Origin of the sequence: Proteus sp. G2626, from assembly GCF_009915985.1 — a bacterium.
GTDB classification, from domain to species: domain Bacteria; phylum Pseudomonadota; class Gammaproteobacteria; order Enterobacterales; family Enterobacteriaceae; genus Proteus; species Proteus vulgaris.
Map to the genome: position 1 here is coordinate 1 of NZ_JAABNH010000024.1, position 57,671 is coordinate 57,671.

At 36.2% G+C, this 57,671-nt stretch carries 51 protein-coding genes and 2 pseudogenes (1 of these 53 running past the window's edge); 28 read left to right on the top strand and 25 right to left on the bottom strand.

Translation table 11 applies throughout. The features are described 5' to 3' along the window. The 13 genes and pseudogenes from GWJ05_RS09445 to GWJ05_RS09505 form a co-directional block, all read right to left on the bottom strand. Nucleotides 1-1,052, bottom strand: a pseudogene (locus GWJ05_RS09445) (RHS repeat protein); the annotation flags it as partial. 265 nt (nucleotides 1,053-1,317) lie between these two features. Then, on the bottom strand, nucleotides 1,318-1,695 hold the full coding sequence (locus tag GWJ05_RS09450) for a thioredoxin family protein (protein WP_141124220.1): 378 nt from the start codon (nucleotides 1,693-1,695) through the stop codon (nucleotides 1,318-1,320). A 2-nt stretch (nucleotides 1,696-1,697) separates the two neighbouring features. Next, nucleotides 1,698-2,957, bottom strand: a complete 1,260-nt coding sequence (locus tag GWJ05_RS09455; protein ID WP_141124221.1) for a hypothetical protein — start codon at nucleotides 2,955-2,957, stop codon at nucleotides 1,698-1,700. Nucleotides 2,958-2,981: 24 nt separating this feature from the next. After that, nucleotides 2,982-3,944: a hypothetical protein gene (locus tag GWJ05_RS09460; RefSeq protein WP_161681378.1), complete on the bottom strand. Its 963-nt coding sequence runs from the start codon at nucleotides 3,942-3,944 to the stop codon at nucleotides 2,982-2,984. 5 nt (nucleotides 3,945-3,949) lie between these two features. Further along, nucleotides 3,950-5,506, bottom strand: a complete 1,557-nt coding sequence (locus GWJ05_RS09465) for a PAAR-like domain-containing protein (RefSeq protein ID WP_161681379.1) — start codon at nucleotides 5,504-5,506, stop codon at nucleotides 3,950-3,952. After that, on the bottom strand, nucleotides 5,507-6,532 hold the full coding sequence (locus tag GWJ05_RS09470) for a 3-oxoacyl-ACP synthase (RefSeq protein WP_161681380.1): 1,026 nt from the start codon (nucleotides 6,530-6,532) through the stop codon (nucleotides 5,507-5,509). A 5-nt stretch (nucleotides 6,533-6,537) separates the two neighbouring features. Then, nucleotides 6,538-7,590 carry a DUF2169 family type VI secretion system accessory protein gene (locus tag GWJ05_RS09475; RefSeq protein ID WP_161681381.1) on the bottom strand — a complete coding sequence of 351 codons (1,053 nt, stop codon included), beginning with the start codon at nucleotides 7,588-7,590 and terminating at the stop codon, nucleotides 6,538-6,540. Nucleotides 7,591-7,600: 10 nt separating this feature from the next. Continuing rightward, nucleotides 7,601-8,134: a DUF6484 domain-containing protein gene (locus tag GWJ05_RS09480; protein ID WP_161681382.1), complete on the bottom strand. Its 534-nt coding sequence runs from the start codon at nucleotides 8,132-8,134 to the stop codon at nucleotides 7,601-7,603. Between the two features lie 2 nt (nucleotides 8,135-8,136). After that, nucleotides 8,137-10,305, bottom strand: a complete 2,169-nt coding sequence (locus GWJ05_RS09485) for a type VI secretion system Vgr family protein (protein WP_161681390.1) — start codon at nucleotides 10,303-10,305, stop codon at nucleotides 8,137-8,139. A 101-nt stretch (nucleotides 10,306-10,406) separates the two neighbouring features. Next, on the bottom strand, nucleotides 10,407-10,925 hold the full coding sequence (locus GWJ05_RS09490; protein ID WP_036939804.1) for an Hcp family type VI secretion system effector: 519 nt from the start codon (nucleotides 10,923-10,925) through the stop codon (nucleotides 10,407-10,409). A gap of 608 nt (nucleotides 10,926-11,533) precedes the next feature. Continuing rightward, nucleotides 11,534-12,665 (bottom strand): annotated as a pseudogene (locus GWJ05_RS09495) (IS3 family transposase). A 234-nt stretch (nucleotides 12,666-12,899) separates the two neighbouring features. Next, entirely contained in the window at nucleotides 12,900-13,646 is a 747-nt protein-coding gene (locus GWJ05_RS09500; protein WP_036939802.1) for an SAM-dependent methyltransferase, read from the bottom strand. Between the two features lie 10 nt (nucleotides 13,647-13,656). Then, the gene (locus GWJ05_RS09505; RefSeq protein WP_087803828.1) at nucleotides 13,657-13,914 is read right to left on the bottom strand and encodes a YjhX family toxin; all 258 of its coding nucleotides are present in this window, start codon (nucleotides 13,912-13,914) and stop codon (nucleotides 13,657-13,659) included. A 1,136-nt stretch (nucleotides 13,915-15,050) separates the two neighbouring features. On the opposite strand from GWJ05_RS09505, the gene GWJ05_RS09510 reads away from it, so the two are divergent. The 9 genes from GWJ05_RS09510 to GWJ05_RS09550 are packed head-to-tail and all read left to right on the top strand — an operon-like array spanning nucleotide 15,051 to nucleotide 22,272. Beyond that, on the top strand, nucleotides 15,051-15,605 hold the full coding sequence (locus tag GWJ05_RS09510) for a fimbrial protein (protein ID WP_087803827.1): 555 nt from the start codon (nucleotides 15,051-15,053) through the stop codon (nucleotides 15,603-15,605). A gap of 58 nt (nucleotides 15,606-15,663) precedes the next feature. After that, nucleotides 15,664-16,248 (top strand): fimbrial protein, encoded by a 585-nt coding sequence (locus GWJ05_RS09515; RefSeq protein WP_052038572.1) that lies wholly within the window; start codon nucleotides 15,664-15,666, stop codon nucleotides 16,246-16,248. A 38-nt stretch (nucleotides 16,249-16,286) separates the two neighbouring features. After that, entirely contained in the window at nucleotides 16,287-18,791 is a 2,505-nt protein-coding gene (locus GWJ05_RS09520; RefSeq protein ID WP_036939791.1) for a fimbria/pilus outer membrane usher protein, read from the top strand. 21 nt (nucleotides 18,792-18,812) lie between these two features. Beyond that, nucleotides 18,813-19,547 (top strand): fimbrial biogenesis chaperone, encoded by a 735-nt coding sequence (locus GWJ05_RS09525; RefSeq protein WP_052038571.1) that lies wholly within the window; start codon nucleotides 18,813-18,815, stop codon nucleotides 19,545-19,547. 15 nt (nucleotides 19,548-19,562) lie between these two features. Beyond that, nucleotides 19,563-19,883 carry a hypothetical protein gene (locus tag GWJ05_RS09530; RefSeq protein ID WP_161681383.1) on the top strand — a complete coding sequence of 107 codons (321 nt, stop codon included), beginning with the start codon at nucleotides 19,563-19,565 and terminating at the stop codon, nucleotides 19,881-19,883. 12 nt (nucleotides 19,884-19,895) lie between these two features. After that, nucleotides 19,896-20,051, top strand: a complete 156-nt coding sequence (locus GWJ05_RS09535) for a hypothetical protein (RefSeq protein WP_161681384.1) — start codon at nucleotides 19,896-19,898, stop codon at nucleotides 20,049-20,051. Next, complete coding sequence (locus GWJ05_RS09540; RefSeq protein WP_036939786.1) at nucleotides 20,044-20,571, top strand: fimbrial protein; 528 nt, start codon at nucleotides 20,044-20,046, stop codon at nucleotides 20,569-20,571. The genes GWJ05_RS09535 and GWJ05_RS09540 overlap by 8 nt, the downstream gene beginning before the upstream one ends. A 10-nt stretch (nucleotides 20,572-20,581) precedes the next feature. Then, nucleotides 20,582-21,097: a fimbrial protein gene (locus GWJ05_RS09545; protein ID WP_036939783.1), complete on the top strand. Its 516-nt coding sequence runs from the start codon at nucleotides 20,582-20,584 to the stop codon at nucleotides 21,095-21,097. An 8-nt stretch (nucleotides 21,098-21,105) separates the two neighbouring features. Continuing rightward, entirely contained in the window at nucleotides 21,106-22,272 is a 1,167-nt protein-coding gene (locus GWJ05_RS09550) for a hypothetical protein (RefSeq protein WP_036939780.1), read from the top strand. A gap of 114 nt (nucleotides 22,273-22,386) precedes the next feature. On the opposite strand, the gene GWJ05_RS09555 is transcribed toward GWJ05_RS09550, so the two are convergent. The 5 genes from GWJ05_RS09555 to GWJ05_RS09575 form a co-directional block, all read right to left on the bottom strand. Beyond that, a complete protein-coding gene (locus tag GWJ05_RS09555) occupies nucleotides 22,387-23,445 on the bottom strand; it encodes a fimbrial protein (protein WP_036939777.1) in 1,059 nt (352 codons plus the stop codon). 8 nt (nucleotides 23,446-23,453) lie between these two features. Further along, a complete protein-coding gene (locus GWJ05_RS09560; RefSeq protein ID WP_115370499.1) occupies nucleotides 23,454-25,955 on the bottom strand; it encodes a fimbria/pilus outer membrane usher protein in 2,502 nt (833 codons plus the stop codon). A 19-nt stretch (nucleotides 25,956-25,974) separates the two neighbouring features. Continuing rightward, nucleotides 25,975-26,655, bottom strand: a complete 681-nt coding sequence (locus tag GWJ05_RS09565; RefSeq protein ID WP_036939774.1) for a fimbrial biogenesis chaperone — start codon at nucleotides 26,653-26,655, stop codon at nucleotides 25,975-25,977. 57 nt (nucleotides 26,656-26,712) lie between these two features. Continuing rightward, nucleotides 26,713-27,291 carry a fimbrial protein gene (locus GWJ05_RS09570; RefSeq protein WP_036939772.1) on the bottom strand — a complete coding sequence of 193 codons (579 nt, stop codon included), beginning with the start codon at nucleotides 27,289-27,291 and terminating at the stop codon, nucleotides 26,713-26,715. A gap of 631 nt (nucleotides 27,292-27,922) precedes the next feature. Beyond that, a complete protein-coding gene (locus GWJ05_RS09575) occupies nucleotides 27,923-29,725 on the bottom strand; it encodes a sigma-54 interaction domain-containing protein (protein WP_036939770.1) in 1,803 nt (600 codons plus the stop codon). Nucleotides 29,726-30,091: 366 nt separating this feature from the next. On the opposite strand from GWJ05_RS09575, the gene dpaL reads away from it, so the two are divergent. The 4 genes from dpaL to GWJ05_RS09595 all read left to right on the top strand — a co-directional run bounded on the left by dpaL (nucleotide 30,092) and on the right by GWJ05_RS09595 (nucleotide 35,554). Continuing rightward, nucleotides 30,092-31,309, top strand: coding sequence for a diaminopropionate ammonia-lyase (dpaL, locus tag GWJ05_RS09580; protein WP_036939765.1), 1,218 nt, complete (start codon nucleotides 30,092-30,094; stop codon nucleotides 31,307-31,309). Nucleotides 31,310-31,340: 31 nt separating this feature from the next. Further along, nucleotides 31,341-32,525 (top strand): YgeY family selenium metabolism-linked hydrolase, encoded by a 1,185-nt coding sequence (locus GWJ05_RS09585; RefSeq protein ID WP_036939762.1) that lies wholly within the window; start codon nucleotides 31,341-31,343, stop codon nucleotides 32,523-32,525. A 72-nt stretch (nucleotides 32,526-32,597) separates the two neighbouring features. After that, nucleotides 32,598-34,184, top strand: coding sequence for an N-acyl-D-amino-acid deacylase family protein (locus tag GWJ05_RS09590; protein ID WP_036939759.1), 1,587 nt, complete (start codon nucleotides 32,598-32,600; stop codon nucleotides 34,182-34,184). Nucleotides 34,185-34,279: 95 nt separating this feature from the next. Then, nucleotides 34,280-35,554, top strand: coding sequence for an MFS transporter (locus GWJ05_RS09595; protein ID WP_036939756.1), 1,275 nt, complete (start codon nucleotides 34,280-34,282; stop codon nucleotides 35,552-35,554). A 221-nt stretch (nucleotides 35,555-35,775) separates the two neighbouring features. Here the strand turns inward: GWJ05_RS09595 and prfH are convergent, their stop codons facing one another. The 4 genes from prfH to deoC all read right to left on the bottom strand — a co-directional run bounded on the left by prfH (nucleotide 35,776) and on the right by deoC (nucleotide 39,337). Further along, entirely contained in the window at nucleotides 35,776-36,387 is a 612-nt protein-coding gene (prfH, locus tag GWJ05_RS09600; RefSeq protein ID WP_036939753.1) for a peptide chain release factor H, read from the bottom strand. Then, nucleotides 36,387-37,523: an RNA ligase RtcB family protein gene (locus GWJ05_RS09605; protein WP_036939751.1), complete on the bottom strand. Its 1,137-nt coding sequence runs from the start codon at nucleotides 37,521-37,523 to the stop codon at nucleotides 36,387-36,389. Before GWJ05_RS09605 ends, prfH begins: the two co-directional genes overlap by 1 nt. A gap of 314 nt (nucleotides 37,524-37,837) precedes the next feature. Then, nucleotides 37,838-38,614 (bottom strand): DeoR family transcriptional regulator, encoded by a 777-nt coding sequence (locus GWJ05_RS09610; RefSeq protein ID WP_036939748.1) that lies wholly within the window; start codon nucleotides 38,612-38,614, stop codon nucleotides 37,838-37,840. 54 nt (nucleotides 38,615-38,668) lie between these two features. Beyond that, complete coding sequence (gene deoC / locus GWJ05_RS09615) at nucleotides 38,669-39,337, bottom strand: deoxyribose-phosphate aldolase (RefSeq protein ID WP_036939745.1); 669 nt, start codon at nucleotides 39,335-39,337, stop codon at nucleotides 38,669-38,671. A 179-nt stretch (nucleotides 39,338-39,516) separates the two neighbouring features. Here deoC and rbsK point away from each other — a divergent pair, with 179 nt between their 5' ends. The 9 genes from rbsK to GWJ05_RS09660 all read left to right on the top strand — a co-directional run bounded on the left by rbsK (nucleotide 39,517) and on the right by GWJ05_RS09660 (nucleotide 48,764). Continuing rightward, nucleotides 39,517-40,437 carry a ribokinase gene (rbsK, locus tag GWJ05_RS09620; protein ID WP_036939742.1) on the top strand — a complete coding sequence of 307 codons (921 nt, stop codon included), beginning with the start codon at nucleotides 39,517-39,519 and terminating at the stop codon, nucleotides 40,435-40,437. 235 nt (nucleotides 40,438-40,672) lie between these two features. Beyond that, a complete protein-coding gene (gene murQ / locus GWJ05_RS09625; RefSeq protein ID WP_036939739.1) occupies nucleotides 40,673-41,584 on the top strand; it encodes an N-acetylmuramic acid 6-phosphate etherase in 912 nt (303 codons plus the stop codon). 42 nt (nucleotides 41,585-41,626) lie between these two features. Beyond that, complete coding sequence (locus GWJ05_RS09630) at nucleotides 41,627-42,991, top strand: PTS transporter subunit EIIC (protein ID WP_161681385.1); 1,365 nt, start codon at nucleotides 41,627-41,629, stop codon at nucleotides 42,989-42,991. A 24-nt stretch (nucleotides 42,992-43,015) separates the two neighbouring features. After that, entirely contained in the window at nucleotides 43,016-43,867 is an 852-nt protein-coding gene (locus GWJ05_RS09635) for a MurR/RpiR family transcriptional regulator (protein WP_161681386.1), read from the top strand. Next, on the top strand, nucleotides 43,867-44,655 hold the full coding sequence (locus GWJ05_RS09640; RefSeq protein WP_036939730.1) for a sulfite exporter TauE/SafE family protein: 789 nt from the start codon (nucleotides 43,867-43,869) through the stop codon (nucleotides 44,653-44,655). Before GWJ05_RS09635 ends, GWJ05_RS09640 begins: the two co-directional genes overlap by 1 nt. A 301-nt stretch (nucleotides 44,656-44,956) precedes the next feature. Continuing rightward, entirely contained in the window at nucleotides 44,957-45,058 is a 102-nt protein-coding gene (speFL, locus tag GWJ05_RS18795; protein WP_109372621.1) for a leader peptide SpeFL, read from the top strand. 134 nt (nucleotides 45,059-45,192) lie between these two features. Then, on the top strand, nucleotides 45,193-46,185 hold the full coding sequence (gene argF, locus GWJ05_RS09650) for an ornithine carbamoyltransferase (protein WP_036939729.1): 993 nt from the start codon (nucleotides 45,193-45,195) through the stop codon (nucleotides 46,183-46,185). Nucleotides 46,186-46,200: 15 nt separating this feature from the next. Further along, on the top strand, nucleotides 46,201-47,148 hold the full coding sequence (gene arcC / locus GWJ05_RS09655) for a carbamate kinase (protein WP_087803821.1): 948 nt from the start codon (nucleotides 46,201-46,203) through the stop codon (nucleotides 47,146-47,148). Nucleotides 47,149-47,252: 104 nt separating this feature from the next. Further along, nucleotides 47,253-48,764 (top strand): YfcC family protein, encoded by a 1,512-nt coding sequence (locus GWJ05_RS09660; protein WP_036939723.1) that lies wholly within the window; start codon nucleotides 47,253-47,255, stop codon nucleotides 48,762-48,764. A 190-nt stretch (nucleotides 48,765-48,954) separates the two neighbouring features. Here GWJ05_RS09660 and GWJ05_RS18800 read toward each other — a convergent pair whose 3' ends face one another. Continuing rightward, the gene (locus GWJ05_RS18800; RefSeq protein ID WP_432652596.1) at nucleotides 48,955-49,122 is read right to left on the bottom strand and encodes a hypothetical protein; all 168 of its coding nucleotides are present in this window, start codon (nucleotides 49,120-49,122) and stop codon (nucleotides 48,955-48,957) included. Nucleotides 49,123-49,213: 91 nt separating this feature from the next. On the opposite strand from GWJ05_RS18800, the gene ilvB reads away from it, so the two are divergent. After that, the gene (gene ilvB, locus GWJ05_RS09670; protein ID WP_087803820.1) at nucleotides 49,214-50,911 is read left to right on the top strand and encodes an acetolactate synthase large subunit; all 1,698 of its coding nucleotides are present in this window, start codon (nucleotides 49,214-49,216) and stop codon (nucleotides 50,909-50,911) included. Nucleotides 50,912-50,914: 3 nt separating this feature from the next. After that, the gene (gene ilvN, locus GWJ05_RS09675) at nucleotides 50,915-51,199 is read left to right on the top strand and encodes an acetolactate synthase small subunit (RefSeq protein WP_006535577.1); all 285 of its coding nucleotides are present in this window, start codon (nucleotides 50,915-50,917) and stop codon (nucleotides 51,197-51,199) included. 69 nt (nucleotides 51,200-51,268) lie between these two features. On the opposite strand, the gene GWJ05_RS09680 is transcribed toward ilvN, so the two are convergent. Next, nucleotides 51,269-52,165: a cation diffusion facilitator family transporter gene (locus tag GWJ05_RS09680; RefSeq protein ID WP_036939715.1), complete on the bottom strand. Its 897-nt coding sequence runs from the start codon at nucleotides 52,163-52,165 to the stop codon at nucleotides 51,269-51,271. 203 nt (nucleotides 52,166-52,368) lie between these two features. Continuing rightward, the gene (locus tag GWJ05_RS09685) at nucleotides 52,369-52,947 is read right to left on the bottom strand and encodes a helix-turn-helix domain-containing protein (protein WP_036939712.1); all 579 of its coding nucleotides are present in this window, start codon (nucleotides 52,945-52,947) and stop codon (nucleotides 52,369-52,371) included. A 184-nt stretch (nucleotides 52,948-53,131) separates the two neighbouring features. Here GWJ05_RS09685 and GWJ05_RS09690 point away from each other — a divergent pair, with 184 nt between their 5' ends. The 4 genes from GWJ05_RS09690 to GWJ05_RS09705 form a co-directional block, all read left to right on the top strand. Then, the gene (locus GWJ05_RS09690) at nucleotides 53,132-53,878 is read left to right on the top strand and encodes a sulfite exporter TauE/SafE family protein (protein WP_036939709.1); all 747 of its coding nucleotides are present in this window, start codon (nucleotides 53,132-53,134) and stop codon (nucleotides 53,876-53,878) included. 199 nt (nucleotides 53,879-54,077) lie between these two features. Beyond that, nucleotides 54,078-55,265: an MFS transporter gene (locus GWJ05_RS09695; protein ID WP_036939707.1), complete on the top strand. Its 1,188-nt coding sequence runs from the start codon at nucleotides 54,078-54,080 to the stop codon at nucleotides 55,263-55,265. Between the two features lie 741 nt (nucleotides 55,266-56,006). After that, nucleotides 56,007-57,353: an NCS2 family permease gene (locus GWJ05_RS09700; RefSeq protein ID WP_036939704.1), complete on the top strand. Its 1,347-nt coding sequence runs from the start codon at nucleotides 56,007-56,009 to the stop codon at nucleotides 57,351-57,353. Between the two features lie 127 nt (nucleotides 57,354-57,480). Continuing rightward, nucleotides 57,481-57,671: the 5' end (the start) of a GNAT family N-acetyltransferase gene (locus tag GWJ05_RS09705; protein ID WP_036939701.1), read on the top strand. 313 nt of this gene lie beyond the right edge of the window; only the first 191 of its 504 coding nucleotides appear in the window; the start codon lies at nucleotides 57,481-57,483; the stop codon falls past the right edge of the window.

Consider the following 57,671-nt stretch of genomic DNA (forward strand, 5'->3'; position numbering starts at 1 on the left):
TAGTCTTGATAACCTTTGGCGGTGATACGGCGAGTGACACGGCCTTTTTGTTGCTGCTGCGCCAGTTGTAAAAACGCACCTTGCGCATCAGATGGAATAAACTGATGCTCTGTGATGTTCAGATTGTTATCGTACTGAAACTTCTCGCTTTGGCATTCAAACTGGTTGCTGTATTGGGTTTCAACAATTTGGTCGTTGGCGTTATAGCGATATTGTGTGCGGTTCCAGCGAGCATCATCAATATTGATCAGATTAAAGGCTTTATCGTATTGATAACCTCGATGAACATCAGTCGACATCGGTGGTTGAAGCGGATTATCGTGTAATGACTGTAAAAAGGACTCCGTTCCCCGTCCTGCACGTTGATGGGCCAATAATCCGGTGGCGGTGTAATGGCTGGAGTTGGCAAAACCCGCTTGGCTTTGGCGTAAAAACTCTTGGCCTAATGCGTTGTAGCTAAACTGCAAGGGCGCATGTTGATTGACTTGCAGTGAAGTCAGTTCATGAAGTTGACCAAAGGCATAATTAAGTTCACGCTCACCAAAGCGGGTTTGGGTGAGAATATCGTGCTCCTCATCCCATTGATGCGTAATCTCTTGTCCATTAATACGCTCGCAACATAAATGTCCTTGGTCGTTATACTCAAATTCCACCACCGAATCAGGATTGGTGGCACGAATAAGTTGCAAACGTTCATTGTATTGATACGTGGTTGTAGAAAGGCATTTATGCTCAATATCATCAGCAAGCCAAATGCTTTGTTCGGTGACTAATCCTGTCTCATCATAATGATAACGGAGTTCATGATTATCAGGATAACGAGTCGCAATACGTCGCCCTAAGCGGTCATAGCGATATTGAATTTCACGTCCAGCAAAATCCACTTCACGAATAATTTGACCCGCTTTATCACGCTCATAAGAATAGACATCGCCAGTAGCGTTGATGACGTTTTTGAGTCGTGTAAGTGAATCATATTCAAAGCGAATTTCCGTCCCATCAGGGCGTATGGTGGCGAGTAATAAATCAAAGGGGCCATAGCGATAGCGCAAGATATATTTTAAAATAACTTATTCAAGAAGCAATATGTGATAAGATATAGAGTATTATCTATTATTTCTTAATATTTAAAATTAGGTATGCTAATAGAAGATTTATTTTCCTTTCCTATGAAGTAGACTAATGGTTCCATATTTAGACGATCTTATATTAATCTGTTTTTTGCTATATATAAAAATTTATATGAATTGTTTATACTATCTAACTCATGTTCAAGTATGAAAGTAATACAACTCGAACATGATTTTATTTAAATAGTTAGTCTATGTTGTTATAAATAAAAAAATCCCTTATTCCTGGATCGAACTCTATATTCATTACTTTATTTGAGTTTAAAATATCAATGATAGTATTTAAACCAGGTCTAATCGGACCTAGGAAATGTATGTCATCTTTGTTTTGTATTAATAAAACAGGAATAATATCAAGATCTATTTCACTTACTAATTCGGGATGTTCATCTATATCAACCCAAACGAAACAATTATCAGTAAAATTTTCTGATAAAAGAGAAAATGTGTCTTTCCATGCTTCACAGTTATTGCACCAAGAGGCACAGAAACTAATTACTAATTTTTTATCTGTTGCTACTTGATAACGAATATTGTCGAAATCTTCAGTAATGTAGTTAATCATAATTAATTATACCTATTAAAATGGCATGTATCTTTATATCCAAAATCTTCAATGAAGTTAGATAAGTACCAACTTGAGATGTGTCTTTCTATTTGATATCCATTTTTTAAAATTTCCTTACAATTATTTTCATTGATGTTCATACCTTTTAATAATCGTCCTTTTAGATTGATTGATTTTATTTTTTTTTCGATAGTGGATTTATTTACTTCGTTAACTCCTGAGGATAAAAAAATCAATCTATTATTTATTGGTGGCTCGATTTCTGTATTAACTATTGAATTAGTATATTTGGGATTATTGATATCTATTCCACCTATTAAACAAATGCCTTTAAATGCAAGTTTTGATAAATAAGGAGTGTTTAAATAGTCAATTAAATATGGTAATCCATCAGAGAAACCAGAGTTAGAATAAAATATTATTTTTAAATAATCAGGAATTGATGTGTTTGAATTGATATTTGAATTATCTTTCGAGGTATATGCTATTAAACGTATAATGTTTTCAATATATTCATCATGAAGTTCTATTTTTGTAACATTAGCACTATTTCCTTCTAAAAAAAGGAAAAGTAATTTTGTTAATTCGATATTTATCCTTTCATGCTCATGAGAGATCCAACATAAAGAATCTAGTGCTGAATATTTTACCTCTAAATCACATTGATTATTGAACAAATACCATAACTCATCGGTGAGGTACTTAGAATTAGTGTTTTTTATATAATGGCATAATGCTATTTTTATTTCTTTTGATGAGTGGTTTAAATAATCAATTATATCATTACTTTTTATTTTTTTAGCATGAATTTGATTTAACTTTAATGAGCTATAAATAAAAGATATTTCATCTAATTCTCTTATTAAACACAAGAACTCATCATGATTTTTTATTCCTAAAAAAGGAAGAGCATCAACAGCACCTTTCAACGTGTTGATTCCTAATTCTTTTATCATTATCCAGAAATCATTAATTTTTTGAATTTCGTAATTTCGATTAAATATAATTGTATAGATAAACGATTCTTCATATCCTTTCCATCGTCTTAGTGATGATAATGACTCCTTAATACCTTGTTTTTTTGCGCATAACAATCCGTCAATATTCGCATTTAATAGAGCATTAAAATGATTTAATTTATATTTATTAATAAGTAAAGAAAAACGACTTTCATTAATTATTTTATAATAAAATATAGCATTATTAGAATGTTGTCTAATAATAGGGTTTATTGTAGATATGGAATTTTTATTTGGCATATTTTTATTAGTATATTGATTTTATTATAAGTCTGGAGAAACTATATTTTTCCAAGTTAAACCATCATATAATTTCACATTATATAAGTCGGCTACTATTAGAATGTTATCACGTACATCTATATGACCTGAGCAAATAACAGTTTTTCCATTATGTTCAGGGCGAATCATTTTTTCACCATTCCAACATTGTAAGCGATAGGTGTCACACGCCCATAATCTATTATCAAACCAACGTAATTGATGAATCAAAACAGTTGAATTATCACTATGAACTTTCTCCCAGAGGAATTCTCGGCCTCGCCATAAGTTTCCACCTTCACCTGCTATATAGACGTAACCATCAGGGGCACAGAGCACTGCACTTAATTGTTCATTAGATGGAAACCCACAAGAAATCCATTTATCGTTGGTATAATGCCAGACATCTCCTTCACCACCAACTGCATACATGTCAAATTCAGAAAATCCATCTAAATCAGAAAAACCCATATTGGTGTTCATTTTTCCATCAGGCAAGCCATTGTCAAGTAGATGCCATTGACCAATATTTATACGTTTATATATTTTTCTTCCGAGTCCCACATGATAAGAATATTCATCAATACATTTTATATTAGTAAGACCTGAAAAAATATTAGGTGTGACTTTTTCTAGTGGATAATTGGCTCCACTACCAACGCAAAGAACATCGCCATCATGTCCTCTAGAGGCTAATAATCCTTGAGCTTTGGGCTTTAAACTAACACCAACTATAGGACTGTCAAACCCTTCTAAATATGTAGAACCAATAGGTGTTTCTGGAGTATCCAAATAAATTGATATTAACTTTGAGGGGATCTCATTATCCCATAATTTAGAGGCCTCTTCATAAGGAATATCTTTTCGCAAACAAAGATAAATGATATTTTTATCTCGAATTGCACATCCTGTGATTAGCCAAGTTTTAAATTCTTTATCCCAATAATCTTTTTTTACATATACCATATCGTTTACCTTATTTGTTCTATACTTGGTTTAATTATTTTCCCATTGACATTATTAAGAGGGACTTTTGCTTGTGCACATATTTCTAAATAATGTTCTGTTAACTGTTTTTTTATACAATCGTTAGAACAATGAGATAGTGGAAATGCTTTTTTATGAGACTTTGTTGCCGCCTCTATAATTTGTTGGATAGTTACAGTATTGCTGTCATTATTATTAGCTAATTCAGCTATTTCATTATCCATAGCTTTATGTATACGTTCATGACTTCCTGTATGCCAAGAAGTTCCTTCTACGCAAACAGTAGGGGAGGTATTAGGATTATATTTCTTTGTACACCCAGCATTTGCTAACATATTTTGATAAATTAAATGATGTCCTACTTGGCCTTTGCAACATCCACCTCCAGAGCCTTTGGCTGATTCAACTTTTGTATACCGATTTTTACTGGAAAAAGGGACTAAATTACATTTTCTTGCACGAACACAAGCATTTAATGTTGCTAATAAATCTTGTGTCATTGCTGCTATTTTTTGTCCTTTCTGTTTTTGTTCTTCCGGAGTGAGTTTTTCATAATCACGAATATCTTCAATTAATGATTTTATGTCATTTGATTTTTCAGATAGAATTTTTACCTGTGCTAATCCATCTTCTGCTGCAGATTTTATTGAAGTAACCTCAAAACCAGAGTAAACAACATCACCTAATGTCCACAAAGCCATTGCCCCATTTCCCCAACCAGGAACAACGCTACCCATAGTTTGTTTTGCTACCGCTTTGATAGCTACTTTACTTAATGCTTCTTTTGCTGCATTTTCAGCTATATTAGTAAGTTTATTTTTTAATAAATATATATAATTCAACTCTTCTTTTAGTGAGTTGATGACATCGGAATATTCATTAATAAAATTTTGCCCTTGAGAGCCTGATGTAATGTTATAATCTAATCCTATGCAATGGTCATCTGTCCAATGCCATTTTTTATTTCCATATTTTTTTTGTGGTTTTTTGAGTTTGGTTAATGCATTGTGAAGCCTACTTTCTTTTTTAAGTTCTTTTTTAGCATCTGAATTATTTTTTTCGGGTTCACAATGTTTTTCTATTTGGTCATATTCTTTTTTACAGCCTTTAATTTTCCCAAAAACACTGCGAGAAATATAAGGAAATGTAGGTGTATTAGATGGAAAAGAACCATGATTATGAGTCATTAAATCTTGATGACGAGTAACACCATAACCTTCAAATTTAACATTTAGTGACCATGAACGAAAATAAGCTTTACCTTTAATAACTTGAGTTATTATTCCTTTTGCTAAATTATTTGTTGCGGGTTCATTTCCTGTGCTTGTGGAAAAGAAAGAATGATCTTCTTGCGCTACGATACTATTTTGAATAAATACAGTTGTCGTTCCATTAGACAATGAATTAGCTTTAGCTGTATTAGCGTAAGGTATTACAGTAAAGCCTGGGGACCAGCAGGGATCTGGAAATGCGGCTATAGACACTCCATCTGATGCTTTTGAGCAAATTTCTTTATTATTAGAATATACGTAAGTGTTCATTTAAGCATTACCCTTCGTTTGATATTGCAAAATAATAGTTGTTCTTTCACCACTATCAGCGCAGGATATCATTAAACCACTTTTTCCTAAAAATTCAGGATGTTTAATCCATGCTGATAATGTTGCTAATATAATAATATTACTAGCAGCACCTGTTTCACCTATATTTTTTGCTATCATTAGATGTGGATAATGAATGGTTTTTTCCTTTAAAGTTCGAGTTATTGCTAATGAAATTTCCTTAAAGTAAAAAGATTCACCGCTAGCATTACTTATAACAAACTTGGTATCACTTAGTCTTATTTTTGATTTTTTACAAGTGTTGTTAATTGTATTAGATAGCGCCTTTGATCTTAAAGGTAAACTCGTTTGCAATATATTTGCATGTTCTATTTCTGTATTAAAACTCAATAACGAAATATATTTTTCATCGCAATCTAGTAACTTTAATAAGATTGCACCAGCCCCTTCTCCAGGAATAAATCCATCACTATTTTCAGAGTTTAATAACCTATTGTTGTTAAGGTAATAGTTAATTGTTTCAGCGTTAAAGTAGCTATCACATCCTACGATTAAGGCTACATTTGCAGTTTTTTCAAGTAGAGTATTATTGACAAGTTCTAATGCTTCACTAATACCTGCTTTCCCTTTATTTAATGATTTTGATGTTTTATGAAAATCAGGCAATATTGATTCTGAAATAATATCTAACCATTGATCATAAATTCCTGGGCGATTGTTTTCAGGTAAAATTAGACATAGTTGAATTTCTTTTTTATCTATGTTTGTATTTTTAATCGATTCGTTAATCACATTATTTATCATTTTAATAAATCTGGCAGGTCCCCATATAGAGCACTCATATAATTGTGAGCCAATTATACATTCATAAAGCCTATCTCGAAATTCTGTTTCTTTAAAATGATCAAGTCCTGCTCGTATTGCGGAAATTGTCGATGGTAGGTCTGTGCCAATTGGAGTGTACAGCCCTGCTGAAATAATGGATAAATATTTTTCTTTATTCATGATTTTTATTTTTTACAAGTGGAGTTATTTATATTCTTTTTTGAATCTGCGTTAAGGAGTGGTCCTATAAGAATTTGTTCAATATCATGTATTCTCTGAATGGGAAAACAGCAACGCCATACAACAGAAAAAAAATCATTATTTGGTTCAAAGTATAAAGTATCAACATTAGGATTAATTAAATTTATATTGTTATTTTTATTGTATATTCGAACGGGAATGTTATTTAATCTTGGAAGATTAAAATTTATTTCTGGTCGTTTAGGATGCATATTTATTAGCGTTACAATTTCTTTTCCTTTAGGAAACGGAATTTGTTGATCTGTAGGTGCAGATTGAAAGTAACGTTCATCAAAATCATCAGGTAAAAAAGGAGCTATTTCTTGCCGCCATTTTTCATCAAATGTCCCTGCATATTTTGCCCTTAATCCGTACTGTCGAGGTAATACCGAGAATGCAATAGGTTCATTTTTGCTCTCAGGCGTTTTTATCAGGTTGTTAGGTCGTTCTAATTGTTGCATTAGAGATTGGTTATTAATGCTTTCCTCTATAAAATAACCCATACCTAACGGATTACTTGGATGACAAATTAATTTATCTTGATATTTATATTGTCCACCAAATGAAAAACCATAATGTAAAGGAACAACTGTGAAAAATTCTATTTCTTTTGCTTGATAACTTTGGTTTATTTTATCCCATTTTCTTTGACCAAAAACAGATATATTTTTGGACATTGAGCCAACTTTAGCTGAAACAATAATATTGTTAGTTGGTTTTTTTTGGGGAGAATATGCATTTGCATTAAATATTACATCACATTTTTGTTTCCTTAAAACAAAATCATTATCATACAATGGTACGGAAGTACCAACATCTGCATTATAGATATCAGTATAACATAACGGTTGAGGTGGAATTATGGGGCGAGGAATACAATAGTTATTAGGTAAATTATATGTTGCTTTAATTACAACCATTAAATATTCAAATCCAGCTTTATCGAGCATGATAGTTGCTTTTGCAATAGTGTGCTTTGCATTATTTATCAACTCCATAAATAACTCCTTAATTTATTTGAACAGAACCGCCTTTAATACGATTTGTTGAGGTGGCATAATTATCAATATAAAGAGCTCTAATTTGAATGAATCCATCTGAAGTCATTGTTAAGCTAGACTTTCCACATTGTATTATTATTTCTTTATCAGCTTTAAGATATAACTTACCATTTGATTCTTTATTCATTTTATTTAAATTAATCTCTTTTTCTTTTGTGTTTTTAGTGGTTATCTTTTGTTGTATTAACCCTATGATAAGTGGGTTTTTAATATTTCCATTGATAAATTGAATTGCACATATTTTTCCTATATCTGAGTTTGATACTGGAGCTAAACTTAATGCTGGAATAGGTTTTTCACATTCATTGAAGGATATGAAAATATTTCCATTTTCATAATTAACTAATTTTGCCGTTTCTATAGTTGGAAGTTTTTTCATATTATCAAAAGAATAATGATATTCTGAATTTTCAATAGCTTCATTTAATAATAGTGAGCCATTATTCATAAGTTGATTGTTTTCTTTAAATGATCTTTTCATTGTCAATTTCCTAAAATAGTTCTAGCTTTAAATGCGATATCTCCATCTGCTTTTAGATATTGCTCGCCAGAAGTTTCGATAATAACGTCTTTTCCTTGTATATGGATGTATCCTTCCTTATCCATACGAAATAATGATTTTCCGCATATAACTTCAAATGAATTTCCTGCGATATATTGAATATTTTCTTTTACTATTGATGTTTTATTAGATCCAATTCTTTGCTGATAATCATCATTAACAAAAAGTTTTTTATTTTCACCAATTTCTTCATTTTGATTTAAATTTACTTTTACCATTTGATTTTTTTGAATAATTTCTAAATGGTCAGCTAATACATGCGTGGTGCGATTGTTGAGCACCACCGTATTCATATCCTTCTGTGCATGAATAAAAATCTCTTGCTTGCCACCGGCATCTTCAAAGCGCAGTTCGTTAAAACCATCGCCTTTATGAGTTTTAGTTTTGATCGTCGTGCGAGTCATATTTTCAGGAAATTTCAGTGGGGGGGCGTTGCGACCGTTATAGGTGCACCCTGTGATAATCGGTCTATCAATATCGCCATTTAAATAAGAGACAATCACCTCTTGCCCGATACGCGGTACAGCAGAAAAACCATAGCCATTGCCACTCCAACCCATTGCCACACGCACCCAGCACGAGGCACTGTGATCGGGCTTGCCATAGCGATCCCAATGAAAATAGACTTTTACTGCACCCACTTCGTTGACGTAAATTTCTTCACCCGGAGGGCCTACCACCGTGGCAACTTCATCGCCATCCGCCGTCGGTTTGTAATGATGCGGTGGTCGCCATTCTTGTGTGCCGGGAATAAATTCGACGCTATTAGAAAGCTGTGTACCTTCGCCACCGCTGTTATCCGCTAACGGCTGCACGCCATGATGCGAAACTTGAATAACTTGCCAGTTATCATTCATCATTAAACTAGGGTGATTGCTCAGCGAGAAAATCTTGCCCGGCATTAAGGCAAAACAGTTGGTGCTGGCACGTCCAACACGACTGCCGTTGCGCAGTTGTTCAAAACGAATGGCAGTTAAAGGGGCACCTTGTGCATCTTCTTGAAAGCGTCCATAGCTTTCGAACACGCTATGTTGACCGCCTTTTTCTAGTTTGGCTTGATGCGCTAATGGGTAAGAAGGGCGAATAAAATTATTATCTTTTTGAATGGTTTCATCCACACAGAGATATTCACCGTATTGCCATGTGGTCGCTGTGCTATCTGTAATATCGCTTTCAGCTTGCGGGTTATAGGTAAGGTGAATGCCCGCCGTCATGCCCATATGTTCATCGCTATAAAACAGTTGGTTCTCTTCAAACCAAAAATTAATTCCTTCTTCAAAGGCTAAACGACACCAAAATGCATAGGCAGATTCCCGTTTTTGCGTGGTATAGGGGCGTTTTTGGTGTAAATCATCACGGTAAAATTTGCTGTCTGCTTTGATATGGGCTTCTTCTAACAGCGTTTTTAAAATCTCAGGCACTTTTTTATGCTGAAAAATACGGCTGTCTTGATTTAGCGTCATCACCCACATTTCAGGGCGAATATCGAAGTGATACCACGTTTTTACACCGTCGGTATTGCCTTGTACGGCACCGGCTAAGATCCCGCGTACAGTACGTACTTCTTTGCCATTACGCTTAACAGTTAATGAGGACGCCACACCCAATAGCGATTGAAAATCGATAAAGGGTAAGGTGGTGACCGCACTAATTGACAGCGAAAATAAACGTGATAACCCTTCGTTTAAATTAAATTCAGTGACTTGAAAGGTGCTTTCTGGTAAGCCAGCAATTTGGCAGGTGAAAACCAAACCAGAAGGCGATACCGCGCCTAATAGCGAATCTAACAGTTGCGCATAGGCTTTATTTTTAGCCAATCCTTCAGAGAAGGTAAGCCCCGGTACATCGTCGTTATTTATTCCACCGGCAAAACCGCCGCCGGGAATAAGCGATGAGGCTTGAGAGGCCATTGATGAGGCTTGAGAAAGCCCTTGTTGTGCCGTTTGAGCTGTAGCGAGCGCTTGCTGAGTAGAGGCCGAAAGTGTCGATGTTGCTTTAGCAATCGCTAATTCTTGCGCTTTATAGAGCGCCTTCTTTTTTAATCCACCCAGTTGAGAAGTCGGATTATTTTTTTTATCTTTCGCAAACATCATTCGCTCCAATATCCACTGAGCAAGCTACCGCTTGTTTTATCCATTAAGAAAATACAAAGAAACACCCACACACCTTGGTGTGTAGGTGAAAAGAAGGATTAACCTTCGAGAGGGGCGCGCCAGTCGTCAGAGCCAGATGTGCCTGCAACGGTGTGTTCCCAGTCAATTTTGCGGTAAGACAGGGAGACTTCGATCAGTTGTGTGAAGTCAGATTTGGCCGGATCTTGGCAGTGTGGCATTTGGCAATCGATGTTAACGATAGTCGCATCAGTTAATGTGGTGGTGAAGAAATGCTCTTGTTTCCCTTCAACCGAAGTGCGATACCATTTTAAGGTCGTTTTTGGCAACATTTCGCCTGAGGCTAATGCGTTATACAGCAGAGGAACCGCTTTATTTAATGCCACCGTAAAACGGAAAGGTTTATGGGCACGTTGACCTGAAGGTTGACCCGATTGTGGATCAGTCGGCACGGTAACTACGTGAGAGAATGCTTGCACCAGCATTTCATCTTCGTGGCCTTGAACATAAATATTACCGACGGATTCTGCGGTAAATGCACCCGCAGTGATGTTACCTTGGGTTTTCCCTTCGATAGAGATATAGCATGGAGTTGGCATGGCAAGTCCTTAATTTACAGAGAGTAATCGTTTCTCAACAAAATCATTTTGTTGAAGTCCTTTCGATAAAAATCAGCCAGTGCGCACTGCGATTTGATAAGAGTAGCTTAAGTAATTTTGAAGGGAAGTAAAGAAAGGGGGAGAGAGAAAGGGCGTTGTATCCTCGTAGGATAAGTGACTTAGCGTAAAATAATTGTTCACAGGATATTTACTGCTTTCGTTTCTTATAATAAGTGTATTTACTTATACAATTTACTTTCGTAAATGTCCGAAATCTCGCTAAAGCCAGTCCGTTCTAATGTACATGGATTTTTAATATGTAACAAAATGTGTATTTTGTTTCAAATTGTAACAGCGTTGATTTGTAAGGAAAAATTAAGTCAAATTACCTGTTTTTATTAATTAACAGTATTTTTATAAAGGTACACGAAAAATGAGTATCTCCTATTGTTAGATTTGCAGTGAATAATATCAATAATGATCTCTAATTTTTATTAGAGGGATATTCAATACCTTTTTGTTTCAAATATAATCATGAGAGACTCATAAAAATGAATCTCTCATGTATGTAGAACGTTTTAATGGATGACATGTTCTGCACAAGTAAATCAGGACACTTTTCTTAAGGAATTTTGTTCATACTCAATGGGTGGCAGATCACCGTTGGCAGTATGAAGCCTTTCTTGGTTGTAATAGCGCATATACGCGGTAACATCTTCTTTCATCTGTTTCCGAGTCAGCTGTGGGATTTTTAGTACCCAATCGTGCTTTAAGCTACCCAAAAAACGTTCAACAACGGCGTTATTCCAACAGGCTCCGACATCGCCCATACTTGCTCGAATACCATAACTTGTTAGTAAGTGACGATAGCGCTTACTCGTATATTGTGATCCCCTATCACTATGAAAGACTAAGCCTTTTTCGGGCTGGCGTAAGTTATACGCTTTCATCAAGGCTTTACTGACTAAATCTGCCATCATTCGTTTATCGATGTGCCAACCCACAGTACGGCGAGAATATAAGTCCATCACGATGGCTAAATACATCCAGCCTTCCCCTGTTTTTGAATAAGTCACATCACCCGCCCAAACTTCGTTAGGCGCATGAGGATTAAAATTTTGATTTAGCAAATTATCGGCTACCGCATCACTGTGTTTGCGTTTTGTGGTGATTTTGTAGGCGATACGCTGAGTGACGACTAGACCACGCTAAGCCATGCACTCATACTAAAGCCCTCTTTGCATAACCGTTTACGTAACGTTCTATAACCTAAGCTATTGTGACTCTGTTCAAAGATAACTTTAGCTCTGCGGTACAGGCTAAGTTGTTTTGCGGTGATCAGTTTTGCAGGATGTTTGAGCCAAGCGTAATAGGCAGAACGGCTTGTTTTCATTAACTTGCAGAGCTTCAGCACGGGAAACTGTGAAGATAATTGCTTAATCGTTTTAAACGCTACTTGGTTTTCTTTAGCAGGAGGGCGCTGGCTTTTTTTAGGATCTCTTTCTCCATCCTAAGTTCTTTATTTTCCTTTCGCAGCCTTAATAGCTCATCTCTCTCATCTGAATTCAAGCTGCTACTGGATTGCTCAGCGTCGAATTTTGCTTTCCAGTTATAAAGTAATTTATCGGTGATCCTTAAAGACGCTGCCGCTTTTGACACGCTATAACCTTGCTCGGTGACTAATGCGACCGCCTCTTGCTTAAACTCCGTGGTATAAAATCTATTTGTTCGTTTTTTCATTTAACACCTCAACAATTGGATTATATTCCATTATTAAAGTGTCCTGTTTGATTAAAGCAGATCGTTGCAATTAAACGAGCTCTAATAATACAGCCTCATCCTGTTCTATGTAAAAATATCTTATAGTTATCTATCTCTATTCACTATTTAACTTAAGTCAAATATTATTCGTACAGAAGAAACTTTTATAAATAAAAAGCGATATAGTTATTTAACTATATCGCCTAGCTCAATTTATCTGGACATGAGTGCAAAAACTCCCCAGCCAATGTATTCTCGCGTATAAGTTACGTGGCGTTTAGGGGCAATAGTCAATTCCTGTCGAATTTCTAGTGCAAAGTCATCATCGGGGTTTTCCTCTAACCAATGGCGCATAGTCAGCCATTTCGCAGCTTCATACCTATCCCAACCTTCCTGATCTGCCAGTACCATTTCTACTATATCGTAGCCGAGTTCATCGAATGCGCTGATAAGTCTAGGAAGCGTAAGAAAATCAGCCAGCGAGCTGACACCACAGGACTGAGCTATCTCGTCTGATACGGGTAGCTGACGCCAATAGGGTTCGCCGATGAGTAAGAGCCCGCCTGGTTTAAGGCTCTGAGCCAGTAGTTCAATCGTCCCGGCAAATCCGCCTGCAATCCATGTCGCACCGATGCAAGCCGCTACATCACACTTTTCGCTCATGACGTAACCTGCTGCATCATTATGAATAAAATGAACTTGTTTATTAACGCCAAGTTCTTTGGCGCGTAGCTTTGCTTGTGTAGTAAAAAGCGGGCTCATATCGATGCCAGTACCCGTAATGCCGTAATCACGCGCCCAGGTACAGAGCATTTCTCCAGAGCCACTGCCGAGATCAAGAATATGTGAGTCTGGCTTCATGCGTAACACGCGACCTAGTGTGTCGTATTTTTCAGGTGTGAATGGGTTATGAATACGATGTTCACTTTCGCTAATAGTAAAAATACGTGGGATATCCATCATCCTTTCCTTAACGGTTATCTAATTGGGCGCGAACGTTTTTCAGTCCGATAGTATTAATGCGATAGGGTTGACCATTAATGGATTTGATCAACTTTTTAGCCTTGAGTTTTTTGAATACGGCGAGTGTACAGTTGCTAAGTAATAGACCTTCGTGGCTGTAGCATTCAACTGCGGTGATGTGGCCAGAGGTATTACGAACGTAAATAATATGTCCACCTTTGGCGAGAACGTGTAAGGTTCGCTGTTCTTGACGGGATAAATTCATACGGGAAAACCTGTTTAATCATCATGTACAAAACCTACAAACACACAGTGGTGTTTGCATTCGATTTCTGTGCATTGATAACCAGTCCGGCCTGAAAAGGTCGGGACGCTGATTATCAGATGATTACATTTTCCAGCATCAAAGCCTCAGATTGAGTTGAAAGGTATTAACAAAACAAATAATAACACCTGATTTTTCTAAGTGAATATCTAAGAATGAAAAATGTGATCTTGATGAATAAATTCAATCCACATTAAACAGATCTCATTTTACGATTTTTTGTGAAGGAGATGCGATAGAGTCCTAATATGCTTAGTCACTGACTGAAAGTAAAGCATTATTGTGTTCTTGTATTATTATTTTTATGACATATCAATTTAATTTAAATATTATTTTTTTATTACATTTATTTGACATCGATTGAGTGATTATCTAAAAAAGAAACTATTAATAATTACGTAAAAGTGCTTGTTTTTATATGTGTGAAAATAAAATTATATTGATATTCTAATTTTGATAGATAAATAAAGACTTAATAGTGAATTTTATTTTTTGATTTTAGCGATTATCTCGTTTTTTCATATTGAACGTTATTTTTGATTTGCAATTATTCGTTATTTTGTTTGTTATTATTTTGTTTATAAAATTAAATAGGTGTTTATTTTACGTATTTTACGTATTTTACGTGTAACTTTGCTGTTTATTATTGAATATCAAAGGACAAGAATAATCTTAATTTATGGTTTATAATTCTATTTTTAATCATAATGCGAGTATTGATAAAATAATATTCCAATCTAATGCGGATTGTCTTAATTCGGTTTTTGGTTTATTTCGCTTCTTATAGATCTTTTTTTGATAGTGTTAAATTTTTTAATCCTCTATTTTTTCTTAAATCATTACTATTTTTTATTTATCCCTAAGTTTTTTACAAATTGAAAAGAAATATTTCAAGTTATAGTATGTGCGTAACAAAATTTGGTGGGTAATTAAAAAATAAAAATTAATTACTCCATTAATAATAGCTAGGTTCTTGGGTTAAACGTTTTAAATATCTTAATTTAATTAGGATAAGCTCTACTATTTTAAAAAAAATGACGATAGTCAGATATTAACTTACTTTTGAGGTATACATAATGACATTTAAGAAATTAAGCATCGTTGGCGCTGCAGTGGCATTATCTTTAGCATCTTTCGGTTCTATTGCTGATAATAATGGCGTCGTTAACTTCGTTGGTTCTGTTGTTGATTCGCCATGTAATATTGCTGACGAAAGTTTAAATCAAACCGTTAAATTTGGTGAGATTTCTCGTGTGTTCTTAGAACAAGGTAATGAAAGAGAAAGAGCATTCACTATTAAATTAGAACAATGTAATTTCGACAAATTCAAAAAAGACGAAAATGGTGATTGGTTGCCTGTTAAAACAATGAAAATCCAATTTGATGGACGCTCATATGCAGATGCAACTAATACTCTGTTAGCAACTGACAGAACTAAAGCTAACAACGTTGGTATCGCGATCGACTCTTACAAATTTGGCGAAGCTACTGATATCTTGACTAAAATGCGTAATAAACAAGGTACTAACGTACTTGAGTTTACTGCTTTAGCTAAAGCAGTTGATGCATCTAAAGAAGTTAAAGAAGGCGAATTCTCTGCTATCGCTGACTTCCGTATTTCATACGAATAATGCATCAATATATGTATAGGGGATCTTCCCCTATACATATTTAAATAATGGTAATGAGATGATGAAATTTAATAAAAATAAGTATCTGACTATTTTAAATATGATGGGAGTACTATTTTTTGTATCATCAGTCTCTTTTGCTTTTGATGGCATCAAACCAAAAGTCTTCAAAGGTAATGCATCATTAGTTGGGTCAATTATAGCATCCCCTTGCTCTATTGAAATGGAAGATCGTTACCAATATATCCAATTTGGAGATATATCATTATCTTCCATTGATAATAAGATAAAGAGAGAAAATTTAAGAAAGAAGTTTTATATAAGATTATCGAGTTGTGTTAGCCAATATAGTGATATAGATAAGAAAGTATTAAATATTCAATTTAATGGATTAGAAGCAAATAATGATGCTCTATTTTCGATGTCTGGAAGTTCTAACGGATTAGGATTTTATATTTTAGATGAAGATGAAAATGTTATTTCTCCTAATAAGCCTTATTATATCGATCATCTTATATATCATGCTAAAGATGCAAAAAGAGAACCTATATTAAATTATCAAATTGAACTTGCTTTTACTAATAAAATAGTAGAAGTGGGAAAACACTCTGCATTTGTGTATTTTTCAATCGATTATAAATAGATAATAATTTATTTTTTTTGATCACATTATCACGGTGAATGAATATGCTAATTTCAAAAAATATGGCAAAAGTAGTTTTTTTACTGACAATGTCACCGTGTTTCTATGCTTATTCTGTCGAATTTAATACAGATATTCTTGATGCTTCTGATGCTGCAAATATTGATATTAGCCAATTTAACAGTGCTGGTTATATTATGCCTGGAGATTATCATCTTACTATTTTTAGTAATGGTGAAAGGATCGGTCCTAGTCAAAAAATTTCCGTTTACCCAGTTGAAAAAACAGCATCTTCAGAAAATATATTTAATACAGTCTGTGTGCCTAGTAATAACCTTGATAAATTGGGATTAACAGAAGAAGCTGAAAAGAAAGTTTTAACACACCATGATGGTCAGTGTTTAGATTTATCTCCTTTAACAGGGACAAATTTAACGTTTGATTTGCCTTCACTTGCGCTTAAATTAACGGTTCCACAAACGTGGTTGCAATATTCTGATCCTTCATGGGTACCTCCTTCACGTTGGGAAGAGGGGATTGTAGGTGCATTCATTGATTATACGTTATCACTTAGCGGAGCTAAATATAATTCAGGATCTAAATCTGTTTATACATCGATGAATGGCACTAGTGGCTTTAACATGGGGGTTTGGCGTTTTCGTAGTGACTACAGTATGAGTTACCAGAAAGAAAACGGCGGAAATAGCGGTGATAATCATGAATCACATAATTTTGATTTTAATCGTTTCTATGCATATCGTTCTATTAAAGCGCTGGCTGCAACATTAACTATTGGGGAAAATTATTTTTATTCCCAATTATTTGATGCTTGGCAATATACCGGTATTACATTAGAAAGTGATGATCGTATGCTTCCACCTAAATTGGTGGGTTATGCTCCGGAAATTGTCGGAGTGGCAAAAACCAATGCAACCATTATTGTTAAAAGCCAAGATCGTATTATTTTAGAAACAACTGTACCACCAGGGCCATTTAGAATTCAGACTTTGGATAGTTCTATTCAAGGGCAATTAGATGTCACTATTCGTGAAGATAATGGTGAAGAACGTAAGTTTACTATTTCTACCGCAACATTGCCTTATTTAACTCGCCCAGGACAAATTCGTTATAAATTAGTGGGGGGTAAAACACGTTATGCAGATCACCGATTAACGGGTGATAGCGCAATTGGCGGTGAAATTTCCTATGGTGTGAGTAATGCATGGAGCTTATATGGTGGTAGCCAATTATCTCAACACTACCAATCAGTTGCTATTGGTGTGGGGCGTGACCTTTCCATGTTTGGTGCTCTCTCTTTTGATATCAACCAATCATTTGCCAAATTATCAGAGCGTGATAAACAAGGTCGTTCATATCGTGTGAACTACTCGAAATCATTTGATGAAGTAAAAACCAATATTACCTTCGCAGGTTATCGTTTTACGGATGAAGACTATCGTACTTTAAGTCAAACCATGGAAGAACGAAGAACTGGGCAGGATGCTTATTCTCCAAAAGAAAGTTATCAGATTTATTTAAATAAATATTTTGATAATTTCTCATTATCACTTAATTATCAACACAATACTTTCTGGAATAGCCGTTCTCAGACTCAATATGGTATTTATGCCAATACGCGATTCTCTTTATCTAAAGTAAAAATTCGCGATATTAACTTAACATTGTCTGCTTTCCGATCTCAGCGTGAAGGAGTGAATGATGACACGTTGAGTTTATATATGTCAGTACCTTTTGATCAAGGTGGAAACCTTACTTTCTCTGAACAATATACAAAAACAGATGGGAAAGGTCGTTATAGCCACAATGTGGGCTACAGTGGATATGATGAAGGTTTGAGTTACAGCATGAATGCAGGCTTAACACACGGAAAAGACGTTGATTCAGAGTCTTCATTTAGTGGTTATGTCAGTAAAGATATGAGCCTGGCAAACCTAGCGGCAAGCGCAAGTTATGTGCCTAGTCAGTATAAGAGTTTAAGCGGGACAGTTTCAGGGGGGGTAACAGGAACATCTCATGGTTTGGTTCTTCATCAACCGGCTTATGGTGATACTCGCTTAATTATTGAAACACCAGGGATATCAGATGTGCCGATTGAAGGTGAATCAGTAAAAACAAATACATTTGGGTTAGCGGTTATACCAAGTGTGACCAGTTTCCGTAGTTCATCAGCTGCGATTGATGTAAGTGCATTACCTGATAATTATGATGCCATTGATACGATGACCGATGTCACCTTAACAAGAGGGGCAATTGGGTATCGTCAAATGAAAGTAATTAAAGGTTATAAATTATTTGCCACAGTCAATATGAGTGATGGTAAACACCCACCATTTGGAGCAAGTATTCGTAATAAAGATAATGTGGAGTTAGGTATTGTCGGAGATGAAGGTATCGCTTGGGTAGTTGGTGTCGCTGAAAATGAAGAATTGGGTGTCTTCTGGGGAAATGAAAAGCGTTGCGCCATTAATATACCTGAAACTATTGATCCTAAAACTCAAATGCTATTAATGCCATGTAAGTAATGCTAATAAGGTTAACCGTAAATGAAAAAAGAATTTAATAAAACTGTTATTTCCACTCTTTTCATCTCATTAATGGGGATCTCTAGTGTTGCTCAAAGCGCAGTAACACTAGATAGAACAAGAGTGATTTTTCCTGGGACAGAAAAGTCGATTAACATTACTATTCGTAATGATAATCCAACGCTTCCTTATTTAGCACAAACATGGATTGATGATGCTAATGAGAAAAAATTAACAACAGGACCATTAATTGCGACACCACCGATCCAGCGTCTAGATCCTAAATCATCAAGTATCGTACAAATTAGTACGACACCTTCTATCACATCATTACCAAAAGATAGAGAGACTGTTTTTTACTATAACTTACGCGAAGTTCCACCTAAATCTGAAGAAGCGAACGTTTTACAAATTGCATTACAAAGTAGAGTAAAACTGTTCTATCGTCCGGCAGAAATTCTGTCTCAAGCAGATAGCATGTGGTTTCATAGTGTGACATTAACGCCGTCAGCGAAAGGGTATACTGTAAATAACGTGACGCCTTTTTATTTAACAGTAATTGGGCTAGCTTCAACACAAAAAGCATCTGAAACAGGCGCTTTTAGTGTTGTGATGATCCCGCCTAAATCAGATCATGAATTCGCTGTGCCTAAAACAAATATTCCCTATATGACCATTATTAATGATTATGGCGGAAAACCAACACTGCAATTTAAGTGTGAACAAGCTAAATGCACTGTAGCAAAAGAAATGTAATATAAGGAATAGAATATGAATTCCCAGAAATTTTGTTATCTAAAAAATAGCTGTTTATCTACGATAATTTTATTATCTGGGAGTTATGCCTATGCCAAAGTGATTACTATTGAAACAAAGCCTTTATTAAATTCGACTGAGACAATAGAAAGTGCATATAACAATAAAAGCAGTGGCTATATTTATGTCACCGCTAATCTTATCAGCTCACCCTGTAAATTAATTGATTACAAAATAAAAAGCCATCGTCCTAAAAATAAATTTTTAATTTATGATACTTTTCTAATTACAGCGAATTTCTCTGAATGTGGTATAGGTAATTCATTTTCTCCATAGACTGTTAAAAATATGTCGGCACCGACACCCATTAATTTATCTTTTATTGAGTATGATCGTGTTTTATCAAAGCAAAAATTTTCATTACAAAATGGTAGAAATGCATTGCAATTTGAAGCGCGAGAATTAGGTGCTCATAGCTATCTGATGGAGATATATTATGAATAAGTTGATTTATCTATTATTGCCACTATGTAGCCTATCCATTTATAGCTATGCAGGTGGTTCATTAGATATTTCTTTTATGGGAAATCTAGTTTCTACAGGATGTAAGCTCCCTGAATCGCCTTATAACTTAGAAGTTCAGCTTAATAAGATTAGTAGCAAATATCTTTATGAATATGGTCGTTCTCAACCTATTAATTTTTCTATCCCTATCGTTGATTGTTATATAAGTGATTTAAATAAAACGATTTCAATAAAATTAAATAGCAATACTCTTGTGACAGATAAAGGTATTAGTTATTTAAAAACAGAAGGTAGCTCTAATGTTTTATTAGGCCTACTTGATAACAATGATGCAGTTATTAAGTTTAATGAAAAAATTGATATGGCGCGTGTTTTAGCGGCAGGTCAAAACGAACAAAACTTATTAAATTTTAAAGTATATGCGCGCCCACCTGTTACAGGGGATTTAAAAGAGGGGGCATTTTCATCTACCATTACATTTAATATTGATTATCAATAGGAGGCGGGTAATGAAGAAAATAATACTAGCGCTAACTATTGGCTTATTCTATGTACCTATTTCATTTGCTGAAATTCAGATTACAGTTAATGCGATGCTAGTGGATCCTGCATGTACCGTAACCGATGGTAAAGGGGCAAAAGAGCTATTTGTTAATTTTCAAAATGTAGATGTTAATGCAATAGTAAAAACACCACCAAAAACCTTTGATGTATTAATTAAAGATTGTAACTTAAATAAAATGATGAATTTATATCTTTCCCCTAAAGATAATGGTTACTTTTCTTATAATGGTACTGATGTATTAGCCACAACAACGGCGCAATTAGGGATTGAATTTTCTGATATTACCAGTGGCAAACGTAAAATTAATGTTCAGCGTTATGAACGTATTACGCCAATTCTTAGTAGTAGTAATTCAGGAAAAATATCACTAAGTACTCAATTGGTATCAAATCGTTCTGGCACACAGCTTAAAATGGGACCTTTTACAGCTAATGTTTCGTTATTAGTTGATTATAATTAGAGGCTAGTATGAAAAATTGTTTATCATTAATAAATAAAAAGATATTAATTTATTTAGGGGCTACGATTAGCATCAGTTTATTCTCTCCGTTAAATTATGCAGCTAATTATCCATCTGTTTATATTGATACAATTCAGAATCCCTCAGATGGATATACAATTAACCTTTCGGCTAGTAATGTTCAAATTTCTAAAACACCCACAATTGCATCAAATGGTGACTTTTTTTATCAAGTAGGGCCAACATTCAAAGTAAATAAAGGTGTCAAAGGGCAAGTACAGTCCAGCGGGATGGTTAACTGTATGGGGAGTTATGTAAAACAATTTCCAGAGGGAACTAGAATAAGAGGAGATAATCATCTTCATCGTATATTTGTTTATTCTCCTCAAATGCCTTATACACTAAATGGATTACCTGTTTTCCAGCTTAGTTATAATACGTTTGTTACAATTGTTCCACCTGATGATATTTTAAATAAATGGAACACAATAAGAAAAAATGCACGGTTTTGTAATCCAACATCAGCCATGCTTAGAGACTATTTTACAAAAGGGAAAAATAAAAATTACTCTATTGATAAGTTTTATTATCAATTTCCTTTCGAAATTTCAGTTTTTATAAGAAAAAGAAATATCGATGGGATAACTATTATTCCAAGTTCAGATTTTGCAGGATATGCGAGGGCATGGACGAATATAGCCGATACATCATTGGCATTTAGTTCATTACCTCAATCCATGCCAATTAGCAGTACAACAGCACCAATGAGGTTGATTGGGGCTACCTTGATATCACCTGCAGAATGTCGAACTGATGTGGGTTATAACTTGGTTATTAATCACGGTGTATTAAATGCTGAAAAGTATGAAAGCCGAGTTGTTAGACCGATTAATTTCTCTTGTGATCACGTTGTTCCAACCCCTGTTGAATTTGAGCTACTTTATACAAAAGATGGCGATCCACAACAGCGATTACCTTTGAAAGTGGATGGCACAAATAAAACTATTTATAGCAAAATTCAAATGATTGATGCGGAGACAGGTAATCGAGGGCAGAGATTCACTTCTCGGGTGGGGCAATATAAACAGATCCAAATAGAAAGTATATTAAAAGGAACAAATGCCAGTGGAGGTAATTATAGTGGTACTGCTGTGTTAATTGCCGCGTATCCTTAATAATTTTTATTAATCTAAATAAGAAAAATAAAAGCGTTATTTATTTTTTAATAACGCTTTTTTATTGAATATTACGACGTATTTATGACTAATAGTAACTAATTGTTATCTCTATTAATTAAATTCAAGTACAAAGTTGGCTGACGCATTTACTTTACCTGGTTTTACATCATCGCCATAACGAAAATACTCTGCTTTCAATGGTACGCTAGTGGAGCCATTGGCTAAATCTGCCAGTTTAACAAATTGATTATTCACTAAACGTGTATCATTACTTAATGGTGATGAGACAACAAAACCAATGCCTTCAGCATTATCACGACCACCTTCATTATCTGCTTTAATTACGGATCCTTGTCCTTCATAACTTGCAATATTATTTGCCATAAGTTTTATTTTGGCAGAAACGTTACCAGTGCAATTGATTTTTAGATGATCTTCAGCATAAGCCTGTTCAGTGGGAAAACCTATTTTAGGAAATGCAGAAGTTGATATTCTAGGAAGGTTCATAACAAGATTGGTATTTTCTGCACTGCATGAGGTTGGAGCGCTATTTATTTTAACAGATAAACGATAACTAAAGCCAACAGCTGTCGTCCCTCCACCAGAATTAAAACGGTTAACTAATATTGAACCGAGGTATTGGGTTCTAAAGTCAGCCTCTTTGGGATTCTCTTTAGTTGAGTAGACAATCACCGTTGCATCGATAGGATAAAGATGATCGTCATCGACAGGGATCTCTTGTCCTGGCTGGCTTCTAAATGGTAATCCCGTTTTATTGTCATATAAAACATAAACATAATCATCCCTTTTTACTGCAGGGCCATTAGGGACGATGTAATAAGCAGGTTTACCATCGATATCCATATAATAGGTCGCTTTAATACCACTACCTTCACTATAAGTGGCATAAGCATAAACTTCGGAATTTGGAGAGCAGTCTGCAACGGGTATATTTCCACCATCACGAACAAAAGTAAATCGACCTATTTCTTGATTAACCTTAATGACACCACTGAGGTTAATAACATTTCCTCGAGAATCCATTGTGCCATGTTTTATTCCCCCATTATTTACACAGCCATCAGCATGGCTATAAAAAGAAACAGAAGATAAGCCAAGTATAAAAGTAAGAAATAATAAATTATTGGTTCTCTTTTTTGCATTAGTCATTTTTTTCCTTATTTACACTCAGCAGTTAAAATATATAACCCATTGTTTGAAATCTCATTATTTGTATTATACATGGCATGGCAATGATATATTTTGCCTTCAGATTTCCACGAAACTTGAATATCGCCTTGTGGTTTATCTGCGACAAAATAGAGTTGATTAAAGTTAGACACCCATTGTTTTTCAGTTTGTCCAATATCAGCTTGCGCTCCCATAGGAATAACGCTGTTATTGGGGGTTTCTAATGTGAGTAAGAACTTAAATCCCTTTTTAGCATCAAAATCAGCAAGAATTAATGCGCCTTTTGTTGGGATCATATTACTAATAATATTGTTGCTAATTTCAGTATCAGCAGGGATAGATTTCGTATCAATGCTAATATTATTTTTCTGATAAGGTGACATTCCTGAAATAATCGCTAAACCACGACTATTTGTTTTCACAGACTGGCCATTAATGACTTCAATATTAGCAGTATCTTTAGTGAGAATTAAAGCATTGGTCTGTTGTAATGATGGTGTAAGTACTGCGCCATATTGTGTTGCAACTAAAGCACCACTAAGACCGTAATTAAGATTTTGTCTATTTTTTGAGTATGAGTACCCCGCATTTACAATCGCTGATGAGGTTTTATAAGAACCGTTTAATCCGCCACTATAGTTGATATCTTTATTACCATAACCTTGATAAATATCCCAGCTAGCTTGGTTTTTCTCACCATAAGTTCCACTTAAACGTGCTGTATGTAAGGTTTGATCGTTATTATTAGTTGAGACAGCATAATTTGCCCACACATAGTTTTCATTCCACGTTAATGGAATACTGATATTCATACTTAAATCGTAAGTGTTTTTATCATTGTTATTGTATCTATAGCCATCGTAATAAGTATAATAAATGCTGTAATTAATCTTATTTATCGAGCTATTAAATCCAACGTTATAAGAGCTAATATTTTTTCCATCAGCATATTTATAAATGATCGAATTTAAATTTATTGAGGAAGTATTTGAAAATAGAGGTTGGCTAATTGACATCGTATATTCATTTTTTAATCCCTCATTTGTTTTATATTCTTGATCCTTGTATTCCATCGCATCATTGAAGTTAAGAAAGTTAGCATCAAAATGGCGATAACCTACTACAGAGACATTAGTATTAGTTAATTCAATATTTTTTGAATAATTAACTCTAAAAGCATTACCATTTAAAGAGTTATCATGATTAACTGTTGATTTTGCATAAAGCCAATCCGCTGTAATAGCGCCATAACTTCCAAAGTTAATCCCACTTCCTAAACCAAAAGATTGATATTTTTCAGCAACAAGTAAACCACTATAAAGGGTGACATAATCGGTTAAACCGTAATAAGCTTCGGCCTGAGTTAAATAGGTACCATCACCGCTATTATGGCTATCGTATTTCCCTGTTGAAAAACTATATCTCATTTCACCTTTTCGTTCTAAGCTAGCAATAGAAGAAAAAGGTACAATGAAATTTTTTTCTGAACCATCAGACTCTTTTACATTAATATATAGATTTCCTCCGCTACTCATTGGAGAATAATCAATAATATTAAAAGGTCCTGCTGGTACACTCTTTTTGTAGATAACTTGCCCATTTTGTGTAATGGTAATGATAGATTCAGAGTTGGCAATACCGACAACACTAGGGGCATAGGTTCTATTTTGGTAAGGTGTCATTAGGCGATCTGTCATTAACTTCAATCCGCGATATTTAACAGAGTCAAATAATTGGGATGAACTATAAAGATCACCTATTTGTAATTCACTTTTTAGGGAATAAATATCTCTAGAAAGGACGTTACTTAATGTATTCCATTTATTCTTACCATTTTCATTTCTCGTCCATGTTGAATAATTATAAAAACGCCATGCATCAAAGTTAATTTGACTTTGGATATTACCATAGTAACTATCGTTGGTTTCACCATTACTGCGATGATTGAATGATGAAAATGAATAGTTAACTAAAGTCGCAGGAATACCGGGGTCCCAGTTATTAACTTCGTTTAGTTGACGTCTATTTTCGTTAATATATTTTTGCGGTAAAGTTAGTACATACTGGTTTCTATTTAAATCTAGCGTGCTAACAGTGTGTTCAATAAGGCTAATATTAATAAATTTTTCATCTTTTTTAATTAATTCACTAGGAATATCAACACCAGCTTGATACCACTCATCAGCTGTTAGTAAAGGTACTAGGTTTTTTTTATTTTCTGCGTTATCCATTAACGAAAATTCAACTTCACGATTAAAAATACGATTTTTATTAATAAAAAAATCAATATGGTAATAACCTGGTGCAATAGAAGATTCTCTAAATACACTAAGGTCTTCATTTGTTACCTGTTGTGAATGACCTTCAATATTCAATAGATTAGGTGGGTAATAATCATCCGCTGAAGTATTAAATGAGAAAAATAAACCTCCAAACATTAATAAATGGAGTGGAGATTTATTTAAATAATGATCCTTTTCTATTTTCATGTTGAAATAAATCTCTTAGTTATAATTTAAAATCAACTGGAACACCCTTACCAAAGTCATCAATATAAATAAGCTGAATTTTATTTTGATTACTTTGTATTTTATTGACTTTTATAATTGTTTCGGACTTTGGAGATAAATAACCTGGATTATCTTCAACTTCACTATGATTAAGAAATATCTTTCCAATATTGATGAAAAAAGGCGTATTGTTAGTAATCACTATATTGCCATTCTTTAATGACCATTTAAGTGTTTTTACTTCGTTTTCAATATTAATATGACTAAGTGATTGCGGACGATAAATTAATTTTATTTTATTTGTCATGGAATAACGTAGAACATTTTCTAAGTTCTCATTGCTGGGGGCCACAAACTTAACATTAATCCAATACATTGATTCGACATCATTAGGAAGCGTAATATTTTTAGTGACTTGTAATGTATTTTTTTGCTGTGCAACAAGTTTTAATAAAGGAGGGGTAATAACAAAATTTTGGGTCACTTTACCGTTAAGATCTTCAATCCAAGATTGTAATAAATAATTTGTGTCTTTATCGGTATTAAATGCGACAAAGCCTTCGTTATTGCTTTGTTCATTATAAATGACTCGTGTCGTTTCTAGGCCAAAACCAGCAAAGCTTGGTGCTATGGTACCTAATAGTAGTCCTAACCCTAAAAATACATTTTTGAAAGACATAACGATAACAACCTTAATGTAAGCGCGCAGACTAAAGTATTAACCTGCGCTTAATTATTATTGATAAGTAATGGTATAGTTTAGTGTCGCGTCTGCTTGACCAGGGCTAACGGTGTCTGCCGTGCTGATATATTTAGCGACAAACTCTGCATTCCAAGTTGTATCAGCACCTTCAACGTCAATGGATTCCGTTTTGCTTCCATTAATAACCAATGCCTTACTCATATCTTTGGTGTTATAAATACGAATACCTACGTTTTTAGCGGTCTCTGAACTGGTTGGGTTATCTAATGCTAAAATTTGATCGGAGCTACTATCGGCTTTGCCATCGAGTTTTAGTGTTACTTTTCCTACTGGTGGGCATTGTTCTAAAGTAATTTCAATTTTGCCATTCCCATTTTCACCACCCACTTCAGAATCTTTTCCATCAAATGCACTAGTCGGATAACGGCCCATTAATACGTTTGCATTCGGCGAATTAGTGTCGTTAATATCGATAATGCAAGAAGAAGAATAAATTAAGCCTTTAAAACTTAAAGTTCCTGTTTGTGTTTCAACTGCTAATACACTAGCGCTTGCCATCATTGTTGAAATAAGCAAAGTGATTGGAAAAAGTTTTTTTGTTGAAATAGTCATTTTATGACCTCTATAGATTTATATAAATAGTAGTTGTTTTCTCAATGAAAACAGATTAAATGCTATTTAATTTAGAGATTAACTTACTATTACCAATTATAAATCTAGTAAAAGCATCTGAATATACAAGTGCTTTAAACAGATAAATAAAATAACAAGATATAATCTTTTATAAAATAGCTTGTTAGTATTAATTAATTATATAAATTTCATATTTAGGGGAATTTATCATTTTTAATTAATGCTGAGTTCTTTATGACATTCAAGTTGGCTTTGAGTGAAAGGAGTTTAGTGATTTAACTGAAGTATGTCTTATTGACAATGTTACAAAATTTTCTTATGAAAAATAAAAATATCGTTAATATTATAATAAATAAAAATAAAAAATTGAATATTTTCAATTTGTTATTTTAAGCTTTGATAAGCATATGACGATAAAGTAGTTTAAATTTACTTTATTGACATTATATTTAGTTACAAATTTTGAGTGATTTAACGTAGTAAAATAAAATAATTAATATATATAAATTTAATTGTCATACATATATAAGCAGAAAATTATAAAAATAGATAGTCTAAAAATGATGGCTTGATATTGGCAAATTAAAATAAAGATAGGTAATTATAACTATTATGCTTTATTTATTCTGCGGTATAGCGTAGCAATACTTATTCCTAACATTTTGGCTGCTTTTTTCTTTCCATCTAGAGTATATCCTGTTTTATCTAATACCTGTATGATTGTTTGGTATTCTAAACGGTGTCTTTTTATTTTTAAATTATCTTTTTCTTTATTTAATTGAGATTGTTTATCGTTATTTTTTATATTCTCTACCATGGGTTCCAATAAATATTCATTTTTGTTATTTATCGTTTCTGCGGTTTCTAATAGATAAGGTGGCAGATGGCTGAGGTTTAAATCAAGGGTATCACCTTGCATAACATACATATATTCAATCACATTGCGTAACTCTCTGATATTACCCGGCCAATCATAGGAATATAAATAGTTAATGATGGAATTAGGGATCTTCGTTGCAGGTCGCTGATAGGTTAAGGCTAAATCATCCGCAAAAAATTGTGCAAGTTCAGCAATATCTTCTCGATGATCACGTAATGCAGGAACATGGATTGGAACAACATTAAGGCGATAAAACAGATCTTCACGAAATTGCCCTTTATTTACCATATCACGCAGATCTTTGTTTGTGGCGGCAATAATTCGTACATCAATATTGATCGTATTATTAGAGCCAACACGAGTAATGCTTTTTTCTTGAAGTACTCGTAAAAGCTTAGCTTGTAAATGCAAAGGCATATCCCCAATTTCATCAAGAAATAGGCTACCGCCATGTGCTAATTCAAATTTACCAATGCGTCCCTTAGGATCAGCACCGCTAAATGCACCACGGACATAACCAAAAAGCTCACTTTCTAGTAGTTGTTCTGGGATAGCGGCACAGTTAATAGTAATAAAAGGTTGTTTTGTACGTAGGCTTTGTTGATGGATAGTGTAAGCAACTACTTCCTTACCTGATCCACTTTCTCCGGTGATAAGGACACTGGCATGGCTAACGGCTACTTTGCTTAACATGTTTTTTAATTGGAACATCTTTTGTGAGTTACCAATTAAAGGTGAGTGGGGATTTTCATCAACGGAAAGGGTATTTACTTGCGTCATATAATCACGGGCATCATGAAAGATAACCATGGTAAGCTGATCATTATCAACGGATGAAAAGGTGATTTTTTTGCACAGTACATGATAGCGTTGTTGGTTTAATATTAGCCATGCTTCTTCATCACCATAAAGGATATCGCCAGTCATATCGATATCAAGGGATTGGCCAATTAATTCGCAATCAAAAAAACGTAAAGCAGAAAGGTTGGCGTGCCAAATTTTACCTTGGCTATCAATCGCAATAACACCTCTATCCATTACATCAATCAAATTTCGAAAAGTACCGAATCGCTCTTGCTCTCTAAGCCTTTCAAGGCATTCAAAAATACGGCTTGAAATCATCCCTGAAAATTGTTCGATGAAGGTGATAAAAGCTTGTTTTTGTTTCATCAAAAACATTTTTTGTTCTCGGTTAGAACAGATAATTCCAATTACACCAATAACTTGGTTATTCAGAAAAATAGGGGCATTAAGATCAAGCTCTTCAGTACAAGTTAAGCGGTTTTGGCACAATTGACAGAGGCTATTTTCTTTAGGATCTTCAATTAATATGGTTTTCTGTACCTGTAATACATGGCGATAAATATGCCCATTGTTAGAGACATCTTGATTGAGCATATAACGGTAGCGGCCCGTACCCGCAATACGAATTAAGTTGTTGTCAATAATTTCAACATCGGTGCCTGTGATGCCAGCAATAGCATCGGTATATTTACTCATTTCATCTTGTAGGGTACTAAGTAACGAGTGCATCACATTTTCACCTCACCTTAAAATTATCAATATTGATAATAAATTATCATTTTCTATTTTTAATTCTTAATTTAATTATTATTTATCAATGTATTAAGCTATTTTTGTATAAAGCTCACATGGTTTCTTATTATTGATAATTTATCACTTAAATAAAACCGCCTAGATCACAGCTTTTCTGTATCGTTAATTTCATTTTTTTATCACAAAAAAATAAATTATTTTAAAATCAATGGATTATGTTTAATTGCATGCTTTTGGAAGGAGTTGGCATATATATTGCGATATAAGGGATAACCCTATGTATTTCGATTAATCGCGATATGGGTTATCGCGAATTTTAAAGTGTGATTAAGAGGTAATTCCATGCAGGAGCAATTGCAGTACCTGATTAACCAAAGTTCATTTACGCGAAAACCAACCGCTGAGCTTGCCCCTTTTCGTTATGAAGAGTTAGTGAAAGCGTTAGATTTTCACAGAACGATCCCAGGATATGCACCTACACCATTATTTCATTTACCCCAGTTAGCCAAAACCTTAGGGGTTGGTGAGCTATATCTCAAAGATGAGTCTTTTCGTTTTGGTTTAAAGGCCTTTAAAGCCTTGGGCGGCGCTTATGCAATGGCGCGCCATATTGCTGATTTCCTCGAGATGGATATAAGTGAATTACCTTATGAGGTAATGATCAGTGATGAGATCAGGAAAAAGTTAAATGGTGTGACTTTTGCGACAACCACTGATGGGAATCATGGACGTGGTGTTGCTTGGATGGCAAGACAGTTAAAGCAAAAAGCAGTGGTCTATATGCCAAAAGGATCATCACAAGAGCGTTTGGATGCCATTTTACGTGAAGGTGCCATCGCTGAAATCGTTGATATGAACTATGACGATGCGGTGAGAATGACGGCTGAAATGGCTGATAAATATGGTTGGATAGTTGTTCAAGATACGGCATGGGATGGCTATGAAGAGATCCCTCTTTGGATCATGCAAGGTTATGGCACTTTAATGCTGGAATCTCTCGCGCAGTTACATGAAGTACCCCCGACGCATATTTTTGTGCAAGCCGGTGTAGGCTCTTTTGCCGGTATGGTACAAGGCATGGTAACTGCGGCTTATGGCGAGCAAGCACCGAAAGTGATTGTGGCTGAAGCGCGTATTGCAGACTGTTTATATCAATCTGCTGTATCAGGAAAAGCGGATGCTATACCTGTTGGGGGTGACTTACAAACCGTTATGGCGGGGCTTGCTTGTGGTGAAGCGAATAGTATTGGTTGGAATTTATTACGTGATTATTCAGCGGCATTTTTCTCTTGCCCTGATGCTGTCGCGACGAGGGGAATGCGGATTTTAGGGAACCCTTTACCTGGTGATCCGCACATCATTTCTGGCGAATCTGGCGCAGTCACAACAGGCTTACTCTCTATTTTAATGCAATCGTCTGTTTATCAGAATGCAAAAGAAGCGCTGGGATTAGATGAAAATGCAAGAGTGCTTGTGATAAGCACTGAAGGTGACACCGATCCTGAACGTTATCGCGATATCGTGTGGGATGGTGAGTTGCCTAGCTTCAAACAATTTTAAAAAACAAATAAGTCTTTTGGAGTGAAAAAGTATGTTATCAGCAAACCGATTTGATGAAGTTATTAAGAATTGCCAATTATTAATCCAACAAAAAAGCTATTCAGGTGAAGAAGGTAACGTTGTTAAAGTCATAGAGGAAATGATGAAAAGCTATGATTTTGACGATATTCATATAGATAAGTACGGCAACATTATTGGTGGAATTATAGGTCAGCATCCAGGGAAGACCCTTATTTTTGATGGTCATATCGATACTGTGCCGGTGAGTGAGCGTGACTGGAAAGAAAAGCCTTATGGCGCAGAAATAAAAGACGGCAAGATTTATGGTCGTGGCACCAGTGATATGAAAGGTGCTGTCGCTGCTATGATTTCGGCGATAGGCTTTTACGGTCAAGATAATCAGCGTAACTTTGCTGGCCGCATTTATGTCTCTTGTATTGTGCATGAAGAGTGTTTTGAAGGCGTAGCCGCAAGATTGGTTTCAGAGCGCTATAAACCCGATTATGTGGTGATTGGTGAAGCCTCTGAATTAAATTTAAAAATAGGGCAACGAGGTCGTGCTGAAATCGTCGTTGAAACCTTTGGTAAGCCAGCTCACTCTGCTAATCCAGATGCAGGGATCAACTCCGTTTATAAAATGGCAAAACTGATCGAGAAGATCAGAACCTTAACGCCATCCGTCCATCCGGTATTAGGAAAAGGGATCTTAGAGCTAACGGACATTAAATCCTCACCTTATCCGGGCGCTTCGGTTGTACCTGAGTATTGTCGTGCTACTTACGATCGTCGTTTGTTAGTGGGTGAAACTAAAGAGCAAGTGCTTGCACCATTACAAAAAGCGATTGATGAACTTTCTTCTCAAGATGCTGATTTTAAAGCTAAAGTCTCTTATGCCTACGGTACTGAAAAATGTTACACCGGAGCCACTATTGAAGGTGAACGTTTCTTCCCTGGTTGGGTATTAGAAGAGAGCGATCCTTATGTACAAAGCGTTTTAAAAGGGCTGCATGAATCGGGCTTTAACCCTACAGTCACACAATACTCTTTCTGTACTAACGGTAGTCACTATGCAGGTGAAGCGGGTATTAAAACCATTGGTTTTGGTCCATCCCGAGAAAACTTGGCGCACACCATTGATGAATATATCGAAATTGAACAACTAACAGGTGCTGCGAGCGGTTACTACAGCATTATGAATAGCCTTTATCACCTTTAATTCTTACGAAATAAATCCTTACTAGAAGAGTATCTGACAAAACAGTCAGATACTCTTTGGAGAAATAACAGAATGAAAACAATATTTAAAAACGCCACTGTTATTGATGGAACAGGGGCAAGTGCATTTCAAGCTGATGTCGTGATTAATGAAGGAAAAATAATAAAAATCGGTCAGATTGAAGTTAAATCAAATGATCAGGTTATTGATGCTACAGGAAAAATAGTCTGCCCTGGTTTTATTGATACGCATACTCACTCTGATCTTTCTGCTCTGCTTAATCCTGCTTTATCTGCCAAAATCCGCCAAGGGATCACTACTGAATTGTTAGGGCAAGATGGTGTCGCGTTAGCGCCATTACCAGAACAATATATTTCAGCATGGCGCAAGAATATTGCGGGTTTAGATGGTGATTCTGACAGTATTGATTGGCATTTTAAGAATACCGAAGGTTACTTAGGGATGTTGGAAGCAAGAGGCTCTGCAACCAACCTTGCTTACCTTGTGCCTCATGGCAATATCCGAATGGAAGCGATGGGATTAGAAGGTAATCCTTCTACTCGCGAAGATGTCGCCAAGATGTGTGAGATCTTAGAGCGTGAATTAAAAGCAGGGGCGTTTGGTTTATCAACAGGATTGATTTATATGCCTTGTGCCTTTGGTGATACTGCTGAAATGATCGAACTTTGTAAGGTTACTGCGAAGCACAATGGTATTTTTGTGGTTCATCAACGCAGTGAAGCTGACGATATTATCGAATCAACTCAAGAGCTTATTGATATCGCTAAAGCATCTGGTGTTTGGTTGCATATTTCTCATATGAAAGTGTGTGGTAAGAAAAACTGGGGGTTAATCGACGAAATGCTCGGTATGTTAGAGCAAGCCCAAAAAGAGGGCATCCGTATCTCTTTTGACCAATATCCTTATGTGGCAGGCAGTACCATGCTTGGAGTGATTTTACCACCTTGGGTTCACGCAGGGGGAACAGAGAAATTATTAGAACGCTTAGCTTCTCCTGAACTGCGTAAAAAGATGATTGAAGATATCGAAAAAGGTATTCCGGGTTGGGATAACTTTATTGATTTCGCAGGGTTAGAAAATATTTATGTCACTAGTTCTAAAACAGAAAAAAACCAAGATGCCGTTGGCCTTAGCCTTGTAGAGCTAGGCAAATTGAGAGGTAAAGATCCGTATAACGCAACTTTCGATCTGCTATATGAAGAAGAAAATGCGGTAGGAATGGTGGATTTTTACGGTACAGAAGAGCACGTGATCAAATTCTTATGCCGTCCTGAACAAAACGTCTGTACTGATGGGCTAATGGGTGCAGGTAAGCCTCATCCCCGTGTATTCGGTGCATTCCCTCGTGTTTTAGGGAAATACGTCAGAGAAGAAAAATGCCTCACTTGGGAACAAGCTATCCGCAAAATGACAGGTAAACCTGCCGAAGTCCTTCGATTAATCGATAGAGGTTTAATTAAAGAGGGATATGCCGCAGATATTGTGATGTTTGATCCTGAAACCATTATTGATAAAGGCACATTTGTTGAACCAAACCAATACCCAGAAGGGATTGACTTGGTGATGGTCAATGGACGTATCGCTTTAATTAATGGTGTCGAAAGTTACGCCTGTAGTGGTCATGTTTTAAGAGCATAACAATACAATAGCACTCTTAAACGTTAAACCTTATCTCTGTTTATCACGGTTGTTCTTCAACCGTGATGGTTTCCCCCTACCTGAGGAACAGGAAAATGAGTTCAAATATTATTCCAGACCTTCAACCGAAGAAAACATGGAAAGCTCGTTATACCGTTTTATCCTTAATTTGGTTAGCATGGTTACTTTCATTCTTAGATAGAATGGTAATGAGTGTTTCATTACCCTTTATTGGACGTGATCTTAATCTTGATACCACCCAACAAGGCTTAATAATCAGTGCGTTCTTTGTCGGTTATGCGGCATTCCAAATACCCGGTGGTTTCTTAGCTGACCGCTTTGGTGCGCGTAAAATCATGGCGATCGGTATTGCATGGTGGTCAGTATTTACCAGCTTAACGGGTATGGTGTTTACATTACCGTTAATGCTTGCCGTGCGATTCTTATTTGGTATTGGTGAAGGCTGTTTTCCCTCTGCCTCTTGGAAAATGATCTCAACGTATTTCCCTTCTAAAGAGCGTGGTCGTGCAACGGCCATTCAATCAACAGTAAATACCTTAGGGCCAGCATTAGCCGTTATTGTTGCGGCGAGTATTATTGGTGCTTTTGGCTGGCATATGGTGTTTATTGTTTTAGGTATTCCGGGTTTATTAATTGCTGCAGGTATTTACTTCTTCACTCGTGATAATCCAAAAGATCACCCAAGTATTACTCAGCAAGATCTCGATGAATTAGCGGCAGATGGTACATTAACGGATAAACCGGTTGAAGCCGTACCTTTTAAAGACGTTTTAAAAATGCCAGTGTTGTGGCAAATGGCAGCGATTTGGTTTTTGTTTGATATTACCTTCTGGGGATTCTCAACATGGCTACCAAGTTATTTAATTACTGTTCGTGAATTCTCTTTGGCTAAAACCGGGGTAATGGCGGCTATTCCATTCTTATTTGGTGCTGGTGGTACATTATTAGGTGGTTATGTTTCTGATAAATGTAAATCACAGCGTAAATGGTTATATATGGTTACCGCAGTAATTGCAGCAGGCTTCTTATATATGACATATACCGTTGAAAGTGCGGATATGGCTGTTGTATATCAGTGTATTTCAGCATTATTTATGTTCTTCGCCATGGCAATGTTCTGGGGTATTTTAATGGATACTATCCCGAATAAAATCATGGGCCGAGCTTCAGGAATTGTTAACTTCGGTGGTCAAATGGCGGGAGTTGTTTCAGCACCGGTTATGGGCTTCTTAATTAAAGCGAGTGGTGGCAGTTATGACAGTGCATTTATATTTATGATAGTTGCATTAGTCGCCTCTGCTGTAGTGACATTCACTGTTAAAATGAGAAATACACCAGCACCCGTTTAATTAATCAGTATTAATAACGTTTATATTTAAATAAGTGTGATGTTATTAAAAGAAATAAGATTAATTAAATAAAATAAATGTATTAACTGTAAGATTTATTTATTAAAACTCACTATACGCTTTATTGATTTTTTAATTTAAAAAATCTTATTGCAGGATACTTTTGTCTTAAAAAAGCCACGATTAAAAATCGTGGCTTTGCTTTTGTTAGATTAATGACATTATTTGTTTATTAGAACAAAGTCATTACCACTAAAACAGAGTGTGGCATCGCCACGAATAACTCGGTGATGGGCAATATGGCGTTGGCTATTTAATGAGGCGTGTTGCTTCATCATATAAGCCTCTAAATGCCATGCAATAAGTTGTTTAGCAAGCTTTTTATTGGCGTGCTGACTACGCTCTGATTGCACTTTTACACTAATGCCTGTGGCAATATGTGTTGCTCTGATCGCAGATTCTGTTTTGTTAACATGCTGACCACCGGGGCCATTGGAACGCATGGTTTCAAAGACAATTTCTTTGTCGTTAATTTCATCAGGTTGTTCAAAACAGGCAACACCAATAAACCAGTTTTTACGCTTATGCCGTGGTCGTAACGTGCTTGTGCATTGCCATTGTACTGAACCTGTCCACTGTTGGGCGATAGTTTGTGCATCAGCACCTTCAAGAGACACTAACGCAGATTTTAAGCCATAACGTGAAGGCTCTTTTTCAAGGATTGTTACGTTAACTTTTTGTTTTAACGTTGATTTCAAAAAGTAATTTAAGGCTTTTTCAACCGCTAAACAGCACTCTTCAGGGCCTTGTGCAGAGGTGAATTGTAATAACATTACGCCATCTCTCCACTGGTTTTGTAGGTGATCACCGGTTTTAAACGTGCAATGACTTCGATTAATCCAATACTCACCATACTTTCAATCACTGTCTCAATTGATTTATAAGATTGTGGTGCTTCTTCATAAATCAGTTGTTTATTGGCACAAATAATACGGCTACCTAATGCAGTTCGTGAAAGTTGTAAGGGTGTAAAACGGTGTGATAAACGGCCTTTACACTCTGTTCGCATCCATTTTCTGCCAGCACCATGCGGTAATGAATGAAGGCTTAATTCAGACACAATAGGCTTAACAATATAACTGTAATCACCGCGTGAACCCGGAATAACGACCATATCGTGATGTGCCGGTGTTGCACCTTTTCGATGTAACCAGCCTTGTTGACCATGTAATTCGCAAGGCTCTACAAGATTATGATTTACATCAGAAATAACCTCACCTTGAGTACGGATTTGGCGCATCATTCTTTCACCAATAAGGCGACGATTAATCTTTGCATAATCAAGTGCATTATTGTGAGCTTGCAAATATTCATTTGCATCTTCGGTGTTAGCAACCAGTCCTTTATGACCAAACTGTTCTGTATGAGCACGTAAGATAGATTGTCCTAAACCTCTCGATCCGCTGTGAACGAGTAGCAATAACTGTTTTTTATTGATACCACTTTCAGCGAAAAGGGTTTCATTGATCACTTGGTCAATTTGTTGGAATTCAGCAAAGTGATTACCACCACCAATAGAGCCTAAAGATCCAGCAAAAGGGTGGTTTTGCATTTCAGTCGGTAGATGTGCTTCTAACCATTCTGACGGTGCGATATCACTCATTTCACTCAACTGTTTTTCTGCTTTATCTAAGTTAAGTTTGCTGTTTTTAAATTCAGTTTGAAAGAGTGTCATACCACAGCCAATATCATTTCCGACTAAGGCAGGGTAAAAACGATTAACAGAAAAAAAGGCTGCGCCAATAGGATAACCGCGACCAGGATGTAGGTCTGGCATACCTGTCACATAAGTCATATCAGGAAGTTGAGCCGTTGTTTCTAGTTGTTGGATTGCTTTGCTTTCAATCCAAGTATTATCCGATGCGATATAACAAACGCTATCAGATAAATAATGAACACACTTGTCCATATACCAATCCATATAATGTAAAGGATAAAAAAATAAATTGATTGGCGGACAGCAAAAAGAAGGAAAAAAGGATTACTTCTGAGATTGTCCGCAAAGAGTATTCATATTTGTAGTTGTCATGGGATACCTCCTTGCGTTAATTAAAATAAGTGAAAAATAATAAATCGCTGGCATAGTAACCACTTTTTCTCGCTTTAGCAATTAAAAAAATGGTGTGAATTTTCTTTATTTTTATAAAAGAAGATAAATATAATTTATTTAATTTAAGACTAACTTTTCTTTATTATCTATTTTAGTTAGCACTCTATTTTTAATTAATAAATCACTTTTACTGAGCTTTTTCGGCAATAATCTTCGTAATCATCCGTTAATTTTCTATCTGTGATAATAACATCAAACTGAGCTAAATCGCCCATATTGCCTGTGGCGGCTTCATCAAAATAGTGGTATTTAGTGAGTAAGACCTTACGAATAGATTTATCCATCGCTTTTTTCTTCATATAAAGATCGTCGATGTTATAACAGGTAACGCCAAAATCGAGATGAACACCTTCAGCTGAAATAAAGGCTTTTTTAGGATTAATACTATCAAGATAAGAAGGTTGGGTAGGGTTGTAGAAGGAGTCACTTTTAGGACGATATTCGCCTCCGCAGAGTAATACAGTGGCATTTTTTTTCTGGCTTAATGCCAAAAATACTCGATGAGAATAGCAGATCCCTGTGAAATGCAGGTTATCGGGAATAAGCTCAATCAGTGTAGGAATAAATTGCCCATTATCGAAAAAAAGAACATCTCCGTCAGAAACCATACCTGCGGCAAGATTTGGAATATGAAGTTCTTCAGTTTGATCCGGTGTAATAATATCAGAGGATGTTGAAATTAACCCTGAATGAGGCTGGGCTAATGCAACAACATAACCACCTAATAATGACATCGGAAAAGGGTTTTCGGCGTCAGAACTGAGATCGCGTCTAATTGTCATTTCAGAAACTTCAAGGATCCTCGCGGCATCTTTAAGATGTATGCGACCTGAGCGTTTTATACATTCACTGAGGCGGCGCAAACGTTCGTGCTGTTTGGTCTCTATCACCGAGGGATCCTTGTGTTATCGAATAGCGTACTCCAAAAAATATACGCTAAATAATTAGTAGTTTGATTCAGGCGCATCTGAATCTGTTGCGATAGCGACACTTGCGCTAGCACCGATACGAGTTGCACCTGCTTTGATCATGTTTAATGCTGTTTGGCGATCGCGAACACCACCAGACGCTTTTACGCCCACTTCGTCACCCACCGTTTTACGCATTAATGCAACATGATGTTCTGTGGCACCCATTGTACTGTATCCTGTTGATGTTTTCACAAAATCAACGCGGATCTCACGACACATTTCACAAACTAAACGTACTTCGTCGTCAGATAATAAGCAAGTTTCTAAAATAACTTTCAGAGTTGTATTACCACAAGCTGCTTTTACTGCTTCAATATCTTGTTTTACGAAGTCTAAACGACCGCTTTTTAACATACCGATATTGATAACCATATCGACTTCTTGTGCACCTTGGCGAATAGCTTCAGCTGCTTCAAATGCTTTTGTTGCTGTTAAACCCGCACCGAATGGAAAGTCGATAACACAACATACTTTTACATCACTTCCTGCAAGGCAAGTTCTTGCTAAAGGGATGTAAGAAGTGTTAATACAAACAGAGAAGAAACCATGTTCTACTGCTTCAGCACACAATTTCTTGATTTGTGCTTCAGTTGTATCTGCAGCAAGAAGGGTATGATCGATATAATTAGCTAATGGACGCATTGTATATTCCTTAATAAGAAGATTGTTATTTATCACTAATGTTAATTTGCCAACATATTAGTGCTGTTTTAACGGGATAACAATCACAAATGATAATAAAATAACATTATATTGTTATGTATCTATCAAAACGTCACTATTTTCACATTTATAAATTTCACATAAGAGTAAGAGGCGCTATGGATATCGCAGTGATTGGTTCAAATATGGTGGATTTGATCACCTATATAGATAGGATGCCAAAAGAGGGGGAAACCCTTGAGGCGCCGGCATTTAAGATTGGTTGTGGCGGTAAAGGGGCTAATCAAGCGGTTGCTGCCGCTAAATTAAATTCAAAAGTGATGATGTTAACAAAGGTCGGCGATGATATTTTCGCGGATAATACCATCATGAATTTAGGATCTTATGGCATTAATACACGCTATGTTGAAAAAGTACCAGGTACAACAAGTGGTGTTGCACCTATTTTTGTGACTTCCCAATCATCAAATAGTATTTTAATTGTTAAGGGTGCCAATCAACATTTGTCACCAGAAGATATTGATAGAGCGGCAGATAGCCTGAAAAAATGCAAAATAATTGTACTGCAATTAGAAATCCCGCTTGAAACGGTCTATCACGCCATTGAGTTTGGTAACAAACACCATATTCCTGTGTTATTTAACCCAGCACCCGCTTCAAAAGCGCTCGATCTTGATATTGCAGCCCGTTGTGACTTTTTTGTTCCGAATGAAACCGAGCTTGAAATATTGACAGGTATGCCAATCACCACAATGGATGAAATTCGCGAAGCTGCTTGCTCTTTACTACAAAAAGGTTTTAAGAATGTCATCGTCACATTAGGTGAAAAGGGCGCATTATGGATGAATGGTGAAATTGAAAAATATATTCCTGCCATTAAAGTGGATGCAATAGACACCAGTGGAGCAGGCGATGCCTTTATTGGTTGTTTTTCCCATTATTATGTTCACACTAATAATATTGAAGAAGCTTTAAATAAAGCCGTGATGTTTTCAGGCTTGAGTGTTACTGGAAAAGGCACACAATCTTCTTATCCGAGTATTGAAGAGTTTGGGCAGTTTTTGTCGCAAGCAAAGTAATATCCTTTTTCATAATCATTTCTTTCTATTCTCTCAGTTATCTCACCCATAAGATAATTGAGAGGACCACTTTAAAATCAACCAATTAAATTAGATTAATAATTTTGTTAGGTTTTCTCTGCGAAAAAACATCTAGCAGTATGTGATTTATTTCACATCATTATGATAAACAGAATTGAAATGTAATTTCATATGATGTAGCTTTATTTGAAATTTGATTTCAAAGGTTGTTGTGATGAAAGAAGATGCATTGAGCCAATGTCTTAAAAATGAAAGTAACCAAGAAACAACCCAATTTTCAGAGTTAAGTGCGTTGGAATTGGTCACATTAATCAATAGTGCAGATATGACTGTTGCACAAGCAGTTAAAAAAGAATTACCTATAATTGCCAAGGTCGTAGAAAAAATTACTGAGTGCTTACAAAGAGGAGGGCGTATTTTTTATGTTGGCGCGGGAACAAGTGGTCGATTAGCTGTATTAGATAGTGCGGAATGCCCGCCGACTTTTGGGGTATCTCCTACATTAGTGCAGGCGATTATTGCAGGAGGGCATGATGCAATGCTAAAAGCGGTTGAAAATATTGAAGACAGCCGAGAAGCCGCAATTGAAGAACTTCAGCGTCGTAATCTCTGTGATAAAGATGTGGTTATTGGTATTGCGGCAAGTGGTCGAACTCCTTTTACTGTCGCAGCTTTACAATATGGTAAAAAAATCAAAGCATTGACGGTATCTATTACTACGCGTGGTAAAAGTATGATGAGTGAAATTGCAGATTTATCTATTGCGCCAGACGTAGGCGCTGAGGTTTTAACAGGCTCCACTAGAATGAAAAGTGGTACAGCTCAAAAAATGATTTTAGGGATGTTAAGCACAAGCGTCATGACTAAGCTTGGAAAAGTGCATAAAAATCTAATGGTAGACGTGATTGCAAGTAATGAGAAATTGCAACGTCGTGCTGAAGGTATTGTCAGTGAAGTGTGTGGCATTTCTAATGAAAGAGCTAGAACATTGCTAAAAATGGTGAATTATCATCCTAGAAAAGCCATTTTGATGTATGAGCTTCATCTGAGCGTGGAGAAAGTTGATCAAATCACACAGCAATATCCTTATCGCTCACTACAACAGCAACTCGCCCTATTTAATTAATAACAATATGAGTCAATACTCAACATTTTAGCAGGCACCTATATGGCTAATAAAATAGAACATCTCGATACGTTAGCAATAGAAATAGAAAAACAGGCGGGTGGGTTTCAAAATGTGGTAACCCTAACACATTGCATGACCCGCATTCGATTGATTTTAAAAGATAGCTCGCTATTTAATGCCGATGCTTTAAAACAAGTCGAAGGTGTTAAAGGTGTTGTATTTAATGGCGAACAGCATCAAGTGATTGTCGGAATGGGAACGGCGGCAAAAGTGTATTCCATTATGAATAAACGGATGCAAAAAAACTCAACAAGTAATGAGGAAGTGTCTGAATCAACACCGGTGAAAAAAGGCTTCTCAATTCGTCGTATGCTAAATACATTAGCGGCTATTTTTGTTCCTACCATTCCTGCATTAATTGGCTGTGGTTTGATCATGGGGCTAATTAATATTATTCGTTTAGTAGCTCCTGGTTTGGTCGAGCAATTCCCCGAGCTATTTAAATTATTCAAATTGATCGGTAGTACGGTATTTGCCTATCTCTCTATTATGATCGGGATAAATACAGCTAAAGAGTTAGGGGCATCGACTTCGATTGGTGCGGTAATGGCTGGATTATTAGCCATGCCAGGGCTTGCTGATATCACTTTATTTGGTGAGAAATTACAGCCAAACAGTGGCGGGATTTTTGCGGTATTAATGGTGGTTGTATTCTCTTCAAAATTAGAACTATGGTTTCGTCGTATTGTTAAAGAGAGCCTTGATCTTATCTTAACACCGTTTGTGACTATTTTAGTTTCTTCGCTTGTCGCAATTATGATATTCCAACCTATTGGTCATTATCTTAATCAGTTATTAGCTCAAGGCGTCTCATTATCGTTATTAAGCCAAGGTGGTGGTGCTGTTGTAACTGGAGCCACGTTAGGGGGAAGTTTCTTATTTTTACTCTTAACAGGATTACATCAAGGGTTAATTCCTATTCATACCGAAATCTTAAATACCTTTGGTTTAAATTATCTATTCCCTATTTTAGCAATGGGGGGAATGGGGCAAGTAGGATCGTGCTTTTGGGTTTACTTGCGTACTAAAAACCAACGTTTAAAGAAAACATTAATGGGTGCATTGCCTGTGGGTATTTTTGGTGTTGGTGAGCCGTTATTATTTGGTGTTTCTCTTCCATTAGGTAAACCTTTTGTGGCGGGATGTATTGGTGGTGCGGCCGGTGGGGCATTAATGGCATATTTCCAAGTTGGGATCATTATTCCATTTGGTACTGCTGGGTTATCATTAATTCCATTAGTGGGAGATGGGCAAATTATTAAGTTCCTGATAACGGTATTAGGTGCATGGATTGTCGGCTTTATTGCCAGTATGCTAATGGGATTTACGGATCCAGAGAAATAAGTTAGAAATAAAAAGGATAATAGAATGTCGACACTGACCAAAAAGCTTGAATGTTTGCGAATACAAGGCAAAGGCACAGAACAACGTATTGCTCATTATCTATTAGAGAATAGTGAAAATATCGCCAGTATGAATGCGGCTGAGCTGGCACTTAAAGCGGGTGTAAGTAGTGCTTCTGTTATCCGTTTCTCTCGCCAAATGGGATATCGAGGTTATCCTGAATTTAAAATTGATTACCTTTCAGAAGAAAAGCAGCAGAAAAGCAGTGGCGATATTCTTTATGGTAATTTAGCGAAAACAGACTCGACTGAATTGATTATTTCCAAAACAGGGCATCTGTTTACCAGCGCTATTTTAGATTCATTGGCGTTGTTAGATCCAAAGCGTATTGATCTACTGGCTGAAAAAATGGTCTCAGCTAAACGCATTGTTCTGTTTGGTATTGGTGCCTCTGCGGTTGTCGCGAGTGATATTTTTCATAAGCTTATTCGCGTGAATAAAAACGTCTTATTTAGTTCAGATCTTCATGCTCAACTGGCTTATTCTGCCAATTTATCAGCGGATGATTTTGCGATAGCAGTTACTGCACGAGGTAATACTGCGGATATTAATCGGATGCTAAAATCAGCAAAAAATGAAGGCTGTTTAACTGTGGCATTGACTCGTTTTGGGCAAGATGAAGCAACTCGTTTATCTGACTACACATTGCCTTATTTTTATGACGAGCAACATTCTCAATTGGGGGTGATTACCCCTCAAGTTTTACAGATGGTAGTTTTTGATGTGTTGTTTTTTAAATATATGACATTGGCGAGTGAGTCAGCAGAAAAAGCCTTATTAAAAGGGCGAGAAGCTGTTATGCAAGGAAATCAGTAATGTTACTTATCACTACATTAGCGGTAGGTGCTGTTATTGGTTTAATTATTAGCACAACAGGTGTGGGTGGCGGTGTTATAGTTTTACCTGTATTGACGTATTTTTTTGGTATGAATGCATTAATGGCAGTAGCGACAGCCAATTTATTATCGATGTTGATGAAAGTTACTTCATCTTATATGCATTTTCGTCTTGGTAATATTCCCTTTAAAAGAGCCATGCTGGTATTAGGAATAATGCTACCAAGTACCTTTTTAGCCAGTGTTTTTGTTAATTATTTAGGTTCATTAGAGCAGTATCAGCAACAAGTAGAATGGGGAATTAATGCGCTTGTCGTGGGTGCGATTATTTTTTCTCTCATACTCTTTGTACAGAGAATGTTTTTCTCATTACCTCCCGTTGTGCTTGAGAATACAAAGCTAGCCCCTTTAAATATTAAAGCACTCTTAATGCCTGCGATTGTGGCTGGGATTATTTTAGGCGCAACAGGGGTTGGTGGTGGTGTGGTGGTTTTACCGCTCTTGCTACGCTATGCCAACCTTTCTATTAAGCAAGCGATTGGTACTTCTATCTTTACTACGACATTGTTATCGGGATCGTCAGCACTGGCTTATATGCAGGATGGACATACTGATATTCACTTGGCGCTTATATTATTTTTAGGATCGTTGATCTCTATTCCTCTATCTAAATGGCTATTGATAAGAATGCCTGATAAAGTATTTCAGTATGCAACACTAATTTTAATTATTTGTAGTGCTGTGATGATGTTGGCAAAATTATTCTAGTGTTGAAATGTATAATTAATGTTAATTATAAAAAAAGAATAAAATAATAGATAGATAGATAGAATTGATTTTTTATTAGGTGTTTTTTTTATCTTATTCATTTAATTGAAGTCGTCGATAATATAAATATAATTTCTCTCTTTTATTTTTGTGTTAATGAAATGTACTATTAACGCTTTATTTTCCCAGAAAATGATTTTAGTCATAAATAGATAATTGAGATAACAATCACATTAATATTAATTACGATGTGTTTCACTGGGATCCTCATTTAATACCTATAAGTGAAGGTACTAGTATTATGGAAAATAATAATAGGAAAACACCTCATATTAGACGTATTGCCCATATTATGATGTATAAACAACGTCAGTGCTTCCATTTCTCCGTTTTTAACGGGTAAGTCCTCTTTCTACACGATAAAAATATAAAATATCTTTCCTAATAACATACGTTATTGGGTGATTGTTCTATTTTTTAAATAACACACTATTTTTTACTCTATTATTATCAAAATAATTAGGAGATAGGATTATTATGTCTATTAATATTAAAGGTAGAAGTTTTTTAAAATTACTCGATTTTTCATCTGCTGAAATTCAATATTTATTAAAGCTTTCTAAATATTTTAAATCATTAAAAATGGCAGGTATTCCTCACCGCTCTTTAGAAGGTAAAAATATCGTTTTATTATTTGAAAAAACCTCAACACGTACACGTTGTGCCTTTGAAGTTGCGGGTTATGATTTAGGAATGGGGGTTACTTATCTTGATCCAGGCTCATCACAAATGGGGAAAAAAGAGTCTATTGAAGATACTGCGCGTGTATTAGGGCGTTTTTATGATGGTATTGAATACCGTGGTTTTGATCAGTCATTAGTGGAAGAACTAGCTGCAAAATCAGGTGTACCAGTATGGAATGGTCTTACCGATAAATTCCATCCAACTCAAATGTTGGCGGATATGCTGACAGTTGAAGAAAACTTTGGTCATTTAAAAGGACTTAAGCTGACCTTCTTTGGTGATGCCCGTAATAATGTGGCTAATTCGCTGATGGTTGTATGTGCCAAATTAGGGTTACATTTTACCGCATGTGGCCCAGCATCTTTAATGCCAGAAGAGCAACTTGTGAAGGAATGTCGTGCAATTGCAGCTGAAAACGAAGGCTCTATTACATTGACAGAAGATATCGAGAAAGGGGCAAAAGACGCGGATGTTCTCTATACCGATATTTGGGTTTCAATGGGTGAGCCAGATAGTGTTTGGGGGGAGCGAATTCGCTTACTAAAAGCTTATCAAGTTAATGAATCTATGATGACAATGGCTAATCCTCATGCGATTTTCTTACACTGTTTACCTTCATTCCATGATCGTTTAACGACTATTGGTGAAGATATTTACCAGAAATTTGGCTTGAGTGAAATGGAAGTGGCAGACGGTGTTTTTGAGTCTCGCCAATCAAAAGTTTTCGACCAAGCTGAAAACCGTATGCATACCATTAAAGCAGTTATGTTTGCGACGTTAAGCTAAAGCAAGGAGTTAACGATGCCTAAGAAGGTATTTATTGCTTTAGGGGGAAATGCACTAGGTAGTACGCCACTAGAGCAAAAACAGATAGTGCGAAAAACCGCAAAGCCGATTGTAGATTTGGTTGAGAAAGGTTACCAAGTCATTATTGGTCACGGAAATGGTCCGCAAGTTGGGATGATCAATTTAGCTATGGATTATGCATCACAACAGAATATTGGCACACCTTATATGCCATTTGCTGAATGTGGTGCCATGAGCCAAGGCTATATTGGTTATCATTTACAACAGGCTATTAATGACGAATTATGTGCACGACATCTGAATAAAAAGCATGGTTGTGCAACTATTGTGACCCAAGTGATTGTTGATAAAAATGATCCTGCTTTTTTATCACCGACAAAGCCAATTGGTGCGTTTTATACTCAACAGCAAGCTGAGGCTATCCAAAAAGAGCACGGTTTTTATTTTATGGAAGATGCGGGGCGTGGATATCGTCGAGTTATTCCATCACCCAAACCGTTAGAAATTGTAGAATCACCCATTATTAAACAGCTAGTTGAACGCAATATTGTGGTGATCACGGTTGGCGGAGGTGGTATTCCCGTTATTCGAAAAGGAGAGTTATTAGAAGGTATTGATGCTGTTATTGATAAAGATAACTCTAGCGCTAAATTAGCTGTCGAATTAAAAGCAGATATTTTATTAATATTAACGGCTGTTGATAAAGTCGCTATTAATTTTAATAAACCAGAGCAAATGAATTTAGATAAATTAACCCTTTCTCAGGCTCAAGAATATATTTCTCAAGGGCAATTTGCTAAAGGAAGTATGTTACCTAAAGTCGAGGCTTGTCTTAATTTTCTAAAGGAGAGTGATAAAGGTGTACAAGCGATTATTACTTCTTTAGATAATGCATTATCTGCTTTAGAAGGAAAAACAGGTACAACACTTATTTCTGATTAATATCATAATTATCATCATTCTAAATTTAATTCTAAAAATAAACACTGCCAGTTAGATATTATTTCTACTGGCAGAGTTACCTCTTATTTAAGTCGAGGGCGCTTATGAAACTTAAAAAGTTTGCGTTTCCGACCGCATTTACTATTTTATTTGCAATTACAGTAATTGTGGTTGGCTTAACGTGGATTATTCCGGCTGGCGAATATCAACGCTTAAGTTATAACTCAACAGAGCCATCATTAGTGGTTGCGAAAATAGATGGTTCTCATGAAGTGTTACCTGCAACTCAAGCCACATTAAATGATTTAAATGTCTCTATTGAGATTGAGAAATTCACGGATGGGACAATTAAAAAACCGATAGCGATACCCGGAACCTATGAACGTGTAGCACAGCAACCCAAAGGGATAATGGATATTACTGAAAGTATGGTGAAAGGGACGATAGAGGGGGCTGATGTTATTGTTTTTATTCTTGTATTGGGGGGGCTTATTGGTGTTGTTAATAAAACAGGGGCATTTAATGCGGGTTTAACAGCACTGGCAAATCGAACTAAAGGGAAAGAGTTTTTAGTGGTGTTTGGTGTCACCATTATATTATCCATTGGTGGGACAAGTTGTGGTATTGAAGAAGAAGCTGTGGCTTTCTATCCTATATTAGTCCCCATATTCTTAATACTGGGTTATGACGCTATTGTGTGTGTTGGGGCTATTTTCCTTGCTTCTTCAATGGGAGCTGGATTTTCAACGGTAAATCCATTTTCAGTGGTGATTGCCTCAAATGCATCAGGTATAAGTTTTATTGAAGGGATCGGCTTTCGTACTATTGGGTTAGTCATTGGTACGATTGGTGTTTTGGTTTATTTATATTGGTATTGCAAGAAGATCAAAAAAGATCCGGCTTTCTCTTATAACTATGAAAATGCCGAGAGTTTTAAACAGCGCTTTTTAAGTAATTACGATCCTAATGAGATATTAGAATTTTCGTGGCGTCGTAAAGTGATCCTCTGCTTATTTGTTGCTGCTTTTCCTATTATGGTTTGGGGCGTTATGGATATGGGCTGGTGGTTCCCACAAATGGCGGCTCTTTTCCTTGCTATCGCTATCATCATAATTTTCCTTTCTGGATTAAAAGAGAAAACAGCCATTGATGGATTTATTCATGGGGCATCTGAACTCGTTGGTGTTTCATTAATTATTGGTTTAGCGCGCGGTGTTAACCTTGTAATGGAACAAGGTAAAATTGCCGATACTATCCTTGAGTTTATGTCTCATATGGTTGCAGGAATGCCACCAAGCTTATTTTTATTAGCACAACTCGTCGTCTTTATTTGTTTAGGTTTTATTGTTCCTTCTTCTTCAGGTCTTGCGGTTTTAGCGATGCCAATCATGGCGCCATTAGCTGATGCTGTAGGTGTTCCTCGTTATATGGTGGTATCTGCATATAATTGGGGACAATATATTATGTTGTTTTTAGCACCGACAGGTTTAGTACTAGCGACATTACAAATGTTAGATATTTCCTATAACAAATGGTTAAAATTTATTATGCCGATGGTGATATTTATGTTTGTTCTTTCGGCCATATTATTACTTATTCAAGTCGCCCTTTTATAATATTAAATAGGTGTGTTTATATTGATAAATGGATTTTCAGTTATTCTGTAGTGTGATATTAATCTAGTTTTTTATGCTGTTATCAGTGATATTTTTTGGTTTCCATTAGAAGTGATCTAGCTCTCGTTTTTAATGGCAATAAAAAATAAACTGAAAAAAAAGGTTGTTAATTTGTAGAAGTTATGTTTTTTTAAATACAGATAACACGTAAACACATCATTAAATTCATTGATAGGTAACCCATGATCATTACTACTCTACTACAAAGCCTACGACTAACAGCGCACATCGCGGCTGTGGTTGGCGTGCGTGTGGTGGTGGTCGTCGGCAAAGCGCCGTAACGGGTCCGAATCAACATAGTTTCGCAACCCCGCCGGCGCATTAACCGGGCGGGGTTTTTCATTTCTACCTGCCCATAAAGTCCGGCTTAGAACAAAGGACATAGAAAAATGGGTGCTCAACAAGAAAACGCCACAATAAGTAAAACGTTTACTGGCGCACAATTAATTGTTTATTTACTGGAACGGCAAGGTATCACGACAGTTGCAGGGATCCCCGGTGGTGCGGCGCTTCCTTTGTATGATGCATTGAGCCAAAGTAAATCTATTCGACATATTTTAACTCGCCATGAACAAGGTGCGGGTTTTATTGCACAAGGTATTGCACGTGCCAATGGCAAACCTGCTGTGTGTATCGCTTCAAGCGGGCCGGGTGCGACAAATTTAGTGACTGCAATCGCAGATGCGAAGCTTGATTCCATTCCTTTAGTTTGTATTACAGGCCAGGTATCTTCAGCAATGATTGGAACAGATGCATTCCAAGAAGTTGATACCTATGGCATGTCTATTCCGATTACGAAGCATAACTATTTAGTTCGTGATATTGCTGAGTTACCTGAAATTATTTGTGATGCGTTTCGTTTAGCGATGTCAGGAAGACCTGGTCCTGTTTGGGTTGACGTACCAAAAGATATCCAACAAGCCACTATTACGTTAGAAACATTACCGCCTATTCCACAAAAAGATCCTGTACCCATATTTAATACTGATTTAGTAATACAAGCGGCACAAATGATTAATCAGGCTAAAAAACCTGTTTTATATTTAGGCGGTGGGATAATTAGTTCTGAAGCCTGTAAAGAGGCGATTGAATTAGCAGAAAAAAATAATCTGCCTACGACGATGACTTTAATGGGATTAGGATTAATGCCACCTTCACACCCACTGTATTTGGGGATGTTGGGTATGCATGCGACTCGTAGCACCAATTTTATTTTAGAAGAAGCGGATTTGTTGATTGTATTAGGGGCGAGATTTGACGATCGTGCAATTGGCAAAGCAGAGAAATTTTGCCCTAATGCTAAAATTATTCATGTTGATATTGATCGCGCTGAAATTAGTAAGATCAAACGCCCTGATATTGCGATCCACGCTGATGCGAAATCAGTGTTATCACTGTTATTACCATTGATTAATATAAATAAACGTAATGAATGGATAGAGAGTGTTACGACACTGAAACAAGAATATCCTTTAGAGATGAAAAATGCTGAAAATATCCTGAGTGGTTATGGCATTGTATTAGCCGCGGCAAACTGTGTTGATGATGATGCGATTATTACAACAGACGTTGGGCAACATCAGATGTGGGTAGCGCAAGCTTATCCGTTAAATCGACCTCGACAATGGTTAACGTCAGGTGGATTAGGCACGATGGGTTTTGGTTTACCTGCTGCAATTGGTGCCGCGTTAGCTGAGCCGAATAAGAAAATCCTCTGCTTTTCGGGGGATGGCAGTATTATGATGAATATTCAAGAGCTTGCCACCGCGGCTGAACACCAATTAGATATCAAAATTATTTTGATTAATAATCAGGCGCTGGGTTTAGTGCATCAGCAACAAACACTCTTTTTTGAAGAGCGCATTTATGCTGCCGCTTACCCTTATCAAACAGATTTTATCCGTATTGCACAAGGTTTTGGTTTAGATACCTGTGACTTAAATCAGGAAGCTGATCCCGCCAGTGCATTGCAAGCCGCTATTGAAAAGCCAGGCCCTTGCTTAATTCACGTTATGATTGATATCCATGAAAAAGTATTTCCGATGGTTCCACCTGGGGCTGCAAATATTGAGATGATAGGAGCTTAACTTATGTCAAACCAATCACAACCTATCGCGCTGGAATTGATTGTTCGCAACCATCCCGGTGTTATGACCCATATTTGTGGTCTATTTGCTCGTCGCGCATTTAACGTCGATGGTATTTTGTGTTTACCAATGAAAAATAGTGATAAAAGTCGTATTTGGCTATTAGTGCAAAAAGATGATCGTCTAATGCAGATGGTCAGCCAGGTAGAAAAGCTTGAAGATGTAAAAGAAGTTAGATTTAGCGATGATTTACGTGTTTTTGAACAAATGGAAAGTTATTTAAATTAATTTATTCTGGCTCTTTCTTAACAAATAAGAGAGAGCCAGAATTTAATGAAAGTATAAACTTATTTTGTTTCAGTGATGATTTTCTTCAAGATGTTGTCTATCTTCACATTCCATCTGTAACGTAATATGGTTAATACGAAATTGTTCACGAAGTTGTTGTTCGAGTCGAATTCTTAATTCTTCATGGTCAGCATTTGGCTGATAAACAATATGCCCACTTAAAATCAGTTTACTTTGTGTGAGTGCCCATAAATGCAAATCATGAGAACTTACGACATCTGGAGTATTATTAATTGTTTCAGTAACCTGAATAAGATCAACACCGCGAGGTACGCCCTCAAGTAAAATATTCAGACATTCTTTAAGTAATATCCACGTTCGTGGAAAAACCATAAAACCGATTAGCACCGCAATAATAGAGTCAACGAATTCCCAACCCGTCAACCAAATAATGACTGCACCAATAATTACTCCTATTGAGCCCAACATATCCGCCCATACTTCTAAATAAGCCCCTTTTACATTAAGGCTTTCATCCTTTGTGCTGGTGAGTAACTTCATTGAAATCAGGTTAACAACAAAGCCTATTAACGCAATAATAAGCATACCAATAGATTGAATATCAGGAGGTGAAGATAAGCGTTTATAGGCTTCATATAAAATATAGAAAGCAACCGCCATTAAAATAAGTGCGTTCATAGTTGCTGCTAATATTTCAAAGCGTGCATAACCATAAGTTCTAAAAACATCAGCGGCTTTTCTGCCGGCATGAATAGCAATCAGAGCAAGTAAAAGTGCGAAAGCATCGGTCATCATATGCATGGCATCGGAAATTAATGCCAAACTACCCGTTAAATAACCGCCAATAAATTCGACTAGCATAAATAATGACGTTAAGCCGAATGCAATTAATAACCGTGACTCAGGTAGTGCTTTTACATCGGCATGTTCATGATTTCCACTCATTGAAGCTCCTCATTATCTGAATTGCATTATTAAAAACATAGCTGAAAATAAATAAAAATAAATTAAATAAAGAGAGGATTTATGGATAACTTGAAGTGGATATTGCGACTGTAAATAAAGGAATTTTGATAACTGAACTCACACGATAATGAAAACCCGCATAAATAGTGAAGAATTATCGTGTGGTAGTGGTAGTCAATCACTTAAGGGCGGTGATGGTAATGTTGTTGATTTGGGCTAGACATAATCACCGATGCGCGTAAATGTCCTTCAACACAAATATAAGAGTGAGGCGCATTACCATGAAAAGCGTAAAAATCCCCTGTCTCTAATAAGACAGTCTCATCATTATCAAAACGCATCATTAGCTTGCCAGAATAGACCATGATATGTTCTTGAGTGCCGTCAGCATGAGCTGGGCTATTAATAATTGCACCGTGCTTCATCTCGATATGCCAAATTTCGGTAATATTACCGATGCCAATACGAAATTTAAACTCTTGGGCATAATCGCCAACAATCGGTTTATGTCGTTCTAAGCGAGGGTATTCTTCGCGCGTAAAACTAAATAAATCACCTAAAGGGAAGCCAAGCGCGATCGCGATAGCCTCCAAGGTATCGATTCTAGGATTAGAATCACCCGATTCTAATTTTGACAATGCTGCCTTAGATATTCCCGATTTTCTTGATAACTCATTAAGTGACAAGTTTCGAGATTGCCTTAATTGTTTGACTTTATTACCAAGGTATTCATTTGTTTTTTTAGGAGGTTGTGAGTTCATTGCCAATTCAAAATATCGTTAGTTTAAAAGTGCCATTTTGATTAGATAATAACACTAATTAACCGTATTCGGAAAAATGAGACTCTGTTTCTGCTGTATTTTATACATAGTTTTACGATTACTGTTCGATTTGTAATAATTACGCTAAAATCATTTTGTAAATGATTATTGTTCAAGGTTTATTATGATGGACTTGCTCAGTTGGTCTGATCTTTTTATTTGCCTACTTACCTTATTCTTTGCTTATGTTATTTTTGGTATGGCAGGGTTTGGTTCTGCGTTAATTGCAGGCCCTGTATTAGCACTTTATTTACCGCTTTCAATGATCGTGCCTTTATTGGCATTAATTGATTTAAGTGCTGCTGTGGTCAATGTTTTAAGAGATGGGAAACAGGCTGATTTTAAAGAGATACGCTATCTTATTCCGCTTATTATTATTGGTAGTCTTGTAGGGGCAACTATCCTATTAACCACACGGCCTGATTTACTTTCTCTTCTTTTAGGTATTTTTGCCACTTGTTATGCCATTTATGCACTGTTTTGGAAAAAACAAGAAAGCCAATTTTCTCAACGCTTGGTTTATCCTTTTGGGCTAATAGGGGGCGTATTTAGTGCATTGTTTGGCAGTGGGGGATTTTTATATGCGATCTATTTATCAGGCAGAATGACTGATAAAAACAAGTTTCGCATTACACAGACGACATTGATTGGCTTTAGTACACTAACGCGAGTGGTGATTTTCTTCTTTGCGGGCATTTATTGGCAATTGGATATCCTCAAGTTAGCGATTATTTTCTTACCGGCTATGTTTGCTGGTGTATGGTTAGGACGAAATTTAACATTACGTCTGTCAAAAGCACGATTTATGAGTGTCATTTATACTATTGTATTGGTATCGGGTACTGTGTTGATCTACCGTTATTTTTCTTGAACTCTGTCCGCGAATGACGGTGAAGTGAGAATATTGTGGAAGGCAAAGATCTTCATGAGTTAAACGGAGATCTTTCTCTGATTAACGTTACTTTTTAAGCATGTTTATCTATTTCTTATCCCTTATAATATAACAATATTTTATTTAACGACCTTCTTTTCATTACAGAGATTTCTGCTGTTTGCAGAAACAAAAGAACATGTCACATCAAAACTATCGTCAATCTGATGTTTTTGCGATAACAACTATCACGGTAAGTATTGGCGTTATCGGGATTGTTATTGGATTAACTATTCCCATGGTTGCACTACGCCTCAATTTAGCAGGTATTAGTGAGTCTATTATCGGACTTATTTCTGCCGCACCCGCTATTGGGATGTTAATTATTTCACCTTTTGCTCGGCGTATTGTGCAGTGGATTGGTAAACGTTTTGCCATGCTATTAGCCACCATTGTTTCTGCAATCAGTTTATTACCTTTAATGGGGAGCTTACCTCTAGAGTTATTATTTCCTTTACGATTAACGACCGGTATTGCCAGTGGTGTGATGATTTGTTTAGGCGAAACGTGGATCAATGAACTTTCGCCTGATAATAAACGAGGGAGAATTTTAGCGGTTTACACCACGGTGTTTACAATCAGTCAACTGATTGGGCCTTCAATTATTGCATTGTATGGTGTTTCTGATAAAACGCCTATTTTAATTAGCATCTTTATTCATATTATTTCTATCGTGCTGTTTTTAATGATGGATCAAAAAACGGGCGATAAATTACCTAAAGAGACACAAGATCCTAACTTTTCCATTATTCGTTTTGTTAAAGTTGCACCTGCGATTTGTGGTGGTATTGTTTTCTTCGCTTTTTTTGATGGTACAGTGCTGTCGATGTTTCCTATTTATGGTCTAAGTGTGGGTCATACAGAAGCTATTGCCGCCATGATGATAAGCGCTATTCTTGCTGGCGATGCTATTATGCAAATGCCTTTTGGCTGGCTTGCTGATCATATGAATAGAACACGGTTATACCGAATTTGTGGTGTGGTGACGTTGCTTACAAGTTTGTTATTGCCTATCACGATGTCTCATACATTTTTGATTTGGCCTTTATTACTGGTGCTGGGCGCAACAGCGGGTGCAATATACACTATTGCGTTAGTACAAATAGGGCAATATTTTTCAGGCAATGATCTGATGGTTGCCAATGCTTCTGCGGCGATGTTATGGGGAATAGGCAATTTGGCTGGGCCTTTATTAGCGGGAGCGATGTCAGAAATTTCTTCATCTTCATTACCATTCTTATTGGTTGCTATGACTGTTTTATTCTTAATATCCACCATGGAACGTTGGAACGTGGGGGTGGAAGCATTCAATAATAGCTCATCTTAATATCATTCTTCCTCTATTGTATTTCATTTAGGGTGATAAGAATGCGATAGAGGGATCTATCCTCTCCTTGTTTCTAAATGTTCAAAAGTATCTTATTGTTTTATTTTAATAATTATAATTACATTTCGTGATTTTACTTATTTTAAAATTTATTAAGAATAATCCAGAAATACTTATCTTGAATGAAAAATTGTTTGCTAAAATGGTGTTTATTCATCTAACGTTAAAAGTAGAAGATGACACTATCTTCAGATAAAAATAACGAATACTGCAAACTATTCATCGCCACACATTGGGAACGGGGGGTATTATTTACCTAAATAACTTATTAAAATTACTAATAATAGATAAATGTACCTAGTTATCATGTTGTTTAATATAAATTAAATAAAAACAATTAATTAAGTGAATTTTCTACTGTGAGATAAGAATGATATTGGACGATTGTACAAAAGTAGAATGATGAGGAAAGTAGGCAACTGCTTTCCTCTTTTTCTTTTTTATGACTTTAAATTGTCTTTTTATGACATTTTTATTAAAAATGTATTTTTTCACTTGATTCTTACCCTAAAAGCACCAGATAATCGTTTGCGTCAAATTCTCTCACTCAACCCACACAAAAAAACAAACGTTTGCTTTTGACTCCCTCTTAAGATTTTTATCTATAAGAGGTTATTTTAATTGATACGTAATCGTTTTCGTTTTGGGGGGAGTGAATCGTTTTTATGTCAGAGGAATGTAATGTCTGCTAATCAATCAGCAACCACAGGTAAATTAGACAGCTATTTTAAACTTACAGCACGTGGCACCACGGTTCGTAAAGAGATGATCGCCGGCTTGACGACATTTCTTGCTATGGTGTATTCCGTGATTGTTGTTCCTAGCATGTTGGGGCAAGCGGGTTTTCCACATACTGCGGTCTTTATCGCAACCTGTTTAGTTGCGGGCTTAGGTTCCCTTCTTATGGGATTGTGGGCAAACCTTCCTATGGCAATTGGTTGTGCCATCTCATTAACCGCGTTTACGGCTTTTAGCTTGGTCTTGGGGCAAAATATCTCTGTGCCTGTTGCATTAGGTGCTGTATTTTTAATGGGGTGTTTATTTACCGTATTCTCATTAACTGGCATTCGTACTTGGATCTTAAAAAACATTCCCATAGGTATTGCGCATGGTGCGGGAATAGGGATAGGACTGTTTTTACTTTTAATCGCAGCAAACAGTGTTGGATTAGTTGTGAAAAACCCATTTGATGGTTTACCTGTTGCAATGGGAAAATTTACATCATTTTCTGTTCTTATGTCACTTGCAGGATTAGCCGCTATTTTCGGATTAGAAAAACGTAAAGTACCCGGTGGCGTACTATTAGTGATTGTAGCTATTTCTATTATCGGGCTGATTTTTGATCCTAATGTAAAATACCAAGGCATTTTTAAAATGCCTCAATTAGGTGAAGAGGGACTCTCTTTATTGTTTGCTATGGATATTAAAGGGGCATTACAACCTTTGGTTTTACCGAGTGTTCTTGCGTTAGTGATGACTGCAATTTTTGATGCAACTGGGACTATCCGTGCCGTTGCTGGCCAAGCAAATTTATTAGACAAACGCGGACAAATTATCAATGGCGGAAAAGCACTTACCTCGGATTCTGTTAGTAGTATTTTTGCCGGTGTGATAGGTGCTGCACCTGCTGCGGTTTATGTTGAGTCTGCAGCAGGAACTGCCGCAGGGGGTAAAACAGGATTAACTGCGACTGTCGTGGGTATTTTATTCTTACTGATCCTTTTCTTATCACCTCTTTCTTATTTAGTGCCCGCTTATGCGACCGCACCGGCATTAATGTATGTGGGTTTATTGATGCTAGGTAATGTCACTAAGTTAGATTTTGGCGATTTTGTTGATGCCATGTCAGGTATGGTGTGCGCCGTCTTTATTGTTTTAACTTGTAACATTGTTACTGGCATTATGCTCGGTTTTGGCTGTTTAGTGATTGGTCGAGTATTTGCAGGCGAGTGGCGTAAACTTAATGTTGGTACCGTATTAATTACTATTGCTCTAGTGGCATTTTATGCGGGAGAGTGGGCAATTTAATTCGAATCATCGGCTTTAAAGACAAAAGGCGGAATATATTTGTATTCCGCCTTTTTGCTATTTATTTATCTAATTTTATTCGCTATTGTCGAAATTAAGCCTATTTGTTAAATAGTTGGTAGAATATATGCAAGAAATAAAAATACGCCATAGCGAACCAGATGACGCAATCGCAATTCAACAGTTATATACTCATCCTGATTTATATATTTGTACTTGCCAATTTCCTTACCCTTCAGTGACAATGTGGAAAAAAAGATTACTTGAATTTGCAGAACAAAATATCCCTAATTTTGTCGCAACTGTTGATGAGCAAAT

Bases quoted from the DNA above. Each gene is read 5' to 3' on its own strand.
- GWJ05_RS09525 (WP_052038571.1), top strand. From the start codon at position 18,813: ATGAAAAAAGAATTTAATAAAACTGTTATTTCCACTCTTTTCATCTCA.
- GWJ05_RS09455 (WP_141124221.1), bottom strand. From the start codon at position 2,957: ATGCCAAATAAAAATTCCATATCTACAATAAACCCTATTATTAGACAA.
- GWJ05_RS09460 (WP_161681378.1), bottom strand. From the start codon at position 3,944: ATGGTATATGTAAAAAAAGATTATTGGGATAAAGAATTTAAAACTTGG.
- GWJ05_RS09450 (WP_141124220.1), bottom strand. From the start codon at position 1,695: ATGATTAACTACATTACTGAAGATTTCGACAATATTCGTTATCAAGTA.
- GWJ05_RS18800 (WP_432652596.1), bottom strand. From the start codon at position 49,122: ATGTTGATTCGGACCCGTTACGGCGCTTTGCCGACGACCACCACCACA.
- deoC (WP_036939745.1), bottom strand. From the start codon at position 39,337: ATGCGTCCATTAGCTAATTATATCGATCATACCCTTCTTGCTGCAGAT.
- rbsK (WP_036939742.1), top strand. From the start codon at position 39,517: ATGGATATCGCAGTGATTGGTTCAAATATGGTGGATTTGATCACCTAT.
- GWJ05_RS09540 (WP_036939786.1), top strand. From the start codon at position 20,044: ATGAATAAGTTGATTTATCTATTATTGCCACTATGTAGCCTATCCATT.
- GWJ05_RS09475 (WP_161681381.1), bottom strand. From the start codon at position 7,590: ATGGAGTTGATAAATAATGCAAAGCACACTATTGCAAAAGCAACTATC.
- GWJ05_RS09530 (WP_161681383.1), top strand. From the start codon at position 19,563: ATGAATTCCCAGAAATTTTGTTATCTAAAAAATAGCTGTTTATCTACG.
- GWJ05_RS09500 (WP_036939802.1), bottom strand. From the start codon at position 13,646: ATGGATATCCCACGTATTTTTACTATTAGCGAAAGTGAACATCGTATT.
- GWJ05_RS09660 (WP_036939723.1), top strand. From the start codon at position 47,253: ATGAAACTTAAAAAGTTTGCGTTTCCGACCGCATTTACTATTTTATTT.
- GWJ05_RS09490 (WP_036939804.1), bottom strand. From the start codon at position 10,925: ATGCCAACTCCATGCTATATCTCTATCGAAGGGAAAACCCAAGGTAAC.
- GWJ05_RS09520 (WP_036939791.1), top strand. From the start codon at position 16,287: ATGAATATGCTAATTTCAAAAAATATGGCAAAAGTAGTTTTTTTACTG.
- GWJ05_RS09560 (WP_115370499.1), bottom strand. From the start codon at position 25,955: ATGAAAATAGAAAAGGATCATTATTTAAATAAATCTCCACTCCATTTA.
- GWJ05_RS09680 (WP_036939715.1), bottom strand. From the start codon at position 52,165: ATGAGTGGAAATCATGAACATGCCGATGTAAAAGCACTACCTGAGTCA.
- GWJ05_RS09480 (WP_161681382.1), bottom strand. From the start codon at position 8,134: ATGAAAAGATCATTTAAAGAAAACAATCAACTTATGAATAATGGCTCA.
- GWJ05_RS09535 (WP_161681384.1), top strand. From the start codon at position 19,896: ATGTCGGCACCGACACCCATTAATTTATCTTTTATTGAGTATGATCGT.
- murQ (WP_036939739.1), top strand. From the start codon at position 40,673: ATGAAAGAAGATGCATTGAGCCAATGTCTTAAAAATGAAAGTAACCAA.
- speFL (WP_109372621.1), top strand. From the start codon at position 44,957: ATGGAAAATAATAATAGGAAAACACCTCATATTAGACGTATTGCCCAT.
- GWJ05_RS09570 (WP_036939772.1), bottom strand. From the start codon at position 27,291: ATGACTATTTCAACAAAAAAACTTTTTCCAATCACTTTGCTTATTTCA.
- GWJ05_RS09575 (WP_036939770.1), bottom strand. From the start codon at position 29,725: ATGCACTCGTTACTTAGTACCCTACAAGATGAAATGAGTAAATATACC.
- GWJ05_RS09470 (WP_161681380.1), bottom strand. From the start codon at position 6,532: ATGAATAAAGAAAAATATTTATCCATTATTTCAGCAGGGCTGTACACT.
- dpaL (WP_036939765.1), top strand. From the start codon at position 30,092: ATGCAGGAGCAATTGCAGTACCTGATTAACCAAAGTTCATTTACGCGA.
- GWJ05_RS09585 (WP_036939762.1), top strand. From the start codon at position 31,341: ATGTTATCAGCAAACCGATTTGATGAAGTTATTAAGAATTGCCAATTA.
- GWJ05_RS09510 (WP_087803827.1), top strand. From the start codon at position 15,051: ATGACATTTAAGAAATTAAGCATCGTTGGCGCTGCAGTGGCATTATCT.
- GWJ05_RS09630 (WP_161681385.1), top strand. From the start codon at position 41,627: ATGGCTAATAAAATAGAACATCTCGATACGTTAGCAATAGAAATAGAA.
- arcC (WP_087803821.1), top strand. From the start codon at position 46,201: ATGCCTAAGAAGGTATTTATTGCTTTAGGGGGAAATGCACTAGGTAGT.
- GWJ05_RS09565 (WP_036939774.1), bottom strand. From the start codon at position 26,655: ATGTCTTTCAAAAATGTATTTTTAGGGTTAGGACTACTATTAGGTACC.
- GWJ05_RS09590 (WP_036939759.1), top strand. From the start codon at position 32,598: ATGAAAACAATATTTAAAAACGCCACTGTTATTGATGGAACAGGGGCA.
- ilvB (WP_087803820.1), top strand. From the start codon at position 49,214: ATGGGTGCTCAACAAGAAAACGCCACAATAAGTAAAACGTTTACTGGC.
- GWJ05_RS09700 (WP_036939704.1), top strand. From the start codon at position 56,007: ATGTCTGCTAATCAATCAGCAACCACAGGTAAATTAGACAGCTATTTT.
- GWJ05_RS09595 (WP_036939756.1), top strand. From the start codon at position 34,280: ATGAGTTCAAATATTATTCCAGACCTTCAACCGAAGAAAACATGGAAA.
- GWJ05_RS09485 (WP_161681390.1), bottom strand. From the start codon at position 10,305: ATGTTTGCGAAAGATAAAAAAAATAATCCGACTTCTCAACTGGGTGGA.
- GWJ05_RS09685 (WP_036939712.1), bottom strand. From the start codon at position 52,947: ATGAACTCACAACCTCCTAAAAAAACAAATGAATACCTTGGTAATAAA.
- GWJ05_RS09515 (WP_052038572.1), top strand. From the start codon at position 15,664: ATGATGAAATTTAATAAAAATAAGTATCTGACTATTTTAAATATGATG.
- GWJ05_RS09635 (WP_161681386.1), top strand. From the start codon at position 43,016: ATGTCGACACTGACCAAAAAGCTTGAATGTTTGCGAATACAAGGCAAA.
- GWJ05_RS09465 (WP_161681379.1), bottom strand. From the start codon at position 5,506: ATGAACACTTACGTATATTCTAATAATAAAGAAATTTGCTCAAAAGCA.
- GWJ05_RS09640 (WP_036939730.1), top strand. From the start codon at position 43,867: ATGTTACTTATCACTACATTAGCGGTAGGTGCTGTTATTGGTTTAATT.
- GWJ05_RS09695 (WP_036939707.1), top strand. From the start codon at position 54,078: ATGTCACATCAAAACTATCGTCAATCTGATGTTTTTGCGATAACAACT.
- argF (WP_036939729.1), top strand. From the start codon at position 45,193: ATGTCTATTAATATTAAAGGTAGAAGTTTTTTAAAATTACTCGATTTT.
- prfH (WP_036939753.1), bottom strand. From the start codon at position 36,387: ATGTTATTACAATTCACCTCTGCACAAGGCCCTGAAGAGTGCTGTTTA.
- GWJ05_RS09545 (WP_036939783.1), top strand. From the start codon at position 20,582: ATGAAGAAAATAATACTAGCGCTAACTATTGGCTTATTCTATGTACCT.
- GWJ05_RS09605 (WP_036939751.1), bottom strand. From the start codon at position 37,523: ATGGACAAGTGTGTTCATTATTTATCTGATAGCGTTTGTTATATCGCA.
- GWJ05_RS09550 (WP_036939780.1), top strand. From the start codon at position 21,106: ATGAAAAATTGTTTATCATTAATAAATAAAAAGATATTAATTTATTTA.
- ilvN (WP_006535577.1), top strand. From the start codon at position 50,915: ATGTCAAACCAATCACAACCTATCGCGCTGGAATTGATTGTTCGCAAC.
- GWJ05_RS09690 (WP_036939709.1), top strand. From the start codon at position 53,132: ATGATGGACTTGCTCAGTTGGTCTGATCTTTTTATTTGCCTACTTACC.
- GWJ05_RS09555 (WP_036939777.1), bottom strand. From the start codon at position 23,445: ATGACTAATGCAAAAAAGAGAACCAATAATTTATTATTTCTTACTTTT.
- GWJ05_RS09505 (WP_087803828.1), bottom strand. From the start codon at position 13,914: ATGAATTTATCCCGTCAAGAACAGCGAACCTTACACGTTCTCGCCAAA.